The sequence below is a fragment of the Pseudomonas putida genome (genome assembly GCF_001636055.1).
Taxonomy (GTDB): Bacteria; Pseudomonadota; Gammaproteobacteria; order Pseudomonadales; family Pseudomonadaceae; genus Aquipseudomonas; species Aquipseudomonas machongensis.
The window spans coordinates 461374-519044 of the sequence record NZ_CP011789.1 but is presented as its reverse complement, the minus strand read 5'-3'; the positions used below and the strand labels follow the sequence as shown (position 1 = coordinate 519044).

General features: G+C 60.7%; 51 protein-coding genes (1 of these 51 running past the window's edge). 37 read left to right on the top strand and 14 right to left on the bottom strand.

What is annotated here, in order from left to right; translation table 11 throughout:
* Positions 1–6: 6 nt before the first annotated feature.
* Positions 7–1104 (bottom strand): DNA-processing protein DprA, encoded by a 1098-nt coding sequence (gene dprA / locus AB688_RS02220; protein ID WP_063541942.1) that lies wholly within the window; start codon positions 1102–1104, stop codon positions 7–9.
* A 208-nt stretch (positions 1105–1312) separates the two neighbouring features.
* Between dprA and def the strand changes: the two genes are divergently transcribed.
* Genes def through AB688_RS02195 form a run of 5 tightly spaced genes read left to right on the top strand, consistent with a single transcriptional unit; the run spans position 1313 to position 5836 of the window.
* Entirely contained in the window at positions 1313–1819 is a 507-nt protein-coding gene (gene def, locus AB688_RS02215; RefSeq protein ID WP_054893037.1) for a peptide deformylase, read from the top strand.
* Positions 1820–1879: 60 nt separating this feature from the next.
* Positions 1880–2812, top strand: a complete 933-nt coding sequence (gene fmt / locus AB688_RS02210; protein WP_063541940.1) for a methionyl-tRNA formyltransferase — start codon at positions 1880–1882, stop codon at positions 2810–2812.
* Positions 2809–4119, top strand: a complete 1311-nt coding sequence (rsmB, locus tag AB688_RS02205) for a 16S rRNA (cytosine(967)-C(5))-methyltransferase RsmB (RefSeq protein WP_063541938.1) — start codon at positions 2809–2811, stop codon at positions 4117–4119. The genes fmt and rsmB overlap by 4 nt, the downstream gene beginning before the upstream one ends.
* Before the next feature lie 23 nt (positions 4120–4142).
* Positions 4143–5516: a Trk system potassium transporter TrkA gene (gene trkA / locus AB688_RS02200; RefSeq protein WP_054893034.1), complete on the top strand. Its 1374-nt coding sequence runs from the start codon at positions 4143–4145 to the stop codon at positions 5514–5516.
* An 11-nt stretch (positions 5517–5527) separates the two neighbouring features.
* Positions 5528–5836 (top strand): tetratricopeptide repeat protein, encoded by a 309-nt coding sequence (locus AB688_RS02195; RefSeq protein ID WP_063541936.1) that lies wholly within the window; start codon positions 5528–5530, stop codon positions 5834–5836.
* Positions 5837–6013: 177 nt separating this feature from the next.
* On the opposite strand, the gene AB688_RS02190 is transcribed toward AB688_RS02195, so the two are convergent.
* Positions 6014–6901 carry a lysophospholipid acyltransferase gene (locus AB688_RS02190; RefSeq protein ID WP_054893032.1) on the bottom strand — a complete coding sequence of 296 codons (888 nt, stop codon included), beginning with the start codon at positions 6899–6901 and terminating at the stop codon, positions 6014–6016.
* A gap of 41 nt (positions 6902–6942) precedes the next feature.
* Complete coding sequence (locus AB688_RS02185; RefSeq protein WP_054893031.1) at positions 6943–7494, bottom strand: DNA-3-methyladenine glycosylase I; 552 nt, start codon at positions 7492–7494, stop codon at positions 6943–6945.
* An 84-nt stretch (positions 7495–7578) separates the two neighbouring features.
* Between AB688_RS02185 and glyQ the strand changes: the two genes are divergently transcribed.
* From glyQ to AB688_RS02165, 4 genes are all read left to right on the top strand, one after another.
* Complete coding sequence (gene glyQ, locus AB688_RS02180; RefSeq protein ID WP_025337182.1) at positions 7579–8526, top strand: glycine--tRNA ligase subunit alpha; 948 nt, start codon at positions 7579–7581, stop codon at positions 8524–8526.
* A complete protein-coding gene (glyS, locus tag AB688_RS02175; protein WP_063541934.1) occupies positions 8523–10577 on the top strand; it encodes a glycine--tRNA ligase subunit beta in 2055 nt (684 codons plus the stop codon). The genes glyQ and glyS overlap by 4 nt, the downstream gene beginning before the upstream one ends.
* A 3-nt stretch (positions 10578–10580) precedes the next feature.
* The gene (gmhB, locus tag AB688_RS02170; RefSeq protein WP_063541932.1) at positions 10581–11108 is read left to right on the top strand and encodes a D-glycero-beta-D-manno-heptose 1,7-bisphosphate 7-phosphatase; all 528 of its coding nucleotides are present in this window, start codon (positions 10581–10583) and stop codon (positions 11106–11108) included.
* A 61-nt stretch (positions 11109–11169) separates the two neighbouring features.
* Positions 11170–11940, top strand: coding sequence for a lysophospholipid acyltransferase family protein (locus AB688_RS02165; protein WP_063541930.1), 771 nt, complete (start codon positions 11170–11172; stop codon positions 11938–11940).
* Positions 11941–12143: 203 nt separating this feature from the next.
* Here the strand turns inward: AB688_RS02165 and AB688_RS02160 are convergent, their stop codons facing one another.
* Together AB688_RS02160 and AB688_RS02155 are read right to left on the bottom strand one after the other, a co-directional pair.
* On the bottom strand, positions 12144–13763 hold the full coding sequence (locus tag AB688_RS02160; protein WP_063541928.1) for an MFS transporter: 1620 nt from the start codon (positions 13761–13763) through the stop codon (positions 12144–12146).
* A 96-nt stretch (positions 13764–13859) separates the two neighbouring features.
* Positions 13860–15509, bottom strand: coding sequence for a GMC family oxidoreductase (locus AB688_RS02155; RefSeq protein WP_063541926.1), 1650 nt, complete (start codon positions 15507–15509; stop codon positions 13860–13862).
* 181 nt (positions 15510–15690) lie between these two features.
* Here AB688_RS02155 and AB688_RS02150 point away from each other — a divergent pair, with 181 nt between their 5' ends.
* The gene (locus AB688_RS02150) at positions 15691–16578 is read left to right on the top strand and encodes a LysR family transcriptional regulator (protein ID WP_063541924.1); all 888 of its coding nucleotides are present in this window, start codon (positions 15691–15693) and stop codon (positions 16576–16578) included.
* Here the strand turns inward: AB688_RS02150 and AB688_RS02145 are convergent.
* The 3 genes from AB688_RS02145 to AB688_RS02135 are packed head-to-tail and all read right to left on the bottom strand — an operon-like array spanning position 16567 to position 19585.
* A complete protein-coding gene (locus AB688_RS02145; protein WP_063541922.1) occupies positions 16567–17385 on the bottom strand; it encodes a sulfite exporter TauE/SafE family protein in 819 nt (272 codons plus the stop codon). The genes AB688_RS02150 and AB688_RS02145 overlap by 12 nt on opposite strands.
* A complete protein-coding gene (locus AB688_RS02140) occupies positions 17382–18662 on the bottom strand; it encodes an NAD(P)/FAD-dependent oxidoreductase (protein WP_063541920.1) in 1281 nt (426 codons plus the stop codon). Before AB688_RS02140 ends, AB688_RS02145 begins: the two co-directional genes overlap by 4 nt.
* Positions 18663–18700: 38 nt before the next feature.
* Positions 18701–19585, bottom strand: a complete 885-nt coding sequence (locus AB688_RS02135; protein ID WP_054893022.1) for an MBL fold metallo-hydrolase — start codon at positions 19583–19585, stop codon at positions 18701–18703.
* A 226-nt stretch (positions 19586–19811) separates the two neighbouring features.
* Here AB688_RS02135 and AB688_RS02130 point away from each other — a divergent pair, with 226 nt between their 5' ends.
* Complete coding sequence (locus AB688_RS02130) at positions 19812–21116, top strand: sigma-54 interaction domain-containing protein (RefSeq protein ID WP_063541918.1); 1305 nt, start codon at positions 19812–19814, stop codon at positions 21114–21116.
* Positions 21117–21220: 104 nt separating this feature from the next.
* Here the strand turns inward: AB688_RS02130 and gyrB are convergent, their stop codons facing one another.
* From gyrB to dnaA, 4 genes are read right to left on the bottom strand one after another with little or no spacing between them, the layout of a single operon-like run.
* A complete protein-coding gene (gene gyrB, locus AB688_RS02125) occupies positions 21221–23641 on the bottom strand; it encodes a DNA topoisomerase (ATP-hydrolyzing) subunit B (RefSeq protein ID WP_063541916.1) in 2421 nt (806 codons plus the stop codon).
* A 4-nt stretch (positions 23642–23645) separates the two neighbouring features.
* Positions 23646–24749 carry a DNA replication/repair protein RecF gene (recF, locus tag AB688_RS02120; RefSeq protein ID WP_054893019.1) on the bottom strand — a complete coding sequence of 368 codons (1104 nt, stop codon included), beginning with the start codon at positions 24747–24749 and terminating at the stop codon, positions 23646–23648.
* Positions 24750–24764: 15 nt separating this feature from the next.
* Positions 24765–25868 carry a DNA polymerase III subunit beta gene (gene dnaN, locus AB688_RS02115; protein WP_054893018.1) on the bottom strand — a complete coding sequence of 368 codons (1104 nt, stop codon included), beginning with the start codon at positions 25866–25868 and terminating at the stop codon, positions 24765–24767.
* A 40-nt stretch (positions 25869–25908) separates the two neighbouring features.
* Positions 25909–27441 (bottom strand): chromosomal replication initiator protein DnaA, encoded by a 1533-nt coding sequence (dnaA, locus tag AB688_RS02110; RefSeq protein WP_063541914.1) that lies wholly within the window; start codon positions 27439–27441, stop codon positions 25909–25911.
* Positions 27442–28019: 578 nt separating this feature from the next.
* On the opposite strand from dnaA, the gene rpmH reads away from it, so the two are divergent.
* The 23 genes from rpmH to AB688_RS26685 all read left to right on the top strand — a co-directional run bounded on the left by rpmH (position 28020) and on the right by AB688_RS26685 (position 51217).
* Positions 28020–28154, top strand: coding sequence for a 50S ribosomal protein L34 (gene rpmH, locus AB688_RS26010; RefSeq protein ID WP_003253163.1), 135 nt, complete (start codon positions 28020–28022; stop codon positions 28152–28154).
* A gap of 13 nt (positions 28155–28167) precedes the next feature.
* The gene (gene rnpA, locus AB688_RS26005) at positions 28168–28572 is read left to right on the top strand and encodes a ribonuclease P protein component (protein WP_081255180.1); all 405 of its coding nucleotides are present in this window, start codon (positions 28168–28170) and stop codon (positions 28570–28572) included.
* Positions 28565–28810, top strand: coding sequence for a membrane protein insertion efficiency factor YidD (yidD, locus tag AB688_RS26000; protein WP_011536514.1), 246 nt, complete (start codon positions 28565–28567; stop codon positions 28808–28810). The genes rnpA and yidD overlap by 8 nt, the downstream gene beginning before the upstream one ends.
* A gap of 2 nt (positions 28811–28812) precedes the next feature.
* On the top strand, positions 28813–30495 hold the full coding sequence (gene yidC, locus AB688_RS02100) for a membrane protein insertase YidC (protein WP_063541912.1): 1683 nt from the start codon (positions 28813–28815) through the stop codon (positions 30493–30495).
* An 86-nt stretch (positions 30496–30581) separates the two neighbouring features.
* Positions 30582–31952, top strand: coding sequence for a tRNA uridine-5-carboxymethylaminomethyl(34) synthesis GTPase MnmE (gene mnmE / locus AB688_RS02095; protein WP_063541910.1), 1371 nt, complete (start codon positions 30582–30584; stop codon positions 31950–31952).
* Positions 31953–32468: 516 nt separating this feature from the next.
* On the top strand, positions 32469–34361 hold the full coding sequence (gene mnmG, locus AB688_RS02090) for a tRNA uridine-5-carboxymethylaminomethyl(34) synthesis enzyme MnmG (RefSeq protein WP_063541908.1): 1893 nt from the start codon (positions 32469–32471) through the stop codon (positions 34359–34361).
* Positions 34358–35008 (top strand): 16S rRNA (guanine(527)-N(7))-methyltransferase RsmG, encoded by a 651-nt coding sequence (gene rsmG, locus AB688_RS02085; RefSeq protein WP_063541906.1) that lies wholly within the window; start codon positions 34358–34360, stop codon positions 35006–35008. The genes mnmG and rsmG overlap by 4 nt, the downstream gene beginning before the upstream one ends.
* An 18-nt stretch (positions 35009–35026) precedes the next feature.
* Positions 35027–35818: a ParA family protein gene (locus tag AB688_RS02080; RefSeq protein ID WP_063541904.1), complete on the top strand. Its 792-nt coding sequence runs from the start codon at positions 35027–35029 to the stop codon at positions 35816–35818.
* Positions 35819–35827: 9 nt separating this feature from the next.
* On the top strand, positions 35828–36700 hold the full coding sequence (locus tag AB688_RS02075) for a ParB/RepB/Spo0J family partition protein (protein WP_054893011.1): 873 nt from the start codon (positions 35828–35830) through the stop codon (positions 36698–36700).
* 149 nt (positions 36701–36849) lie between these two features.
* Entirely contained in the window at positions 36850–37257 is a 408-nt protein-coding gene (locus AB688_RS02070) for a F0F1 ATP synthase subunit I (RefSeq protein ID WP_063541902.1), read from the top strand.
* A 16-nt stretch (positions 37258–37273) separates the two neighbouring features.
* Positions 37274–38143 carry a F0F1 ATP synthase subunit A gene (atpB, locus tag AB688_RS02065; protein WP_063541900.1) on the top strand — a complete coding sequence of 290 codons (870 nt, stop codon included), beginning with the start codon at positions 37274–37276 and terminating at the stop codon, positions 38141–38143.
* 143 nt (positions 38144–38286) lie between these two features.
* Entirely contained in the window at positions 38287–38544 is a 258-nt protein-coding gene (atpE, locus tag AB688_RS02060; RefSeq protein ID WP_003097235.1) for a F0F1 ATP synthase subunit C, read from the top strand.
* Positions 38545–38601: 57 nt separating this feature from the next.
* Entirely contained in the window at positions 38602–39072 is a 471-nt protein-coding gene (locus AB688_RS02055; RefSeq protein ID WP_054893008.1) for a F0F1 ATP synthase subunit B, read from the top strand.
* 12 nt (positions 39073–39084) lie between these two features.
* Positions 39085–39621, top strand: coding sequence for a F0F1 ATP synthase subunit delta (locus AB688_RS02050; RefSeq protein WP_054893007.1), 537 nt, complete (start codon positions 39085–39087; stop codon positions 39619–39621).
* Positions 39622–39642: 21 nt separating this feature from the next.
* Positions 39643–41187 (top strand): F0F1 ATP synthase subunit alpha, encoded by a 1545-nt coding sequence (gene atpA / locus AB688_RS02045; RefSeq protein WP_054893006.1) that lies wholly within the window; start codon positions 39643–39645, stop codon positions 41185–41187.
* Positions 41188–41235: 48 nt separating this feature from the next.
* Complete coding sequence (gene atpG / locus AB688_RS02040) at positions 41236–42096, top strand: F0F1 ATP synthase subunit gamma (protein ID WP_054893005.1); 861 nt, start codon at positions 41236–41238, stop codon at positions 42094–42096.
* A gap of 27 nt (positions 42097–42123) precedes the next feature.
* Positions 42124–43500: a F0F1 ATP synthase subunit beta gene (atpD, locus tag AB688_RS02035; RefSeq protein ID WP_054893004.1), complete on the top strand. Its 1377-nt coding sequence runs from the start codon at positions 42124–42126 to the stop codon at positions 43498–43500.
* 44 nt (positions 43501–43544) lie between these two features.
* Positions 43545–43964 (top strand): F0F1 ATP synthase subunit epsilon, encoded by a 420-nt coding sequence (locus AB688_RS02030; RefSeq protein ID WP_054893003.1) that lies wholly within the window; start codon positions 43545–43547, stop codon positions 43962–43964.
* A gap of 122 nt (positions 43965–44086) precedes the next feature.
* Complete coding sequence (gene glmU / locus AB688_RS02025) at positions 44087–45454, top strand: bifunctional UDP-N-acetylglucosamine diphosphorylase/glucosamine-1-phosphate N-acetyltransferase GlmU (protein WP_063541898.1); 1368 nt, start codon at positions 44087–44089, stop codon at positions 45452–45454.
* A 178-nt stretch (positions 45455–45632) separates the two neighbouring features.
* The gene (locus AB688_RS02020; protein WP_063541896.1) at positions 45633–46409 is read left to right on the top strand and encodes a DeoR/GlpR family DNA-binding transcription regulator; all 777 of its coding nucleotides are present in this window, start codon (positions 45633–45635) and stop codon (positions 46407–46409) included.
* Positions 46410–46411: 2 nt separating this feature from the next.
* Positions 46412–48247, top strand: a complete 1836-nt coding sequence (gene glmS, locus AB688_RS02015) for a glutamine--fructose-6-phosphate transaminase (isomerizing) (protein ID WP_063541894.1) — start codon at positions 46412–46414, stop codon at positions 48245–48247.
* Between the two features lie 446 nt (positions 48248–48693).
* Positions 48694–50967 carry an S-type pyocin domain-containing protein gene (locus tag AB688_RS27105; RefSeq protein WP_155738180.1) on the top strand — a complete coding sequence of 758 codons (2274 nt, stop codon included), beginning with the start codon at positions 48694–48696 and terminating at the stop codon, positions 50965–50967.
* Between the two features lie 10 nt (positions 50968–50977).
* Positions 50978–51217, top strand: a complete 240-nt coding sequence (locus tag AB688_RS26685) for a pyocin S6 family toxin immunity protein (RefSeq protein ID WP_155738179.1) — start codon at positions 50978–50980, stop codon at positions 51215–51217.
* Between the two features lie 206 nt (positions 51218–51423).
* Here the strand turns inward: AB688_RS26685 and AB688_RS02005 are convergent, their stop codons facing one another.
* Positions 51424–52800 (bottom strand): amino acid permease, encoded by a 1377-nt coding sequence (locus AB688_RS02005; RefSeq protein ID WP_063541890.1) that lies wholly within the window; start codon positions 52798–52800, stop codon positions 51424–51426.
* Positions 52801–53280: 480 nt separating this feature from the next.
* On the opposite strand from AB688_RS02005, the gene hcnA reads away from it, so the two are divergent.
* From hcnA to hcnC, 3 genes are read left to right on the top strand one after another with little or no spacing between them, the layout of a single operon-like run.
* Positions 53281–53595 carry a cyanide-forming glycine dehydrogenase subunit HcnA gene (hcnA, locus tag AB688_RS02000; RefSeq protein WP_054892997.1) on the top strand — a complete coding sequence of 105 codons (315 nt, stop codon included), beginning with the start codon at positions 53281–53283 and terminating at the stop codon, positions 53593–53595.
* On the top strand, positions 53592–54986 hold the full coding sequence (gene hcnB / locus AB688_RS01995; protein ID WP_063541888.1) for a cyanide-forming glycine dehydrogenase subunit HcnB: 1395 nt from the start codon (positions 53592–53594) through the stop codon (positions 54984–54986). The genes hcnA and hcnB overlap by 4 nt, the downstream gene beginning before the upstream one ends.
* 2 nt (positions 54987–54988) lie before the next feature.
* A complete protein-coding gene (hcnC, locus tag AB688_RS01990; protein ID WP_063541886.1) occupies positions 54989–56239 on the top strand; it encodes a cyanide-forming glycine dehydrogenase subunit HcnC in 1251 nt (416 codons plus the stop codon).
* Positions 56240–56448: 209 nt separating this feature from the next.
* On the opposite strand, the gene lpdA is transcribed toward hcnC, so the two are convergent.
* Positions 56449–57671, bottom strand: partial view of a dihydrolipoyl dehydrogenase gene (gene lpdA, locus AB688_RS01985; RefSeq protein WP_054892994.1) — the 3' portion only. It continues 178 nt past the right edge of the window; 1223 of the gene's 1401 nt are visible here — the last part of the coding sequence; the start codon falls outside the window, past its right edge; the stop codon is at positions 56449–56451.

Here is a 57671-nt window from a genome sequence, read left to right as displayed (position 1 = left end):
GTGTACTTAGGCGGAACGGGCAAACCAACGTCCGGCTTCGCTGCTGACCCGTCCTTCGAGTTCGAGCTCGGTCAGACTGGCCAGTACCTGGGCCAATGGCAGCCCGCTGCTGTGGGCCAGGCCCTCGCTGGTCTGCGGAGCGGCATGCAGCAACGCCAGCAGTGGATGACCCGGTTTCTCCGCAGACGCGGGAGGCAGGTTCTGCCAACCGCGCAGGCTGTCGAGGATCTGCCCGACACTCTCCACCAGCAGCGCACCATCGCGAATCAGTTGATGGCAGCCCTTGGCGCCCGGGTGGTGAATGGAGCCGGGAATCGCGTACACCTCCCGTCCCTGTTCGGCAGCCAGCCGGGCGGTGATCAACGAGCCGCTGGCCAGGCTGGCCTCCACGACCAGCACGCCGAGGGACAGGCCGCTGATGATCCGGTTGCGCCGCGGGAAGTTACCGGCCAGTGGTCCGGCGTCCAGCGGGTACTCCGAAACCAGCGCGCTGCCGCTGTCGATCATGGCCCGTGCCAAGTCGCGATGGCGCTGTGGATAAAGTTTTTGCAACCCTGTGCCGAGCACCCCGATCGTGTGGCCGCCAGCGTTCAACGCAGCCCGATGAGCGGCGCCGTCGATACCCAGTGCCAAGCCGCTGGTGATGGTGAACCCGGCGTGAGCCAGGCAACGGGAAAACGCACCGGCCGTATCCAGCGCCGGGGGTGAAGCACGCCTGCTCCCCACGATCGCCAACTGCGGCCGTTCGAGCAGGGCAGGGTCGCCGGCCACGAAAAGCAAAGGCGGCGGATCGTCTATCTCGGCCAGCAATGCCGGGTATCCAGGGCCGTCCCACATCAGTAAACACTGGCCCGGACGCTCTAGCCAGGCCATTGCAGCCAATGCGCCATCGCGTACTTGCGCACTACGCCGGGCGTCTATACTGGAAGCCTTCAGGCCTAGAGCACGCCACGCGCTGGCCGGGGCACTGAGTGCCGAAGAGGCGCTGCCGAATGCTTCGATGAGGGTATGGAAACGACGCAAGCCAATATCGGGAAGGCGATGCAGACGCAGCCGCGCCTCCAGTTCCGCCGGAGTGCAAGGCGACGAGCGGGATGGGTTCATGGTGGATCGTCCTTGATCGGCAGGAGGCCAATGAAGCGGCACATCCTGTGGATAACTTTGTGAATAACACTTTGAAAAGCTGTCGATCAAAACGGCAGCTATCAAGCCCATAGAGACCCTAGCCAAGCTTCACAGGTGCCGAACGCTCCATTTCCCTTTATTATGTGTGCTCAGTTTTCAACCAAACGCACAGTGACTGCCTGACCCTATGGCCATCTTGAACATCCTCGAATTCCCCGACCCGCGCCTGCGCACCCTCGCCAAACCGGTAACGGAGTTCGACGACGCCCTGCAGCAGCTGATCGACGACATGTTTGAAACCATGTACGAAGCGCCCGGCATCGGCCTGGCCGCGACCCAGGTCAACGTGCACAAGCAGGTCGTGGTGATGGATCTTTCCGAAGATCGCAGCGAACCGCGAGTGTTCATCAACCCCAGCGTCGAAGAGCTGACCCACGACATGGGGCAGTACCAGGAAGGCTGCCTGTCGGTGCCAGGCTTCTATGAGAACGTCGACCGCCCGCTGCGCGTGCGGGTCAAGGCCCAGGATCGCGACGGCAAGCCCTACGAGCTCGAGGCCGAGGGCCTGCTGGCGGTGTGCGTGCAGCACGAGTTCGATCACCTCAACGGCAAGCTGTTCGTCGACTACCTGTCTCAGCTCAAACGCGACCGGATCAAGAAGAAGCTGGAAAAGCAGCACCGCCAGCAAGCCTGATCCCCACCTTCCAGAAGGCTTGCTCCGGCAAGCCTTTTTCTTTTTTGAAGCGAGAACTCCATGCGCATCGTCTTCGCAGGCACCCCAGAGTTTGCCGCCGAACACCTCAAGGCCCTGCTCGACAGCCCTTACGAAATCGTGGCTGTCTACACCCAGCCCGACCGTCCCGCCGGCCGGGGCCAGAAGCTTATGCCGAGCGCGGTCAAAGCCCTGGCATTGGCCCATGACATACCGGTGTACCAGCCACAGACCCTGCGCAATGCCGACGCGCAGGCTGAACTCGCCGCACTGAAACCGGACCTGATGGTGGTGGTCGCCTACGGCCTGATCCTGCCGCAGGCGGTGCTGGATATCCCGCGCCTTGGCTGCATCAACAGCCACGCCTCCCTGCTGCCACGCTGGCGCGGTGCGGCGCCGATCCAGCGCGCCGTCGAGGCCGGTGATGCCGAGAGCGGCGTAACCGTGATGCGCATGGAAGCGGGCCTGGACACCGGCCCCATGCTGCTCAAGGTCACCACACCGATCAGCGCCGACGACACCGGCGGCAGCCTGCACGACCGCCTCGCCCAGCTGGGCCCTGGCGCCGTGGTGCAAGCCATCGCCGGCCTTGCCGACGGCAGCCTGCAGGGCGAGGTGCAGGACGACGCCCTGGCCACCTATGCACACAAGCTGAACAAGGATGAGGCGCGTCTGGACTGGAGCCGCCCGGCCGTGGAGCTGGAACGCCTGATCCGCGCCTTCAACCCGTGGCCGGTATGCCACAGCACCCTCGACGGCGAAACCGTGAAGGTGCTGGGCGCGAACTTGTCCACAGGCAAAGGTGAGCCAGGCGAGATCCTCAGTGCCAGCAAGGACGGCCTGGTGGTCGCCTGCGCTGACGGCGCCCTGAGCCTGACCCGCCTGCAACTGCCCGGTGGCAAGGCCCTGGCCTTCAGCGACCTGTTCAACAGCCGCCGCGAGAAGTTCGCAAGCGGCAAGGTGCTCGGCCAATGAACCCACGCCTGGCCGCCGCCCGCGCCCTGGCCGCCGTCCTCAGCGGCAAGGCCTCGCTGAACAGCTCGCTGCCCGCGCAACTGGACAAGGTCGAGGAGCGCGACCGCGGCCTGACTCAGGACCTGGCCTTCGGCACCGCCCGCTGGCAGCCGCGCCTGGACCTGCTTGCCGCGCAACTGCTGCAGAAGCCGTTCAAAGCCGCCGACGCCGATGTGCAGGCGCTGCTGCTGGTCGGCCTGTACCAGCTGTTCTACACACGCATTCCGGCCCACGCCGCCATCGGCGAAACCGTCGGCTGCGCCGACAAGCTCAAGAAGCCATGGGCCAAGGGCCTGCTCAACGCCGTGCTGCGCCGCGCCCAGCGCGAGGGCGAGGAACTGCTCGCCGGCATGGAGCGCGACCCGGTGGTCCGCACCGCCCACCCGCGCTGGCTGCAGAAGTCGCTCAAGGCGTTCTGGCCGGAGCAATGGGAAGCCATCTGCGCCGCCAACAACGCCCACCCGCCGATGATCCTGCGGGTCAACCGCCGTCATCACAGCCGTGATGCGTATCTGGCGCTGCTGGCCGAGGCTGGTATCGGCGCCAGCGCCTGCACGTTCAGCCGTGACGGCATCGTGCTGGCCGAGGCCTGCGACGTGCGCAGCCTGCCGGGCTTCGCCGACGGCTGGATCAGCGTGCAGGACGAAGCTGCACAGCTGTCGGCCGACCTACTGGAACTGGCCCCCGGCCAACGCGTGCTCGATGCCTGCTGCGCCCCCGGCGGCAAGACCTGCCATCTGCTCGAAGCCGAGCCGGGCCTGGCGCAGATGGTCGCCATCGACCTGGAGGCCAAGCGCCTGGCGCGGGTGCGCGAGAACCTCGACCGGCTGAAGCTCGATGCCGAGCTGATCGCCTGTGATGCTCGCGATACCGCCAGTTGGTGGGACGGCAAGCCGTTCCAGCGCATCCTGCTCGACGCCCCATGCTCGGCGACCGGCGTGATCCGCCGCCACCCGGACATCAAGCTGACCCGTCAGGCCGAGGACATCCCGGCCCTGGCCGCACTCCAGGGTGAGCTGCTCGATGCGCTGTGGCCGACACTCGAAGTCGGCGGCATGCTGCTCTATGCCACCTGCTCGAGCCTGCCGACCGAGAACACCGACGTGATCGACGCCTTCCTCGCCCGCACCCCCGGTGCCCGTGAGCTCGACCTGGCAACCGAGGCCGGTCTGCGCCAGCCCCACGGCCGCCAGCTACTGGCCCAGGAAGGCGGCCATGACGGCTTCTACTATGCCAAGCTGATCAAGATCGCCGCCTCGCGCGGATAAGAACGAAAGGTAGGGAGTAGCGGATGAAGATCATCATCCTCGGCGCAGGCCAGGTAGGCGGTACGCTGGCCGAACACCTGGCGAGCGAAGCCAACGACATCACGGTGGTCGACACCGATGGCGAGCGCTTGCGTGACCTGGGCGACCGCCTCGACATCCGCACCGTGCAGGGCCGCGCCTCGCTGCCCACGGTACTGCGCCAGGCCGGCGCCGATGATGCCGACATGCTGGTGGCAGTGACCAACAGCGACGAGACCAACATGGTCGCCTGCCAGGTGGCCTATTCGCTGTTCCACACCCCGACCAAGATCGCCCGGGTGCGCGAGTCGTCCTACCTCAGCCGCGAGGAGCTGTTCGACAACGACCACATTCCGGTGGACGTGCTGATCAGCCCCGAGCAGGTGGTGACCAACTACATCAAGCGCCTGATCGAACACCCCGGCGCCCTGCAGGTGATCGACTTCGCCGAGGGCAAAGCCCAATTGGTGGCGGTCAAGGCCTACTACGGCGGCCCGCTGGTGGGTCAGCAACTGCGCCAGATCCGCGCGCACATGCCCAATGTCGATACCCGCGTGGCCGCGATCTTCCGCCGCGACCGGCCGATCAAGCCCCATGGCGACACAGTGATCGAGGCTGACGACGAAGTGTTCTTCATCGCCGCGAAGAAGGATATCCGTGCGGTGATGGGCGAGCTGCGGCGTATCGACGAGACCAACAAGCGGGTGGTCATCGCCGGCGGCGGGCAGATCGGCGAGCGTCTGGCCGAAGCCATCGAAAGCCGCTACCAGGTGAAGATCATCGAGATGAGCCCGGCACGCTGCCGGCATCTTTCGGACAACCTCGAAAGCACCGTGGTGCTGCAGGGCAGCGCATCGGACAAAGACCTGATGCTCGAAGAAAACATCGCCGAAGCCGATATCTTCCTGGCCCTGACCAACGACGACGAGGCCAACATCATGTCGTCGCTGCTGGCCAAGCGCCTGGGCGCACGCAAGGTGATGACGCTGATCAACAACCCGGCCTACGTCGACCTGGTGCAGGGCGGCGATATCGACATCGCCATCAGCCCGCAGCTGGCGACCATCGGCACGCTGCTGGCCCATGTGCGCCGTGGCGATATCGTCAGCGTGCACTCGCTGCGGCGCGGTGCAGCGGAAGCCATCGAGGCAGTCGCCCATGGCGATTCGAAATCGAGCAAGGTGATCGGCAAGGCCATCGAAGACATCGCCTTGCCACCTGGCACCACCATCGGCGCGATCATCCGCGACGAGGGGGTGCTGATTGCCCACGACGACACGGTGATCGAGGCGGGTGACCATGTGATCCTGTTCGTTGTGGATAAAAAGCACATTCGCGATGTGGAGAAGCTGTTCCACGTCGGCTTGAGTTTCTTCTAGGAGAAGACGGCATGCGCGATTCGCTGGAAAAGATGCTGGCCAAGGGTGTGGATAACCCGCTGCTGAGGTTCGGCCTGGGCAAGGCCTGGCTGGATGAAGGCAAGGGCGCCGAAGCCGCGGTGCACCTGGCCAGTTGTGTGCAGCAGGATCCGAAATACTCGGCAGCGTGGAAGCTGCTGGGCAAGGCGTATCAGCTTGAAGGCGACATCGCTGCGGCGCGTAAGGCCTGGGAAGAGGGGATCGTCGCGGCGCAGACGCATGGCGACAAGCAGGCCGAGAAAGAGATGACCGTGTTCCTGAAGAAACTCAACAAGGCCTGACAGACGCCGCGGTCCTTGTAGGAGCGGCGGTTCGCCGCTGCGACTTGTCCCGCGATCGGGCGCGAAGCGGCCGTAAAACCAGACGCCGAGATCTATCAGGAAAATCTCGGTTGCCGAGGTTGCGGCCGCTTCGCGCCCGATCGCGGGACAAGCCCGCTCCTACAGAGTGTGGATAACTCAGTACCAGCGCGGCTCGCCGGCCGGGCGCTTCTTGAAGCGCTTCATGCTCCACATGTACTGGCTCGGGTACTCGCGCACATAGCGCTCGACCACACGGCTCATGGCCGCCGCAGCCACAGCCACATCCGCGCTGTACATCTCTTCGGGCGCCGCCTCAAGGAACACCTTGAAGCCGGAGCCATCCGGCAGACGCAGGGCATGCAGGAACACACCCACCGCCTTGCCGCCAGCGAGCATGTTGGGCACGAACTTGCTGGTCAGCGCCTGGGTGCCGAGGAAGGGCACGAACACTCCCGCCGACTCGGCCGGCTCAGGGTCGGCAGGAATGCCCACCTGCCCGCCGCGACGCACTTCCTTGATCACGCTGAGAATGCCTTCCTTGGTCGAAGGCGCCACGCGGTTGCCCATCTGCACGCGCTGCTCGCGCAGCAGGTCATCCACGGCCTTCAGCTTGGGCGGACGGTAGAAGATGATCGGCTTGCACTGGTTGCAATAGAAGTGGTTGAGCACCTCCCAGTTGCCCAGGTGGCTGGTGATGCCGACCACCCCTTTGCCAGTGGCCAGGGCTTGCTCGAGCACTTCCAGGCCGTGCACTTCCTTGACCAGCTCCAGCGACTGCTGAGGCGGGCGGATCCAGGCCCAGGCGCTTTCGACGAAAGACTTGCCGATATCCTTCAACGCACGCCCCACCAACTGCTCACGCTCGGCAGGGTTCATCTCGGGGAAGCACTTGGCGAGGTTGATCCGCACCACGTTGCGCGACCCGTTGGGGATTTTCCACATCAGCCAGCCGATACCGGCACCGACGCGCTGCACCGCGCCCCAGGGCAGTTTGGCGAACAGGCGCAGCACCCCGACCATCAGGGCGCCCTTGAACTTTTCCACAGGCCAATTCCTTATTTCTGCAAGGCGCGCATTGTAACGCCTCAACGCACCAGCGCGGCGTAGCGATCGCAATCGGTGGTGTGGTCCATGACCATGCCGGTCGCCTGCATGAAGGCGTAGCAAATGGTCGGACCGACAAAGGTGAAGCCCTTTTTCTGCAGGGCCTTGCTCATCGCCTTGGCTTCGTCGGTGATCGCCGGGATATCGGCGCGCCCCTGGTAATGGTTGATCTTCGGCTCGCCGCCGACGAACGACCACAGCCACTCGCCGGGGTTTTCCAGCGCCAGCCAGGCGCGCGCGTTGCGGCGCACGGCATTGAGCTTGAGGCGGTTGCGGATGATGCCGGGATCGAGCATCAGCTCTTCTATGCGCTCGTCGCTCATCTCGGCCAGTTGCACCGGGTCGAAGCCTTGCAGCACCTGGCGATAGCGCTCGCGTTTCTTCAGCACGGTGATCCACGAAAGGCCCGCCTGGAACCCTTCGAGCAAAAGCATCTCGAAGAGCAACGCCGGGTCGCGCTGTGGGGTTCCCCATTCCTGGTCATGGTAGGCCTGATACAAGGGATCGTCGGTACACCAAAAGCAGCGTGGCATAAGGCTCCAATTACGTAGAGGGCGAGGCGAATCGGGTTATACTCCCGCTCTTTACATCCGCATCCCCAGATACAGGTGAATTTCGTGAGCCAGCCTACGCCAGCCGTGCGTACCTTCCAAGACCTGATCCTCGCCCTGCAGAACTACTGGGCCGAGCAAGGTTGTGTGGTACTTCAGCCCTACGATATGGAAGTAGGCGCCGGCACTTTCCACACCGCCACCTTCCTGCGCGCCGTCGGCCCGGAGACCTGGAACGCTGCCTACGTGCAGCCTAGCCGTCGCCCTGCCGACGGACGGTATGGCGAAAACCCCAACCGCCTGCAGCACTACTACCAGTTCCAGGTGGTGCTCAAGCCGAACCCGGCCAACTTCCAGGAGCTGTACCTGGGCTCGCTGAAAGCAATCGGCCTGGACCCGCTGGTCCACGACATCCGCTTCGTCGAAGACAACTGGGAATCGCCGACCCTGGGTGCCTGGGGCCTGGGTTGGGAAATCTGGCTGAACGGGATGGAAGTGACCCAGTTCACCTACTTCCAGCAGGTTGGCGGTATCGAGTGCTACCCGGTCACCGGCGAGATCACCTATGGCCTGGAGCGTCTGGCCATGTATATCCAGGGTGTCGATTCGGTGTATGACCTGGTCTGGGCCGACGGCCCGTTCGGCAAGGTCACCTATGGCGATGTGTTCCACCAGAACGAAGTGGAGCAGTCGACCTACAACTTCGAGCACGCCAACGTCGAGAAACTGTTCGAGCTGTTCGACTTCTACGAAAGCGAAGCCAACCGCCTGATCAAGCTGGACCTGCCGCTGCCGACCTACGAAATGGTCCTGAAGGCTTCGCACACCTTCAACCTGCTCGACGCCCGCCGCGCCATCTCGGTGACCGAGCGCCAGCGCTACATCCTGCGCGTGCGCACCCTGGCCCGCGACGTGGCGCAAAGCTATCTGCAAGCCCGCGCACGCCTGGGCTTCCCGATGGCCACCCCCGAACTGCGTGATGAAGTACTGGCCAAGCTGGAGGCTGCACAATGAGTGCGCAAGATTTCCTGGTTGAACTGGGCACCGAAGAGCTGCCCCCCAAAGCCCTGGCCTCGCTGGGCGATGCATTCCTGGCCGGCATCGAGAAAGGCCTGCAGGCCGCTGGCCTGAACTACACCGGCAAGTCGGTCTATGCCGCGCCGCGTCGCCTGGCCGTGCTGATCCGCCAACTGGACGTGCAACAGCCTGATCGCAGCATCAACATCGACGGCCCGCCCCGCCAGGCTGCCTTCGACGCCGATGGCAACCCGACCCAGGCTGCACTGGGCTTCGCCAAGAAGTGTGGCGTGGAGCTGTCGGACATCGACCAGAGCGGCGCCAAGCTGCGCTTCTCACAGCACATTCCGGGCAAGGCCACCATCAGCCTGCTGCCAACCATCGTCGAGGACTCGCTCAACGACCTGCCGATCCCCAAGCGCATGCGCTGGGCCGCGAGCCGTGAAGAGTTCGTGCGCCCCACCCAGTGGCTGGTGATGTTGCTGGGCGACCAGGTCGTCGACTGCACCATCCTCTCGCAGAAAGCCGGCCGCGAATCGCGCGGCCACCGCTTCCACCACCCGGAAAACGTGCTGATCACCACCCCGGCCAACTATGTCGAAGACCTGCGCAAGGCCCATGTACTGGCCGACTTCGCCGAGCGCCGCGAGCTGATCGCCAAGCGCACCGCAGAGCTGGCCCTGCAGCAGGAAGGCAGCGCCATCGTGCCGCCGGCGCTGCTGGATGAAGTGACCGCGCTGGTCGAATGGCCGGTGCCGCTGGTGTGCTCGTTCGAGGAGCGCTTCCTGGAAGTGCCGCAGGAAGCCCTGATCACCACCATGCAGGACAACCAGAAGTACTTCTGCCTGCTCGACAGCGAAGGCAAGTTGCTGCCGCGCTTCATCACCGTGGCCAACGTCGAGAGCCTCGATCCGAAGCAGATCGTCGAGGGTAACGAGAAGGTCGTGCGTCCGCGCCTGACCGACGCCGAGTTCTTCTTCAAGCAAGACAAGAAGCAGCCTCTGGAAACCTTCAACGAACGCCTGAAGAACGTGGTGTTCCAGGCCCAGCTGGGTACGGTGTTCGACAAGGCCGAGCGTGTCTCCAGGCTGGCCGCCTACATTGCCCCGTTCATCGGCGGCAGTGCAGCCAACGCCGGCCGCGCCGGCCTGCTGTCCAAATGCGACCTGGCCACCGAAATGGTCGGCGAATTCCCTGAAATGCAGGGCATCGCTGGCTACTACTACGCCGTCAACGATGGCGAGCCACAAGACGTCGCCCTGGCACTGAACGAGCAGTACATGCCGCGCGGTGCTGGCGCTGAGTTGCCGGAAACCCTCACCGGCGCCGCCGTGGCCATCGCCGACAAGCTCGACACCCTGGTCGGCATCTTCGGCATCGGCATGCTGCCGACCGGTAGCAAGGACCCGTACGCACTGCGCCGCGCCGCCCTCGGCGTGCTGCGCATCCTGATCGAGAAGCAGCTGGACCTGGACCTGACCTCTGCGGTCGAGTTCGCGGTCAAGCAGTACGGCGCCAAGGTCAAGGCTGCAGGCCTGGCTGACCAGGTGCTGGAGTTCATCTTCGATCGCCTGCGTGCACGCTATGAAGACGAAGGCGTCGATGTGGCCACCTACCTGTCGGTACGTGCCCTGAAGCCGGCTTCGGCCCTGGACTTCGATCAGCGCGTGCAGGCCGTGCAGGCCTTCCGCAAGCTGCCGGAAGCCGAGGCCCTGGCGGCGGTGAACAAGCGTGTTTCGAACCTGCTGAGCAAGGCCGAAGGCGCCATCGCCGACCAGGTCGAGCCGAAGTACTTCGACAATGCCAACGAGTTCTCCCTGTACTCGGCGATCCAGCAGGCCGACCAGGCCGTGCAGCCAATGGCTGCCGCACGCCAATACAGCGAATCGCTGGCACGCCTGGCAGCCCTGCGCGATCCGGTCGACGCCTTCTTCGAGGCAGTCATGGTGAACGCCGAAGACGCCAAGGTACGCGCCAACCGTTATGCCCTGCTCAGCCGCCTGCGCGGTCTGTTCCTGGGCGTGGCCGACATCTCGCTGCTGGGGTAAGCCTTGAAACTGCTGATTCTCGATCGAGACGGAGTGATCAATCACGACTCCGACGCCTACATCAAGTCGCTGGAAGAGTGGATCCCCATTCCCGGCTCGATCGAGGCCATTGCGCAGTTGAGCAAGGCGGGCTGGACGGTGGCCGTGGCCACCAACCAGTCCGGCATTGCCCGCGGCTACTACCCCCTGTCCACGCTCGAAGCCATGCACGCGCGTCTGCGCGAGCTGGTCGCCGAGCAGGGTGGCGAGGTCGGGCATATCGTCTATTGCCCGCATGGCCCGGACGAAGGCTGCGAGTGCCGCAAGCCCAAGCCCGGTATGCTGCAGGCAATCGCCGAGTATTACCAAGTCGACCTGCGCGGTGTATGGTTCGTCGGCGACAGCACAGGTGACCTGGAGGCCGCCCTGGCCGTCGGAGCACAACCCGTGCTGGTGAAAACCGGTAAGGGGGAGAAGACCCTTAAAACGGGCATCCCTGAAAAAACCTTGATTTTCGACGATCTGGCAGCCATCGCCAGAGAACTTATTTAAAGAGTGCGCCTGTTTGGCGCACTTCCTCAGGCGGGCGCGCCCCGCAACGGTACATGCCACTATGTCGATCCTGCAGGCGATCAGAATCTTTCTTTTTTACCTGCTGTTGGGCACCAGTTCGCTGCTGTGGTGCTCACTGAGCTTCTTTGTCGCGCCTTTCCTGCCATTTCCCAAGCGCTACAAATTCATCAACGTGTACTGGTGCCGCTGCGCGGTGTTCCTGAGCCGCACCATCCTGGGCATTGACTACAAGATCACCGGCGCCGAGAACGTGCCCAAAGAGCCCTGCGTGATCCTGTCCAACCACCAGAGCACCTGGGAGACTTTCTTCCTCTCGGCGTACTTCTCGCCACTGAGCCAGGTGCTCAAGCGTGAGCTGTTGTACGTGCCGTTCTTCGGCTGGGCAATGGCGATGCTGCGGCCGATTGCCATCGACCGCAACAACCCCAAGGAAGCCCTGCGCCACGTGGCGAGCAAGGGCGACGAACTGCTCAAGCAGGGCGTCTGGGTGCTGATTTTCCCCGAGGGTACCCGCGTGCCCTATGGTCAGGTCGGCAAGTTCTCCCGCGGCGGTACCGCCCTGGCGGTGAACGCCGGCCTGCCGGTGCTGCCGATCGCGCACAACGCTGGCAAGTTCTGGCCTAAGGCTGGCTGGGGCAAGCGTTCGGGCACCATCGAGGTGGTGATTGGCGAGCCGATGTATGCCAACGGCACCGGGCCACGTGCCATCGCCGAACTCAACGATCGCGCTCAGGCGTGGAACGAAGCGACGCAGCGGGCCATGGGATCTTTGCCACCAGCAGAAGAAAACGTCACCGAGCCAATCGCCTGACGATCTGTGGATAAGGTGTTAGCAATTTTTGGATTAATGCTTTCGGATCGTAGATAAGCTATTGAATTAGCTATTTATTTCTCTGTATGACGTTTTTTCGAAAATCGTGCATAAGTTTTTTCGAGGCATAAAAAAACCGGCTTTTACGCCGGTTTTTTTATGCCTGGGCAACGGAGGTGTCTGCGTCGCGGGTCAACCCGCTGCTACACCTTGTCGATGTCCACATCCTTGGTCTCTTTAAGGCAGAAGATCCCCACCACCAGGCTGATGCCGGTGATCAATACCGGGTACCACAGCCCATAGAAGATATCTCCGGTGTACACCACCAGCGCGAACGACACCGTCGGCAGGAAGCCACCGAACCAGCCGTTACCGATGTGATAGGGCAGCGACATCGAGGTGTAGCGGATGCGTGTGGGGAACAGCTCGACCATTACCGCTGCCAGTGGTCCGTAGGTCATGGTCGCGATCAGGATCATCGCCACGATCAGCACCACCACCATCACCTGGTTCACATGGGCAGGGTCGGCCTTGGCTGGATAGCCCGCCTGCTCGATAGCCGTGCGCATCGCGACTTCATCGAAGCCGTTGATGGTCTTGTCGCCGATGCTCACAGAAACGTCGCTGCCCGTTGCAGCAACCGAGCTGTAGGGCAGGCCCTGCTTGACCAGGAACGTCTTGACCTTGTCGCAGGGGCTGTCGAAGCGTGCCTTGCCCACCGGATCGAACTGGAAGGTGCAGCCTTGCGGGTCGGCACTGACCACGATCGGCGACTGCCGGCTGGCGGCGTCGATCTGCGGATTGGCGTAGTGGCTGAGCGCCTTGAACATCGGGAAGTAGCACACGGTCGCCAGCAGCAGGCCGATCATCAGGATAGGTTTGCGTCCCACACGATCCGACAGCCAACCAAAGAACACGAAGAACGGCGCACCGATCACCACGCTGATGATCAGCAGGGTATTGGCCTGGGCCGGGTCCATCTTGAGCATCTGGGTCATGAAGAACAGCACGTAGAACTGGGCGGTGTAGAAGGTCACGGCCTGGCCGGCGTTGATGCTGAACAGGGCGGTGAGCACCACCTTGAGGTTGGGCCAGGAGGTGAACGACTCGCGGATCGGCGACTTGCTGATCTTGCCCTGGGCCTTCATTTTCACGAAGGCTGGCGACTCGTGCATGCTCATGCGAATCCAGGTGGAGATACCCAGCAGCACGATCGACAGCAGGAACGGCAGGCGCCAGCCCCAGGTCTCGAACTGGTCGCCACTGATGTAACGGCTGCCCAGCACAACAATCAGTGACAGCAGCAAGCCGAGGGTGGCAGTGGACTGAATGAAGCCGGTGTGGAACCCGCGCTTGCCAGGCGGGGCATGCTCGGCCACGTAAGTGGCCGCACCACCGTATTCGCCGCCCAGGGCCAGGCCCTGGAGCATGCGCAGGATCACCAGGATGATCGGTGCGGCGATGCCGATGCTGGCGTAGGTAGGCAACAGGCCGACCGCGAAGGTCGACAGGCCCATCAGCACGATGGTCACCAGGAAGGTGTACTTGCGCCCGATCATGTCGCCCAGGCGCCCGAATACCAAGGCACCGAAAGGCCGCACGAGGAAGCCTGCGGCAAAGGCCATCAAGGCAAAGATGAAAGCGGTGGTGTCGTTGACCCCGGCAAAGAACTGCTTGCTGATCACCGCCGCCAGCGCGCCATAGAGAAAGAAGTCATACCACTCGAACACCGTCCCGAGGGATGACGCGAAAATGATCTTGCGTTCCTCACGCCGGCTGCCGCTGGTGGCTGCCGCGCCCTGCTCTTGAATGTAATCCGACATCGTTGCTGTCCTCGGCCCGCAGGCCACAGTGATTATTTTTCTTGTTCCACTGTCGGCAGCCATCGACCGCAAGCTGCCGGTGTTGCACGCACCCGGTCAGGGCGTCGGTATCGCGCTGGTGTCGCTGAGGTTGCTGTGGCTTGGGGCCCCCTTGAGAATCAGTTGTGCCGCCTTCTCGGCGATCATCAATGTGGGTGAACAGGTATTGCCGGAGACGATCTGCGGCATGATCGAGGCATCGGCGATGCGCAGGCCAGGTATGCCATGGACGCGCAGCTGTTTATCCACAACGTCCAGCGGCCCATTGCCCATGCGGCAAGTGCCGACCGGGTGGAAGATGGTGGTGCCGATCTTGCCGGCGGCCTCGTGCAGTTGTTGCTCGGTCTGCAGCGAAGGACCCGGCAGGTATTCCTTGGGTTCGAACGCGGCCAGGGCAGGGGCCTGGACGATGCGTCGGGTGATGCGAATCGCATCGGCGGCGACCTGCAGGTCCTGTGGGTCGCTGAGGTAGTTGGGGTCGATCAGCGGCGCTGCATTCATGTCTGCCGAGCGGATGTCGATACGCCCGCGGCTGGCTGGGCGCAGGTTGCACACCGAAGCCGTGAAGGCAGGGAAGCGGTGTAACGGCTCGCCGAAACGCTCGAGCGACAACGGCTGCACGTGATACTGCAGGTTGGCGGTGGCCTGCTCCGGGCTCGAGCGCACGAATGCGCCCAACTGGCTCGGCGCCATGGCCAGCGGCCCGCTGCGGTCGTAGAGATAGCGCAGGCCCATGCCCAGCTTGCCCCACAGACTGTTGGCCATCTGGTTGAGCGTGCGGGTGTTCTGGATCTGGTAAATCAGGCGCAATTGCAGGTGGTCCTGCAAGTTTCCGCCCACGCCTGGCAATTCGTGACGCACCGTTATCCCCAGGTCTTCGAGCAGCTTGCGCGGGCCGATGCCCGAACGCTGCAGGATGCCAGGCGAACCGACGGAGCCTGCGCACAGGACGATCTCGCGCCGGGCACGAAACTCATGCCAGGCCCCTTGCCAGCGTGCCTTCACAGCAGTGGCGCGGGCGTGGTCGAGCACGACCTGGTCAACCTGAACATCGGTGAGCACAGTGAGGTTCGGGCGAGACTGGACGGGCCGCAAGAAAGCCTTCGAGGCATTCCAGCGCACACCACTGCGCTGGTTGACCTGAAAGTATCCACAGCCTTGGTTGTCGCCGGTATTGAAGTCACCGACCTTGCCGATACCGCTCTGTTCGGCGGCATCGCGGAAGGCGTCGAGGATCGGCCAGCTGTAGCGCTGCTGCTCGACCCGCCATTCGCCGTCGGCACCATGGCTCTCGCTGGCGCCAGCGAAGTGGCTTTCACTGGCCTTGAACAACGGCAGTACATCGTTCCAGCTCCAGCCGTCGTTGCCTTGCTCGGCCCAGCGGTCATAGTCCGCAGCCTGGCCACGCATGTAGATCATGCCGTTGATGGAGGAACAACCGCCCAGCACCTTCCCTCGCGGATAGCCGAGGCTGCGACCGTCCAGCCCAGGCTGGGCTTCGGTCTTGAAGCACCAGTCGGTGCGGGGATTGCCGATGCAGTAGAGGTAACCGACGGGGACGTGAATCCAGGGGTAGTTGTCGCGCCCGCCTGCCTCGAGCAGCAGGACGCGGCAGGCAGGGTCTGCAGACAATCGATTGGCCAGCAGGCATCCGGCGGGACCGGCCCCTACGACCACGTAATCGAAGACAGAATCGGCAGATGGCATGTGAAACCTCGCGCCTGATTATTATTCTTGTCCCTACCCATCTTATTGATTAATTTCGCGGTGGAAACACGAGATTTTGCGCAGCCGTTGTGCGTTTTTTCACAACGGTAGGTCTTTATCCGCCGCCTGTAGGAGCGGGCTTGCCCGCGAACAGACCGCCAGAACAACCGAAAGGATCAGCATGTTCGACTGGAACGATCTGCGGTTTTTCCTCGAGTTGCAGCGCAGCGGCCGCCTGCTCACAGCGGCCAAGCGCCTCAACACGACCCACAGCACCGTTGCCCGCCATATCGAGAACATCGAGAAAAGCCTGGGTACCGCGCTGTTCGTCCAGCATGCCCAAGGGTACGAGCTCACCCCCTCGGGCCAGGCACTGCTCAAGCACGCCGAGGCCATGGAAAACGTCGCCCTGCTGGCGCAGGAGGAAATCACCCAGGCCATCACGCCGCTGGGCAAGATACGCCTGGGCGTTACCGAAGGCATCGGCATCATGTTCTTCACCCCGCGCCTGGGGGCCCTGTTCGAGCGCTATCCGGGGCTTGAAGTCGAACTGGTGGCGGTGCCGCGCTTCGTCAGCATTCTCAACCGCGAAGCCGAAATCAGCATTCACCTGGAACGCCCCAATGCCGACCTGCTGATCACCCGCAAGCTCACCGACTACCGCCTGGCCCTCTACGCCAGCCAGTACTATCTCGACCGTGCACCGCCGCTGCGCAACCGCGATGACCTGGCCCGGCACAATTGGATCGGTTACGTGGACGACCTGATCTTCAGCCAGGAACTGTTGTTCCTCAACAGCTTCTGCCGCGCGCCAAACGTGATATTCCGCAGCACCAGCGTGATCGCCCAGCAGCAGGCCGCGCGCGCCGGCCTGGGCATCGCCGTGCTGCCCAACTACATGGGTCGCCACGACCCAGGCCTGGTGCGCGTGCTGCCTAGCGAGACCATCCAGCGCAGCTATTGGATCTGCACACGTCGCGAGCTGCACAAGTCGGTACGCCTGCGGGTGGTCTGGGATTACCTGCTCAAGCTCTGTGCCGAACAGCAGCACGAGTTGCTAGCCGAGTAGCGCCTTGACCGCCAGCGAGAGCGCAGCCCCGATCCCCACCACCACGAACAGTTGCTGCAGACGCGGCCCTGCCAACTTGCCGGCCAGCGGGCGAGTTGCCAGCAACCCGAGCACCGCGCCGAAGGCGAACGGCGCACCAACCTGCCAGTGCATCACCCCTCCCAGGCTCGCACTCACCACACTGCCGGTGGACACCAACGCGATCACCGCCAGCGATGTGGCAACGATGCTTTTCATGTCCAGATTGGTATAGCGGTTCAAGGCCGGGATGATGACGAATCCGCCACCGACGCCCAGTAGGCCGGACAGCAGCCCGGACAACATGCCGGTGAACGCCAGGGCGCGGGCACAGGGGAGGGTCCAGCGCAGGCGCCCCTGCAAGGGGTTGAGCACGCAAGGCATGATTTGTCGCTCACCGCATGGCGATTCGCCGCGCAGCTCACGCGCCGCCTTGCGCCAGATGCGCAGGCAGGCATACATCAGCACGCAGGCGAAGACCAACGCCAGCGGTGTATTCGGTAAACGGTGCGCCAGCATCAGGCCGAAAGGCGCACAGACGATACCGATTGCCGCAATGAACAACGCTGCGCGATAACGCACCAGCCCTTGCCGCAGGCCCAACCCGGCGCCCACGGCAGCCGCCAGGCCGACCGCCAGCAAACCGATCGGCGCCGCCTCGACCATCGACAGCCCCAGGCCGAAGACCAGAAGCGGCACCGCGAGAATCCCGCCTCCTGCACCTGTCAGTGCCAGCACAGCACCAATGATCGCGCCCAACCCGGCGCCGAGAAACTGATGCTCGATCACTTCGACGTCTCAGCGGCTAACGGCTGAGGCCGGGCCAACCATTCCCGGCCCTTGAGCATCGCCTGCCAGTAAAGCGGCGGCAGCACCCGTGCCTTGAGCAGCCAGGCCAAGCGTGTAGGCTTGCGTCCATCGAGCAACCAACGTGGAAAACTCGGTGCCAGCTTGCCGCCATAGGTGAACTCGGCCAGCACGATCTTGCCGCGTTCCACGGTCAACGGGCAGGAGCCATAGCCGTCGTAGGCGACCGGTGTCGGCAAGCGCCCAAGCGCCACCAGTACATTATTGGCCACCACCGGTGCCTGCTTGCGTGCTGCCGCTGCGGTCTTGGCATTGCTGGTGTTGATCACGTCACCCAGGGCATGAATGTTGGCGAACTGGCGGTGGCGCAAGCTGTGCGGATCGACATCCACCCATCCGGAAGCATCAGCCAATGGGCTTTGCCGGATGAAATCCGGGGCGACCTGGGGCGGCACCACGTGCAGCATGTCGAACGCTTCGGTACACGTTTCGCTGCTGCCGTCGGCGAGGGTTCGCACGAAGGTCGCCTGTTGATTCGGGCCATCGACCGCCACCAGGCGCTGGCCGTAGTTGAGGTCGACACCGTACTTGTCGATGTAGCTCATCAGTGCCGGCACGTAGTCGGCAACACCGAACAGCACGGCTCCGGCGTTGAAGAACGCGGGCTTGATGGCGCCCAGCCGGCCCGCGCGCAGCCAGTGATCACAGGACAGGTACAAGGCCTTCTGTGGGGCACCGGCACACTTGATCGGCATCGGCGGTTGGCTGAACAGTGCGCGGCCCTGCTTGAGCGTCTGCACCAGCTCCCAGGTGTAGGGGGCCAGGTCATAGCGGTAGTTGGAGGTCACACCGTTGCGCCCAAGGGTCTCCTCCAGGCCGTCGATGGCCGCCCAGTCGAGTTTGAGGCCAGGGCAGACCACCAATTGTTCGTAACTGACGGCTCGCCCATCCTCCAGCATGACCGTTTGCGCCTGTGGATCGAAGCCCACCACTCGTGCCTTTACCCACTGCACACCCCGTGGCAGGGTTGACGCCGTGGTTCGAGCGGTGGACGACGCGGTGAACACACCGGCCCCCACCATGGTCCAGCCAGGCTGGTAGTAATGAACCTCTGAAGGATCGATCAGGGCGATGTCCAGCGACGGATCGCGTTTGATCAGGCTCGACGCCGTTGCGATACCGGCGGCTCCGGCGCCCACGATCAACACCTTGTGGTGTTCGGTACCGGGCGCAACGGCAGGGGACAGCAAGGCAGACATGGTATTTCCTTTGAATATTGGTCAGAGAGCCGAATGGCTCAGAACAGGTTCAGCGGGATCTTCAGGTAGCGCACGCCGTTGTCTTCCGGCTCAGGCAACTGGCCGCTGCGCATGTTGACCTGCACCGACGGCAGGATCAGCACCGGCATGTCGAGGGTCTTGTCTCGGGCTTCGCGCATCTCGACAAAGCTGTCTTCACTGATGCCCTGGTGAATGTGGATGTTGCTGGCGCGCTGCTCGGCAACCGTGGTCACGTAACGCAGTTCGCGGCCACCGGGGAGGTAGTCATGGCACATGAACAAATGGGTCTGGTCAGGGAAGGCCAGCAAGCGACGGATCGAGCGATACAGTGTGCGAGCGCTGGCGCCGGGGAAATCGCAACGGGCAGTGCCGTAGTCAGGCATGAACAGTGTGTCGCCGACAAACACGGCAGTCTCGCCCGCATCCTCGATCATGTAGCTCATGCACGCGGGGGTGTGCCCGGGCGTGTGCAGGGCTCGGGCATGCAGGTTGCCGATGCGAAACCCTTCCTCATCCTCGAACAACACGTCGAACTGGCTACCGTCACGGGCAAAACCAGGCTCGGCGTTGAACAGCGAACCGAAGGTTTTCTGTACCTGGGTGATGTGGGCGCCAATGGCAATCTGGCCGCCCAGCCGTTGCTTGAGGTAGGCCGCTGCCGAAAGGTGGTCCGCATGCACGTGGGTTTCAAGAATCCACTGCACCTTGGCGCCCAACGCCTCGACCTGTGAGATCAACCTGTCGGCAGATGCGTGGCTGGTACGGCCTGACTTCGGATCGTAATCCAGCACGCTGTCTATCAATGCGCAGTGCCGTGTTTCACGGTCCATGAGCAGGTAGCTGATGGTCGAAGTCGCCGGGTCGAACAGGGCTTCCACATGAAGGTTGTTGCCAATGATCATCACAGTCTCCATAACGCTGCCGCAGCTTGAACAGAGGCATCGGCAGGAACAGACGCTTTATCAAGATGCATGCCAGGCCATTTCTGGCGGATAAGTCCCGCATTTGCGGGCGTTGTACCAACACAATAGTTAAAGACTGCCAGGAAGATTGGCAGTCATCTGACAGCTGCTGGCAGTGATTGGCAGTCCTTGTTAACCTCGCCGGGTAGTTTTTGCCGGTGCCCCCATGTCCGAGCTTCCCGCTGCAACCCATCCTGCCATCCTCGCGCTGGTGTCCTACCTCGAACACGATGTGCTGCCCGCCATCGTGCTCGATACCGACTACAACATTCTTGCCGCCAACGCGGCGTATCGACGCCAGTTCGCCACACAGGATCGCGCCCCCCTGGGGGAGAAGTGCCACAGGGTTTCGCACCATTACGCCGTGCCCTGCGATCAGGCGGGGGAGCATTGTCCGCTGCGCAAGGCATGGGACAGCAAGGTTCCGGAGCGCGTGCTGCACATTCATCACACCCCGCGCGGGCCGGAGCATGTGGACGTCGAACTGCGCCCGATCCTCGACGAGCAGGGCAGGGTGGTGGCATTCGTCGAACGGCTGACCAGCATCACCCTGGCCTCCGCACAACCTCAGCAGCAGGGGCTGGTCGGGCAGTCTCCGGCTTTCAAGTCAGCACTCGCCAGCCTTCGACGGGCTGCTCCGGCTCAAATTCCGGTGCTGCTCCAAGGTGAGTCAGGAACGGGCAAGGAGCTGTTCGCCCGCGCTCTGCACCTGGGTAGCCCACGCGCCAACGGCCCGCTGGTGGTCGTCGATTGCACCGGTCTCACCGAGTCGCTGTTCGAGAGTGAGCTGTTTGGTTACGAGAAGGGCGCGTTCACCGGCGCGACCCAACGCAAGGTCGGTCTGGCCGAGGCGGCGCATGGCGGCACCCTGTTCCTGGACGAGATCGGTGAAGTGCCGCTGGCCATGCAGGTCAAACTGCTGCGCTTGATCGAGACCGGTAGTTTTCGCCCGGTGGGCAGCCTGCGCACCGTACACTCGGATTTCCGCCTGGTGTCGGCGACACACAAGCCGCTCAAGGCAATGGTCGCGCAGGGCGCCTTCCGTGAAGACCTGTATTACCGCATCAGCGGATTTCCGATTCGTCTGCCGGCACTGCGTGAGCGTGTCGAAGACTTGCCGCTGCTGATTGAGAGTCTGTTGCAGCGCATCGCGGGCAACGGCGCACCTCGAATCAGCCATGACGCACTCGAGCGCCTCAACCTGCATCCGTTTCCGGGAAATATTCGTGAGCTGCGTAACATGCTGGAGCGGGCTTGGTTGTTCGCCGATGATGGTTTGATTCGCAGTGAGCATCTGCTCGAAGACACTGGGGCTGATTCACCGGCGAGACAGCAGTCACGCGAGTTGCATGAATTGAGAGCGCTGGCGCAAGCGCTGGACAGCTTTCAGGGGTCGCGACGCGAGCTGGCCAAACAGCTGGGGATGAGTGAACGCACCTTGTACCGAAGGCTCAAGGACCTTGAAGCCTGACGCCATTCGAACAGTGTTTCACGTGGAACATTTGTGTTTCGCGTCTCGGAAAACGAAAAAGCCAAGGCGACAGGCCTTGGCTTTTTCGTAGCTGAAGCGCGTAATCAGAAGTCCAGATTGGACACCGACAACGCGTTGCTTTCGATGAAGTCACGACGAGGTTCCACCGCGTCACCCATCAAGGTATTGAACAGCTGGTCGGCTGCGATCGCATCCTCGATGGTGACCTTGAGCATGCGGCGCACGGTCGGGTCCATGGTGGTTTCCCACAGCTGATCCGGGTTCATCTCACCCAGCCCTTTGTATCGCTGGATGGTGTGGCGCTTGGTGGTTTCGTTCATCAGCCAATCGAGGGCCTCTTTGAACTCGGTGACTGCCTTGCGACGCTCACCACGCTGAACATAGGCACCCTCGCCAAGCAAAGTCGCCAACCTGGCGCCCAGCACGACTACCGAACGATAGTCGTTGCTGCCGAAGAACTCGCGGTTGAAGGTCACGTAGCTGGCCAGGCCGTGGGAAGTAACTTCGACTTCCGGCAGCCAGATGTTGCGTTCCTTGTCTTCGCGCAGGCTGGCCTGGTAGGTCAGACCGGACTTCTGGCTGTTGTTCAGGCGCTCCTGGAATTTGCCCAACCAGGCTTGCATGGTCGCGTAATCGGCCAACTGCGCCTGAGTGACTTCCGGCAGGTAGATGAAGTGCTCGGTCAGCTCTTCCGGGTACAGGCGCGACAGGCGCTTGAGCGTCTTCATCACTCCGCGGAACTCATTGACCAGTGCCTCGAGTTGAACACCCGAAACGGCTGGCGCCGATTCGTCCAGGTGCAGGCTGGCATCTTCCAGGGCCGACTGGGTCATGTATTCTTCCATGGCCTCGTCGTCCTTGATGTACTGCTCCTGCTTGCCTTTCTTCACCTTGTACAGCGGTGGCTGGGCAATGTAGATGTAACCGCGCTCGACCAGCTCCGGCAACTGACGGAAGAAGAAGGTCAAAAGCAGGGTACGGATGTGCGAACCGTCAACGTCAGCATCGGTCATGATGATGATGTTGTGATAGCGCAGCTTGTCGATGTTGTATTCTTCACGGCCGATGCCGCAGCCCAGGGCGGTAATCAGCGTGCCAACTTCCTGAGACGAGATCATCTTGTCGAAGCGGGCCTTCTCGACGTTGAGGATCTTGCCCTTCAACGGCAGGATTGCCTGGGTGCGGCGGTTACGACCTTGCTTGGCCGAACCACCTGCGGAGTCACCCTCCACCAGGTACAGTTCGGACAGGGCAGGGTCCTTTTCCTGGCAGTCGGCAAGCTTGCCCGGCAGACCAGCGATATCCAGCGCACCTTTGCGGCGGGTCATTTCCCGCGCCTTGCGCGCTGCTTCACGGGCACGCGCCGCATCGATCATCTTGCCAACGACCGCCTTGGCTTCGTTGGGGTTTTCCAACAGGAAGTCGGCGAAGTACTTGTTCATCTCCTGCTCCACGGCGGTCTTCACCTCCGAGGAAACCAGCTTGTCCTTGGTCTGCGAGCTGAACTTCGGATCCGGCACCTTCACCGAGATGATCGCGGTCAGGCCTTCACGGGCATCGTCACCTGTGGTCGCGACCTTGTTCTTCTTGGCCAGGCCTTCCTGCTCGATGTAGCTGTTCAGGCTGCGGGTCAGCGAGGAACGGAAGCCCACCAAGTGAGTACCGCCGTCGCGCTGCGGAATGTTGTTGGTGAAGCACAGCAGGTTTTCGTTGAAGCTGTCGTTCCATTGCAGGGCAACTTCGACACCCACGCCATCGTCACGTTGGACGTTGAAATGGAAGACCTGGGAGTTCACCGGGGTCTTGTTGGTGTTCAGGTATTCAACGAAAGCGCGCAGGCCACCTTCGTATTTGAAGAACTCTTCCTTGCCGGAGCGCTCGTCCTTCAGCAGGATACCGACGCCCGAGTTGAGGAACGACAGCTCACGAATTCGCTTGGCCAGGATGTCCCAGCTGAAGTGAATATTCTTGAAGGTCTCCGCCGAAGGCTTGAAGTGGATGTGGGTACCGGTGGTTTCGCTTTCGCCGACCACTGCCATCGGAGCTTGCGGCACACCGTGGACGTAGGTCTGTTCCCAGATCTTTCCGCTACGGCGAACGGTCAGGACCAGCTTCTCGGAGAGGGCGTTCACCACCGAAACACCTACACCGTGCAGACCGCCGGAAACCTTGTAGGAGTTGTCATCGAACTTACCACCGGCGTGCAGTACGGTCATGATGACCTCGGCGGCGGAAACGCCCTCCTCTTTATGCACGTCGACGGGAATGCCACGACCGTTGTCGCGAACACTGATGGACTCGTCCGGATGGATGATGACCGTAATGTCATCGCAATGACCGGCGAGCGCTTCGTCGATCGAGTTGTCGACCACTTCGAAGACCATGTGGTGCAGGCCGCTACCATCATCGGTGTCGCCAATGTACATGCCGGGACGCTTGCGCACGGCATCCAGCCCTTTCAGCACCTTGATGCTGGAGGAGTCGTACGTTTGATTTTCGCTCATGCCTTCACTCCCGATGGTCGTGGGTCTGGGTGATACGGCCTTGTTCCACGTGGAACAAAGCAACTGGCGTATCCGTCTGCCAGCCTTCCCTCAGTAATTCGTGATCTACACAGGTGATAAAAACCTGGCAGTGTAATTCTTCAAGCAAGCGACACAGCGCGCGGCGATGCTGATCGTCCAATTCGGACGGCAAGTCATCCACCAGATAAATACACTGACCGCGACGAACCTGGCTGACGAGGTGCCCTTGGGCAATCCGCAGGGCACAAACGACCAGCTTTTGCTGACCACGAGACAGGATATCGGCCGCGTTATTGGCGCCCAATCTCAGGCGTAGGTCAGCACGCTGCGGACCGGCCTGGGTATGGCCCATCTGCTGATCGCGAAGGAGAGAGGTTGCGAGGACTTCACTGAGGTCCCGATCCTTGTCCCAGCCCCGATAGTAGCTAAGGGTCAATCCGTCCAGCTCGACCAGTTCGCTCAGGGTCCGCTCGAAGACAGGCTTCAAGGCCTTGATATAGTTGCGACGGTATTCATCTATTTCCGCGCTGGCGAGACACAGTTCTCGGTCCCAGGCGGCTTGCGAAGCAGCGTCAAGTGTACCATGTCGCAGCCATGAGTTCCGCTGCCGCAGGGCCTTCTGCAAGCGCTGCCAGGTCGCCATGAATCGAGGTTCCACGTGGAACACTCCCCAATCCAGGAACTGACGGCGCACCTTGGGAGCACCTTCGAGCAGGCGGAAGCTGTCCGGATTGATCAACTGCAGCGGCAGCATTTCAGCCAGTTGTGCTGCACTGCGCGCATTCTGGCCGTCGATGCGAATGGTGAAGTCCCCTTGTCGCTCGCGCGAAACGCCAAGATTGCTCGTCGCACCATCGGTGATTTCAACCTGGCCGAATACAGTACAGGTCGGCTGTTCGTACTGGATGACAGGGTTCAATCGGGTACTACGAAATGAGCGTGCCAGCCCCAAAAGGTGCACGGCCTCGAGCACACTGGTCTTTCCGCTGCCATTGGCGCCGTAGAGGATGTTGATGCGAGGAGAGGGGGAGAGGGTCACCGGGTGCAGATTGCGCACCGCGGTGACCGAAAGACGTCGAAGGGACATTTGGCCTGCTACAGGTTACAGACGCATCGGCATGACAACGTAGGACGAGTCGTCATTACCGGCTTCCTGCAGCAGGGCGCTGCTGTTGGAGTCGGCGAGAATCAGACGAACCTGCTCAGTGGTCATGACTCCCAGGACGTCCAGCAGATAGCTGACGTTGAAGCCGATCTCCAGCGAACCGCCTTCGTAGTCGACGCTGATCTCTTCTTCAGCTTCTTCCTGCTCGGGGTTGTTGGCCTGAATCTTCAGCTGGCCGGAGGCCAGTTGCAGGCGGATGCCGCGGTACTTCTCGTTGGACAGGATCGCAGTACGGCTGAAGGCTTCACGCAGCGCCTGGCGATCACCGATCACCAGCTTGTCACCGCCCTTGGGCAGTACACGCTCGTAATCCGGGAACTTGCCGTCCACCAGTTTCGAGGTAAAGGTGAACTCACCGGTGGTCGCACGAATGTGGTGCTGGCCCAGGACAATACTGACCATGCCCTCCGGATCGGTCAGCAGACGCGCCAGCTCCAGAATACCTTTGCGCGGCACGATGACCTGGTGACGCTCGGCCTGGCCGATGGGTGCCTGCATGGCGCACAGTGCCAGACGGTGACCGTCAGTGGCGACAGCGCGCAGGGTGTCGGTGGAAACTTCCAGCAGCATGCCGTTGAGGTAGTAGCGAACGTCCTGCTGGGCCATGGCGAAGCTGGTGCGCTCGATCAGGCGACGCAGTTTGCTCTGCTCCAGGTTGCAGGTGAGCGAACCCGGGCCTTCTTCCACGGTGGGGAAGTCGTTGGCCGGCAGGGTCGACAGGGTGAAACGGCTACGGCCAGCCTTGACCAGCAGCTTCTGCTCATCGACCTTGATATCGATCAGCGCATCGCTGGGCAGGCTCTTGCAGATATCCATCAGCTTACGCGCCGGGACGGTGATCTCGCCGGGCTCAGCCGGCTCTTCCAGCTGCACGCGGCCAACCAGTTCGACTTCCAGGTCGGTACCGGTCAACGACAACTGCTGGCCTTGCACGACCAGCAGCACGTTGGACAGGACCGGCAAGGTCTGGCGGCGCTCGACGACGCCTGCGACCAGTTGCAGGGGTTTCAACAGGGCTTCGCGTTGAATGGTGAAATGCATGGTCTAGTCCCTTGCCTTCAAAGAGCTGCGCCGACACCCATCAGGTGGTCAGCGTGCGCAGCAGGTTCTTGTAGTCCTCGCGGATGTCCGCGTCGGATTCCTTCAATTCGTTGATCTTGCGGCATGCGTGCAGCACGGTGGTGTGATCCCGACCGCCGAACATGTCGCCAATCTCGGGCAGACTGTGGTTGGTCAGCTCCTTGGATAACGCCATGGCCACCTGCCGTGGGCGCGCGACAGAGCGCGAGCGGCGCTTGGACAACAGATCGGAGATCTTGATCTTGTAGTACTCGGCGACCGTGCGCTGGATGTTATCCACACTGACCAGCTTGTCTTGCAGTGCCAGCAGATCCTTGAGCGATTCGCGAATCAACTCGATGGTGATGTCTCGCCCCATGAAGTGCGAGTGAGCGATCACCCGCTTCAATGCGCCTTCCAGTTCGCGCACGTTGGAGCGGATGCGCTGGGCGATGAAGAACGCAGCATCGTGCGGCAGTTCGACCTTGGCCTGGTCGGCCTTCTTCATCAGGATCGCTACACGGGTTTCCAGTTCCGGTGGCTCGACAGCCACGGTCAGGCCCCAACCAAAGCGCGACTTCAGGCGCTCTTCCAGGCCTTCGATCTCTTTAGGGTAGCGGTCACTGGTGAGAATGACCTGCTGTCCACCCTCGAGCAGGGCATTGAAGGTGTGGAAGAACTCTTCCTGGGAACGCTCCTTGCGGGCGAAGAACTGGATATCGTCGATCAACAGCGCGTCCACCGAACGGTAGAAGCGCTTGAATTCGTTGATGGCGTTCAGCTGCAACGCCTTGACCATGTCGGCGACGAAACGCTCCGAGTGCAAGTAGACGACCTTGGCATTCGGGTTCTTCTTCAGCAGGTGGTTACCCACAGCATGCATCAAGTGCGTCTTACCCAAGCCCACGCCTCCATAAAGGAAGAGTGGGTTGTAGCCGTGCTTGGGGTTGTCGGCAACCTGCCAGGCCGCAGCGCGTGCCAGCTGGTTGGACTTACCCTCCACGAAGGTCTCGAAGGTGAAGGTTCGGTTCAGGTAGCTGGTGTGCTTGAGCGCCCCTTCGACCTGGACGGTCCGTTGCTCGGTGCGCGCGGTCGCCGCAGGCGCAGGCGTCGAATCGCCCATCCCGTCGAAACCATCCTGGGAGGCTGCAGATTCCTCCACCTCACTGACCAACGCAGGTTCGGGCGCCGTGACCGGTGCGCTGGCAACCGCCGGTGACTGGACGGGGGGCTTGGCCTGACTCTGAGCCAGCGATGCAGCGACCGCGGCACTGACCGGCGCGTTAGGTGCCGCCCTCGGTGCGGAGCTACGGCGACTGCCTATTAATAAGGAGAGGGCAGGTGCAAGGCCGTTGCCTTGTTCACCCAGCAGTTCGAGCAGGCGGCCGAGGTACTTTTCATTGACCCAATCGAGAACGAAACGGTTAGGCGCATAGACGCGCAACTCGTCGCCTTCGGCTTCGACCTGTAGCGGACGGATCCAGGTGTTGAATTGCTGGGCAGGCAGTTCGTCGCGCAGAAGCTCCACGCACTGCTGCCAAAGTTCCACTGACACGGATATCCCCTGAGTTGAAAGCCGGATGAGGCAAAAACAAACCGCCATTGTACCGGGCGAGCATTCACTTATCCACATGTCGTGGCGTGTTGAGCTGTGCCAAATCAGTCATTTAGAGGCAAAAACGACCCTGCAAGTCGAAAATAAGCCCTGTGGATAACGGCACGTGAGGCCTATGCACAACCCAGGGCTCAACCCTGTGGATAATTCATCTGTGGATAAACACCACTTCCATCCACAGCTTTTCCGCGGTTCCGGCACAGCCAAAGCACCTGTTACCGACATACTTATGATTCTCTGTACAGTCGATAGCTTGTGGCCTGCAGAAGGTTATCCACAGATACTTATCCACTTAAGATCTATAAGTTCTTCAGAAAAGCTTTCTATATGTCTCTCTTTTTTTCATGTTGAGCATCTGTTCGGTGTGAATCAACTGCTCTCTCGACCAGTCAGAAGGAAAGGCCGCCTATAAGGAATGCTGGTTGGAAATTGACCTATCGTCTTGCTTTCTCTAGAATCGCCGGTCTCTTAAAAAGGGGGCCATCCCGGCCCGTTGTCGACAACCCAGGTAACACGCCATGAAACGTACTTTCCAACCAAGCACCATCAAGCGCGCGCGCACCCACGGTTTCCGTGCCCGTATGGCCACCAAGAACGGCCGCGCTGTTCTGTCGCGTCGTCGTGCCAAAGGCCGTAAGCGTCTGGCAATTTGATTTTTCGGCACAGGTGGTGAGTCAGGACTTCAGTCGGGATAAGCGACTGCTTACACCCCGGCATTTCAAAGCAGTCTTCGACTCCCCAACCGGCAAGGTTCCAGGGAAAAGCCTGCTCATCCTTGCCCGCGAGAACGGCCTCGATCATCCACGCCTCGGCCTGGTGATCGGCAAGAAGAGCGTCAAGCTCGCCGTTCAACGCAACCGCCTCAAACGCCTGATGCGCGACTCTTTCCGTCTGAACCAGCAAAGCCTGGCTGGACTGGATATCGTGATCGTCGCGCGCAAGGGGTTGGGTGAGATAGAAAACCCAGAATTGCACCAACACTTTGGCAAACTCTGGAAGCGCCTGGCCCGCAGTCGGCCCTCTCCAGCGGTACCTGCCGATTCCGCACGGGTAGACAGTCACGATGCGTAAACTGGCCCTCGTTCCGATCCAGTTCTACCGTTACGCCATCAGTCCTCTGATGGCCAGTCACTGTCGTTTCTACCCCAGTTGCTCCTGTTACGCGTACGAAGCCATAGAAAACCATGGCCTCTTGCGTGGCGGGTGGCTTGCCGTTCGTCGCCTGGGTCGTTGTCATCCGTGGAATGATGGCGGTTTCGATCCCGTCCCGCCTGCTCCTTCCTCCCGAACTTCTTCGATAGCCGAGTAATCATGGATATTAAACGCACGATCCTGATCGTCGCCCTGGCAATCGTGTCCTACGTTCTGGTCCTCAAGTGGAACCAGGACTATGGTCAGGCAGCCCTGCCGACTCAGCATACTGCTGCCAGCAACGCTGCACCGGCACTGCCGGACACCGTGCCGGCAAGCAATAACGGCGCCAGCGCCGATGTGCCGAGCGCCAATGCCGAAGCCAGCCCCGCTGAAATCGCGCCAGTCGCGCTCAGCAAGGACCTGATCCGGGTCAAGACCGATGTCCTGGACCTGGCTATCGACCCGGTCGGCGGTGACATCGTCCAGCTGACCCTGCCCAAGTACCCACGCCGTCAGGATCATCCGGACATCGCCTTCCAGTTGTTCGACAACGGTGGCGAGCGTGTCTATCTGGCACAGAGCGGCCTGACCGGCGCGAATGGCCCGGATGCCCGTTCGAGCGGTCGTCCGCTGTACGCTGCCGAGCAGAAGAGCTTCCAACTGACCGACGGTCAGGACCAACTGGTGGTCGACCTCAAGTTCAGCGAGAACGGCGTCAACTACATCAAGCGCTTCAGCTTCAAGCGCGGTGAGTACGACCTGACCGTCAGCTACCTGATCGACAACCAGAGCGGCGCGGCCTGGACCGGCAACATGTTTGCCCAGCTCAAGCGTGACGCCAGCTCCGATCCTTCCTCGAGCACCGCGACCGGTACCGCGACTTACCTGGGCGCCGCCCTGTGGACAAGTGCGGAGCCGTACAAGAAGGTGTCGATGAAGGACATCGACAAAGGAAGTTTGAAAGAAAATGTGTCTGGCGGCTGGGTAGCATGGCTGCAGCACTACTTCGTGACCGCGTGGATTCCGGCCAAGTCGGACAACAACGTGGTACAGACCCGCAAGGACAGCCAGGGCAACTACATCATCGGCTACACCGGCCCCGCGCTGAACGTGCCTGCCGGCGGCAAGGTCGAGACCAGCGCCATGCTGTATGCCGGTCCGAAGATCCAGTCCAAGCTCAAGGAATTGTCCCCAGGCCTGGAATTGACCGTCGACTACGGCTTCCTGTGGTTCATTGCCCAGCCGATCTTCTGGCTGCTGCAACATATCCACAGCCTGCTGGGTAACTGGGGCTGGTCGATCATCGTTCTGACCATGCTCATCAAGGGCCTGTTCTTCCCGCTGTCGGCTGCCAGCTACCGTTCGATGGCGCGCATGCGTGCCGTGGCGCCGAAACTGGCCCAGCTCAAGGAACGCTTCGGCGATGATCGCCAGAAGATGTCCCAGGCGATGATGGAGCTGTACAAGAAAGAGAAGATCAACCCGCTGGGTGGCTGCTTGCCGATCCTGGTACAGATGCCAGTGTTCCTGGCCTTGTACTGGGTACTGCTGGAAAGCGTCGAGATGCGCCAGGCCCCTTGGATGCTGTGGATTACCGACCTGTCGATCAAGGATCCGTTCTTCATCCTGCCGATCATCATGGGCGCCACCATGTTCATCCAGCAGCGTCTGAACCCGACGCCACCGGATCCGATGCAGGCGAAGGTCATGAAAATGATGCCAATCATCTTCACCTTCTTCTTCCTGTGGTTCCCGGCTGGTCTGGTGCTGTACTGGGTTGTGAACAACTGCCTGTCGATCACTCAGCAGTGGTACATCACCCGTCGCATCGAAGCAGCAACCAAAAAAGCTGCTGCTTGACAGGCCGATCCATTAGCCTGTGAATAAAAACGCCCCCTCGTGGGGCGTTTTTGCTATCCGTCGTTTTGTCGTAGAGGCTTTCGAGCATGAATACCGTGCGTGAAACCATTGCCGCCATCGCCACCGCCCAAGGCCGTGGTGGCGTCGGTATCGTCCGTTTGTCCGGGCCATTGGCGAGCCAGGCCGGTCAGGCCATCACCGGACGTACACTGACCCCGCGCCATGCTCACTACGGGCCCTTCCGTGGCGACGATGGCCTGGTCCTGGATGAAGGCATCGCGCTGTTCTTCCCTGGCCCCAACTCGTTCACCGGTGAAGACGTTCTGGAACTGCAGGGGCATGGAGGGCCGGTTGTGCTCGACATGCTACTGCAGCGCTGTGTCGAATTGGGCTGCCGCCTTGCCCGTCCTGGCGAGTTCAGCGAGCGAGCGTTCCTCAACGACAAGCTCGACCTGGCCCAGGCTGAAGCGATCGCCGATCTGATCGAAGCCAGTTCCACCCAAGCCGCACGCAATGCCCTGCGTTCGCTGCAAGGTGCCTTCTCCAAGCGTGTCCATGCATTGACCGAGGCATTGATCGCACTGCGGATTTATGTCGAGGCGGCTATCGATTTTCCCGAAGAAGAAATCGACTTCCTGGCCGACGGTCACGTGCTGAAGATGCTTGAAGCAGTCAGGAGCGAGTTATCCACAGTGCAGCGCGAGGCTGGTCAAGGCGCGCTGCTGCGCGATGGCATGACCGTCGTGATCGCCGGCCGTCCGAATGCCGGCAAGTCCAGCCTGCTCAACCAGTTGGCTGGTCGCGAAGCGGCAATCGTCACAGACATCGCCGGCACCACCCGGGACATTCTGCGCGAACATATCCACATCGATGGCATGCCGCTGCACGTGGTGGATACCGCAGGACTGCGCGCTACCGACGATCACGTGGAAAAGATCGGTGTGGAGCGTGCTCTCAAGGCCATTGGCGAAGCTGACCGGGTGCTGCTGGTGGTGGATTCCACAGCGCCTGAGGCCAACGATCCGTTCGCACTGTGGCCCGAGTTCCTCGATCAACGACCGGATCCGGCCAAGGTCACGCTGATTCGCAACAAGGCCGACCTGAGTGGCGAGCGTGCAGGCATCGAGCAGAGTGACGATGGCCACGTGACGATCACTCTCAGCGCGAAGGGTGATGCCACGGGGCTGGATCTGCTGCGTGACCACCTCAAGGCCTGCATGGGTTATGAACAGACTGCGGAAAGCAGCTTCAGCGCACGAAGGCGGCATCTGGATGCGCTGCGCCAGGCCAGTGCACACCTTGATCATGGTCATGCCCAACTGACACTCGCTGGCGCCGGTGAGTTGCTGGCAGAGGACCTGCGCCAGGCTCAGCACGCCCTGGGAGAGATCACCGGTGCCTTCAGCTCGGATGACCTGCTCGGAAGGATCTTCTCGAGCTTCTGCATCGGTAAGTAACGCACAGCCCGGCAATACCAAGGCCGCTCCAGTGAGGAGCGGCTTTTTTTTGCCTGCCGGAAACCCGGAAGCGGGCTTCTCTTGAATCGATCACCCGCGTGTAAATCTCATCCACAGGTCTAAAACGATCATCAGAAGCCCTGTGGAAAACTGGCCTTCAGGTCCGTTGATAACCAGGCTTTTTTTCTGAGGACAAACCCACCTGTGGGTAACACGAACTTTAATCCACAGGTTAAACGCCGTTATCCAGAGCCCTCAGCCCACCTTCAACACAGGGTTATGATTCTCTACAGGCATTATGAATACTGGCTTAAAAGCACTTATCCACATGTGGATAGCCGCCTAAGAATAAACATAAAAACAAAGCTTTTATAAATTTTTCCTTTTTGATTTCTATTGCCGCCATTCATCCACAGATTGGTCAAAATTTGCTCAGACGGTTTCACTAGAGCGGGTGATGTCCCTATACTTGTCGGCTTACCTTCTCTATTCGCAAAAACAGGCACGAGGTGCGTGGTGGATTTCCCTTCCCGTTTTGAAGTGATCGTCATCGGCGGCGGCCATGCCGGTACCGAGGCTGCGCTTGCGTCCGCACGCATGGGTGTGAAAACCCTGCTGCTGACCCATAACGTGGAAACCCTCGGTCACATGAGTTGCAACCCGGCCATCGGTGGCATCGGCAAGAGCCACCTGGTCAAGGAAATCGATGCGCTCGGCGGCGCCATGGCGCTGGCTACCGACAAGAGCGGCATCCAGTTCCGCATCCTGAACAACCGCAAGGGGCCGGCGGTACGCGCCACCCGTGCACAGGCCGACCGCGCCATCTACAAGGCCGTAGTCCGCGAGATCCTGGAAAACCAGCCGAACCTGTGGATATTCCAGCAGTCCTGCGATGACCTGATCGTCGAGCAGGACCAGGTCAAGGGTGTGGTGACACAGATGGGCCTGCGCTTCTTCGCCGACTCTGTGGTGCTGACTACCGGCACCTTCCTCGGTGGACTTATCCACATCGGCCTGCAGAATTACTCCGGTGGCCGCGCAGGTGATCCTCCCGCCATTGCCCTGGCTCATCGTCTGCGTGAGCTGCCGCTGCGTGTCGGCCGTTTGAAAACTGGCACACCGCCGCGTATCGATGGCCGCTCGGTAGATTTCTCGGTGATGGGCGAACAGCCAGGCGATACCCCGATCCCGGTGATGTCGTTCATGGGCAGTGCCCAGATGCATCCGCGGCAGGTCAGTTGCTGGATCACCCACACCAACGCCCGTACCCACGAGATCATCGCCTCGAACCTCGACCGTTCACCGATGTATTCCGGTGTGATCGAAGGCATTGGCCCGCGCTACTGCCCGTCGATCGAGGACAAGATCCATCGCTTCGCCGACAAGGAAAGCCATCAGGTATTCATCGAGCCGGAAGGCTTGAACACCCATGAGCTGTATCCCAACGGCATCTCGACCTCGCTACCGTTCGATGTGCAACTGCAGATCGTTCGTTCGATCCGTGGCATGGAGAACGCGCACATCGTGCGTCCGGGTTATGCCATCGAGTACGACTACTTCGATCCGCGTGATCTCAAGTACAGCCTCGAGACCAAGGTCATCGGCGGCTTGTTCTTCGCAGGTCAGATCAACGGCACCACCGGCTACGAAGAAGCCGGCGCGCAGGGCCTGCTGGCCGGCACCAACGCCGCGCTGCGTGCGCAGGGGCGCGAAAGCTGGTGCCCACGCCGTGACGAGGCGTACATCGGCGTGCTGGTCGATGACCTGATCACCCTGGGTACCCAGGAGCCTTACCGCATGTTCACTTCGCGTGCCGAATACCGGCTGATCCTGCGCGAAGACAACGCCGACCTGCGTCTGACCGAGAAAGGCCGCGAACTGGGGTTGGTCGACGATGAGCGCTGGGCCGCCTTCACTGCCAAGCGCGAAGGCATCGAACGCGAAGAACAGCGCATGAAGAGCACCTGGATCCGCCCGGGTACCCCGCAAGGTCAGGCCGTTGTGGATAAGTTCGGTACTCCGTTGGCCCACGAGTACAACCTGCTCAACTTGCTGGCGCGCCCCGAGATCGACTACGCCGGGCTGATCGAAGCCACAGGCGGCGATGTAATCGATCCACAGGTGGCCGAACAGGTCGAGATCAAGACCAAGTACGCTGGCTACATCGATCGCCAGCAGGACGAGATCGCCAGGCTGCGCGCCAGCGAAGACACTCGCCTGCCTGTGGATATCGACTACGCTGGCATTTCCGGGTTGTCCAAGGAAATCCAGAGCAAGCTCGGCCAGACCCGTCCGGAAACTCTCGGCCAGGCTTCGCGTATTCCCGGCGTTACCCCGGCGGCAATTTCCCTGTTGCTGATTCACCTGAAAAAACGCGGCGCTGGCCGCGAATTGGAGCAAAGCGCTTGAGTTCCCTGGTCACCCCGCAACATGCCGAAGAGTTGTCCACAGGTGCGCGCCAGCTTGGAGTCGAGCTGAGTGCGCAGCAGCACGAACTGCTGCTGGGGTACCTGGCCCTGTTGATCAAATGGAACAAGGCCTACAACCTGACCGCAGTGCGCGATCCGGACGAGATGGTGTCGCGCCATCTGCTCGACAGCCTCAGCGTCATGCCGTTTATCCACAATGACACCCAGCGCTGGCTGGATGTCGGCAGCGGCGGCGGCATGCCTGGTATCCCGCTGGCTATCCTGCATCCGCACAAGCAAGTGACGGTGCTGGACAGCAACGGCAAGAAGACCCGCTTCCTGACGCAGGTGAAGATGGAGCTGAAACTCGACAACCTGACGGTTATCCACAGCCGCGTGGAAGAGGTCCAGCCCGAGCAGCCGTTCTGCGGCATCATCTCTCGCGCCTTCAGCAGCATGGAGAATTTCACCAACTGGACCCGCCACCTGGGTGACACCCGAACGCAATGGCTTGCAATGAAGGGGCTGCATCCTGCCGATGAACTGGTAGCATTGCCCGCAGACTTCACAGTGGAAAGCGAGCAGGCCCTGACCGTTCCAGGTTGCCAGGGCCAGCGCCATCTGCTGATACTGCGCCGCAAGGCTTGACTGGGAACACACGCAACAATGGCTAAGGTATTCGCAATCGCGAACCAGAAGGGTGGTGTCGGCAAGACCACCACCTGCATCAATCTCGCCGCATCGCTGGCCGCGACCAAGCGTCGCGTGCTGCTGATCGACCTCGATCCACAGGGCAACGCCACCATGGGCAGCGGTGTGGATAAACACGAGCTCGAACACTCGGTGTACGACCTGTTGATCGGGGAATGCGACCTGGCCCAGGCCATGCAGTACTCCGAGCACGGCGGCTTCCAGCTGTTGCCCGCCAACCGTGACCTCACCGCGGCAGAGGTGGTGCTGCTGGAAATGCAGATGAAGGAGAGCCGCCTGCGCAATGCGCTGGCGCCTATCCGCGACAACTACGACTACATCCTCATCGACTGCCCGCCTTCTTTGTCGATGCTGACGCTGAACGCCTTGGTCGCTTCCGATGGCGTGATCATTCCCATGCAGTGCGAGTACTACGCGCTGGAAGGCCTGAGCGACCTTGTGGATAACATCAAGCGCATCGCTGCCCGGTTGAACCCGGAGCTGAAGATCGAAGGCCTGCTGAGGACAATGTACGACCCGCGCCTGAGCCTGAACAACGATGTTTCGGCCCAGCTCAAGGAGCATTTCGGCGATCAGCTCTACGACACCGTGATTCCGCGCAACATTCGCCTGGCCGAGGCTCCGAGCTTCGGTATGCCGGCGCTGGCCTACGACAAGCAATCACGTGGTGCGCTCGCCTACCTGGCCCTGGCTGGTGAACTGGTGCGCCGTCAGCGCCGTCAATCCCGCACTGCACAAACAACTTAAGGAATCCGCATGGCCATCAAGAAACGCGGTCTCGGACGTGGGTTGGATGCACTGCTCAGTGGTCCTTCCGTCAGCGCGCTCGAAGAGCAGGCTGTCACGGTCGACCAGAAGGAACTGCAGCGCCTGCCGGTCGAACTTATCCAGCGTGGCAAGTACCAACCTCGCCGTGACATGGACCCGGAGGCGCTGGAAGAGCTGGCGCATTCGATCCGCAATCATGGTGTGATGCAGCCGATCGTGGTTCGCCCGATTGGCGAAGGCCGCTACGAGATCATCGCCGGTGAGCGTCGCTGGCGCGCCACCCAGCAGGCTGGTCTGGACACTATTCCGGCCATGGTCCGTGAAGTGCCTGACGAAGCAGCCATCGCGATGGCACTGATCGAAAACATCCAGCGCGAGGATCTCAACCCGCTGGAAGAAGCCCTTGCCCTGCAGCGGTTGCAGCAGGAGTTCGAGCTGACCCAGCAACAGGTGGCCGATGCCGTGGGCAAGTCGCGCGTCACCGTAGCCAACCTGCTGCGCCTGATCAGCCTCCCTGAGGCGATCAAGACCATGCTCGCCCACGGCGACCTGGAAATGGGCCATGCGCGCGCATTGCTGGGGCTTGAGGAAAGCAGGCAGGAAGAAGGGGCGCGACATGTTGTCGCACGAGGCCTCACCGTGCGCCAAACCGAGGCACTGGTGCGTCAGTGGCTCAACGGCAAGCCTGAGCCGGTGGAATCGAGCAAACCTGATCCGGATATTGCCCGGCTGGAACAGCGGCTGGCAGAGCGCCTGGGCTCTTCGGTGCAGATTCGCCATGGTGACAAGGGCAAGGGCCAGTTGGTCATTCGCTACAACTCCCTCGACGAGCTTCAGGGTGTACTTGCTCACATCCGCTGAAACAATTCCCGTTGTAGCGCGCAGTCGGAAATCACTACCCAAGAGTTGAATAGGGGTTAATCCACCCCTATACTCTGCGCGCATTTTGTCGGCACAAATTATGCCAAGTCATAGCTGACTGGGCAGTCGACTTTCGAGGAGCAGTTTTGATGGAAATCCGCACGCCAAACCGCCTGCCTTTCCATCGCTGGGTGGTTTTCCCGGTACTGCTGGCTCAATTTGGGGTGTTATTGCTGGCAACGTTGGTGTTGTGGCAGTGGCAGGGCAAGGTCAGCGGTTATTCGGGCCTCTGTGGAGGTTTGATCGGCTGGCTGCCCAACGTGTATTTCGCCTGGAAGGCTTTTCGCTTCAGCGGAGCCCGGGCGGCGCAGGCCATCGTCAAGTCGTTCTACGCAGGCGAGGCAGGCAAATTGATTTTGACGGCAGTGCTGTTCGCACTGACCTTTGCAGGAGTGAAGCCACTGGCGCCGTTAGCAGTATTCGGCGTCTTCCTGCTGACTCTCACGGTCAGCTGGTTCGCGCCACTGCTGATGAATAAAAGACTTTCGAGACCTTAGGGCGTTTGAGGCAACCATGGCAGCAGAAACCGCTTCGGGCTATATCCAGCACCACTTGCAGAACCTGACCTACGGTCAACTACCAGACGGCAGTTGGGGCCTGGCCCATTCGGCTGCCGAAGCCAAGGCAATGGGCTTCTGGGCATTCCACCTGGACACCCTGGGCTGGTCCGTTGCACTGGGTCTGATCTTCCTGTTCATCTTCCGCATGGCGGCCAAGAAGGCGACCTCCGGTCAGCCTGGTGCCCTGCAGAACTTCGTCGAAGTACTGGTCGACTTCGTTCACGGCAGCGTGAAGGACTCGTTCCACGGTCGTAGCCCGGTCATCGCACCGCTGGCCCTGACCATCTTCGTCTGGGTGTTCCTGATGAACGCCATCGACCTGGTACCGGTCGACTGGATTCCGCAGCTGGCGATCCTGATCTCGGGCGATCCGCACATTCCTTTCCGTGCCGTATCGACCACCGACCCGAACGCCACCCTGGGCATGGCCCTGAGCGTGTTCGCGCTGATCATCTTCTACAGCATCAAGGTCAAGGGCATCGGCGGCTTCATCGGTGAGCTCACGCTCCACCCGTTCGGTAGCAAGAACATCTTCGTGCAGATCCTGCTGATCCCGGTGAACTTCCTGCTGGAATTCGTCACCCTGATCGCCAAACCGATCTCCCTGGCACTGCGTCTGTTCGGCAACATGTATGCCGGCGAGCTGGTGTTCATCCTGATCGCCGTGATGTTCGGCACCGGCATCCTCTGGCTCAGCGGCCTGGGTGTGGCGCTGCAGTGGGCGTGGGCGGTGTTCCACATCCTGATCATCACGCTGCAAGCATTCATCTTCATGATGCTCACCATCGTCTACCTGTCGATGGCGCACGAAGATAACCATTAAGACCGCCTGGCGTGTCTGATAGTCTTCCCCGCCTGTTCGGGGGTAAGACTGAAAAAGTCCGCAAGGGCAGTTGTTTCAAACGATTTGTTTTACCGCTTCAATTAAAAAACCTAACCAATACGACGTAAAAGTCGGGAGGAAAGATGGAAACTGTAGTTGGTCTGACCGCTATCGCTGTTGCTCTGCTGATCGGCCTGGGTGCTCTGGGTACCGCCATTGGTTTCGGCCTGCTGGGCGGCAAGTTCCTGGAGGGCGCTGCTCGTCAGCCTGAGATGGTTCCGATGCTGCAGGTCAAAATGTTCATCGTTGCCGGTCTGCTCGACGCCGTAACCATGATCGGTGTTGGTATCGCTCTGTTCTTCACCTTCGCGAATCCCTTCGTTGGTCAGATCGCCGGCTAATCACTCGTTCCTACGAGTTGATTGGTGTGATGGACAAAGACCGAGCGAGGTGTTGGCGTGAACATTAATGCAACCCTGATTGGCCAATCCGTTGCTTTTCTGATTTTTGTGCTGTTCTGCATGAAGTATGTATGGCCTCCGGTCATCACTGCTCTGCACGAGCGCCAAAAGAAGATTGCCGACGGCTTGGACGCTGCCAACCGCGCAGCTCGCGACCTGGAGCTGGCCCAAGAGAAAGCGGGTCAGCAACTGCGTGAAGCAAAAGCACAGGCAGCCGAAATCATTGAGCAAAGCAAGAAACGCGCTGCTCAGCTTGTCGAGGAAGCCCGTGATCAGGCTCGCGTCGAAGCTGACCGTGTGAAGGCTCAGGCTCAAGCCGAGATCGAACAGGAACTGAACAGCATCAAAGACGCCCTGCGTGCCCAAGTGGGTGCCCTGGCCGTTGGCGGCGCTGAAAAGATCCTTGGCGCCACAATCGATCAAAACGCGCATGCGGAGCTGGTTAACAAACTGGCCGCTGAAATTTAAGCGAGGGCGATCATGGCAGAACTGACCACGTTGGCCCGACCTTACGCTAAGGCAGCTTTCGAGCACGCCCAGGCCCAGCAGCAACTGGCCAATTGGTCAGCCATGCTCGGCCTGGCTGCTGCGGTGTCGGAAGACGGCACCATGCAGCGCCTGCTCAAGGCCCCGCAACTGACTAGCGCAGAAAAGGCCGCCGCATTCATTGAAGTGTGCGGTGACAAGTTCGATGTACAGGCACAGAATTTCATTCATGTTGCCGCGGAAAACGACCGTCTCCTGCTTCTGCCGGAGATCGCCGCTCTGTTCGACCTGTACAAGGCCGAGCAAGAGAAATCCGTGGACGTGGAAGTCACCAGTGCTTTTGCGTTGAACCAAGAACAGCAAGACAAACTCGCCAAGGTTCTCAGTGCACGGCTCAGCCGGGAAGTGCGCCTGCACGCGTCGGAGGATGCCAGCCTGATCGGCGGCGTCGTCATCCGCGCCGGCGACCTGGTAATCGATGGCTCGGTTCGCGGCAAGATCGCGAAACTGGCCGAAGCATTGAAATCTTGAGTTTGAAGGGGCAGCAGAGCAATGCAGCAACTCAATCCTTCCGAAATTAGTGAAATCATCAAGGGTCGCATCGAGAAACTCGATGTCGGCTCCCAAGCCCGTAACGAAGGTACCGTTGTTTCGGTATCCGACGGTATCGTGCGGATCCACGGTCTGGCCGACGTCATGTACGGCGAAATGATCGAGTTCCCTGGCAGCGTGTTCGGCATGGCACTGAACCTGGAGCAAGACTCCGTAGGTGCAGTGATCCTGGGTGCCTATGACACCCTCGCCGAAGGCATGAGCGCCAAGTGCACCGGCCGCATCCTGGAAGTTCCGGTTGGTAAGGAACTGCTGGGTCGCGTCGTTGACGCACTGGGCAACCCGATCGACGGCAAAGGTCCTCTGGGCAACACCCAGACCGACGCGGTCGAGAAAGTGGCCCCAGGCGTGATCTGGCGTAAGTCGGTAGACCAGCCTGTACAGACTGGCTACAAGTCCGTCGACGCCATGATCCCAGTCGGCCGTGGCCAGCGCGAGCTGATCATTGGTGACCGCCAGATCGGCAAGACCGCCATGGCCATCGACGCCATCATCAACCAGAAAGACTCCGGTATTTTCTGTGTTTATGTGGCTGTCGGCCAAAAGCGTTCGACCGTTGCCAACATCGTTCGCAAGCTCGAAGAAGCCGGCGCCCTGGCCAACACCATCGTGGTCGTTGCCAGTGCTTCGGAATCCGCCGCACTGCAGTTCCTGGCGCCATACGCCGGCTGCACCATGGGCGAGTTCTTCCGTGACCGCGGTGAAGATGCCCTGATCGTCTACGATGACCTGTCCAAGCAGGCTGTTGCCTACCGTCAGATCTCCCTGCTGCTGCGCCGTCCACCAGGACGTGAAGCGTACCCAGGCGACGTGTTCTATCTCCACTCCCGTCTGCTGGAGCGTGCATCGCGCGTTTCGGAAGAGTACGTCGAGAAGTTCACCAACGGCGCAGTGACTGGCAAGACCGGTTCCCTGACCGCCCTGCCGATCATCGAAACCCAGGCTGGCGACGTTTCCGCGTTCGTTCCGACCAACGTGATCTCGATCACCGACGGTCAGATCTTCCTGGAGTCGGCCATGTTCAACTCGGGCATCCGCCCAGCAGTGAACGCCGGTGTTTCGGTATCCCGTGTAGGTGGTGCCGCTCAGACCAAGATCATCAAGAAACTGTCCGGCGGTATCCGTACCGCACTGGCTCAGTACCGTGAACTGGCTGCATTCGCCCAGTTCGCTTCGGATCTGGACGAGGCTACCCGCAAGCAGCTGGAGCATGGTCAGCGCGTTACCGAGCTGATGAAGCAGAAGCAGTACGCGCCAATGTCGATCGCCGACATGGCCCTGTCGCTGTACGCCGCTGAGCGTGGTTTCCTGACTGACGTAGAAGTCTCCAAGGTCGGCAGCTTCGAGCAAGCGCTGATCGCCTACTTCCACCGCGATCACGCCGAGCTGTTGGCCAAGATCAACGTGAAAGGTGACTTCAACGACGAAATCGACGCTGGCATGAAAGCCGGTATCGAGAAGTTCAAGGCCACCCAGACCTGGTAAGCCGCAGCGGGGGCTCCGGCCCCCGCTTGCTAACCTGATAGGTGATACATGGCAGGCGCAAAAGAGATTCGCAGTAAGATTGCGAGCATCAAAAGCACGCAAAAAATTACCAGCGCCATGGAGAAAGTGGCGGTCAGCAAAATGCGCAAAGCACAAATGCGCATGGCTGCTAGCCGTCCTTACGCGGAGCGTATCCGCCAGGTGATCGGTCATCTGGCCAACGCCAACCCGGAATACCGCCACCCGTTCATGATCGAGCGCCCTGTAAAGCGCGCCGGTTATATCGTGGTGAGCAGTGACCGTGGTCTGTGCGGTGGCTTGAATACCAACCTGTTCAAGGCCCTGGTCAAGGACATGAGCGTAAACCGCGAACAGGGCGTGGAAATCGACCTGTGCGTGATCGGCAGCAAGGGTGCGACTTTCTTCCGCATCTTTGGCGGCAACGTCGTAGCCGCGATCAGCCACCTGGGCGAAGAGCCATCGATCAACGATCTGATCGGCTCCGTCAAAGTGATGCTGGACGCCTACCTCGATGGCCGTATCGATCGCCTCTCGGTGGTTTCGAACAAGTTCATCAACACCATGACCCAAAAACCGACGGTCGAGCAATTGGTACCGTTGGTGGCAACCCCGGATCAGGATCTCAAGCATCACTGGGATTACCTGTACGAACCCGACGCAAAAGAGCTGCTGGACGGCTTGATGGTGCGTTACGTGGAGTCGCAGGTATACCAGGCGGTGGTCGAGAACAACGCTGCTGAACAAGCGGCCCGGATGATCGCCATGAAGAACGCCACAGACAACGCCGGTGATTTGATCAAAGAGCTGCAATTGATCTACAACAAGGCGCGTCAGGCTGCGATCACCCAGGAGATCTCGGAAATCGTCGGCGGCGCTGCCGCGGTTTAACGGTTCAAAAATTCAGAGGATCCAGCTATGAGTAGCGGACGTATCGTTCAAATCATCGGCGCCGTCATCGACGTGGAATTCCCACGTGACGTCGTGCCGAGTGTTTACAACGCGCTGAAAGTACAAGGCGCGGAAACCACCCTGGAAGTTCAGCAGCAGCTGGGCGACGGCGTGGTTCGTACCATTGCGATGGGCTCGACCGAAGGCCTGAAGCGCGGTCTGGACGTCGTCGATACCGGCGCGGCCATCTCCGTTCCAGTGGGTAAGGCCACTCTGGGCCGTATCATGGACGTCCTCGGCAACCCGATCGACGAAGCCGGCCCGATCGGCGAAGAAGAGCGTCGCGGTATCCACCAGCCAGCGCCTTCGTTCGCTGACCAGGCAGGCGGCAACGACCTGCTGGAAACCGGCATCAAGGTTATCGACCTGGTTTGCCCGTTCGCCAAGGGTGGTAAGGTTGGTCTGTTCGGTGGTGCCGGTGTCGGCAAGACCGTAAACATGATGGAACTGATCCGTAACATCGCCATGGAACACAGCGGTTACTCCGTGTTCGCTGGTGTGGGTGAGCGTACTCGTGAGGGTAACGACTTCTACCACGAGATGAAGGACTCCAACGTTCTCGACAAGGTAGCGCTGGTCTACGGTCAGATGAACGAGCCACCAGGAAACCGTCTGCGCGTTGCGCTGACCGGCCTGACCATGGCTGAGAAGTTCCGTGACGAAGGTAACGACGTTCTGCTGTTCGTCGACAACATCTATCGTTACACCCTGGCCGGTACCGAAGTATCCGCACTGCTGGGCCGTATGCCTTCGGCAGTAGGTTACCAGCCGACCCTGGCCGAAGAGATGGGCGTTCTGCAAGAGCGCATCACTTCGACCAAAGAAGGTTCGATCACCTCCGTTCAGGCCGTATACGTACCTGCGGACGACCTGACCGACCCGTCGCCAGCGACCACCTTCGCCCACTTGGACGCCACCGTCGTTCTGTCCCGTGACATCGCCTCCCTGGGTATCTACCCAGCGGTCGACCCACTGGACTCGACTTCGCGCCAGCTGGACCCGAACGTGATCGGCACCGAGCACTACGAGACCGCTCGTGGCGTTCAGTATGTTCTGCAGCGCTACAAAGAGCTGAAGGACATCATCGCGATCCTGGGTATGGACGAACTGTCCGAAGCCGACAAGCAACTGGTTGCCCGCGCTCGTAAGATCCAGCGCTTCCTGTCGCAGCCGTTCTTCGTGGCCGAAGTCTTCACCGGCTCGCCAGGCAAGTACGTTTCGCTCAAAGACACCATCGCTGGCTTCAGCGGCATCCTCAAAGGTGACTACGACCACCTGCCAGAACAAGCGTTCTACATGGTCGGCAGCATCGACGAAGCGATCGAGAAAGCCAAGAAACTGTAATCCCGGCGCCCCGAAAGGGGCGCTAATCAGGTTGAGGCAAGCAGATGGCTATGACAGTCCATTGCGACATCGTCAGCGCAGAGGGAGAGATCTTCTCCGGCCTGGTCGAGATGGTAGTAGCGCACGGCAACCTGGGCGATCTGGGTATCGCTCCAGGCCACGCGCCGCTGATCACCAATCTCAAGCCGGGTCCGATCACGCTGACCAAGCAGGGTGGCACTCAAGAGGTGTTCTACATCTCCGGTGGCTTCCTCGAAGTGCAGCCGAACATGGTCAAGGTTCTTGCCGACACCGTGCAACGTGCTGCCGACCTGGACGAAGCTCAGGCTCAGGAAGCCCTCAAGGCTGCCGAGAACGCGCTGAACACTAAGGGCTCGGACTTCGACTACGGCGCTGCTGCCGCACGTCTGGCCGAGGCTGCAGCTCAGCTGCGTACTGTCCAGCAATTGCGCAAGGGCAAGTGATCCGGTCCTACCGGTAACCTGCGTTGCGATTGAGTTAAAGGGTAGCCTCGGCTACCCTTTTTCTTTTTCCGATTTTTCCCCTTCGGTCACATCCCTGACCGCCCAGGATTGGTAGCCAGTCAATGTCACTCGATATCGTTATTCTCGCCGCAGGCCAAGGCACCCGCATGCGCTCTTCGCTGCCCAAGGTACTGCATCCGGTCGCCGGTAACTCCATGCTTGGCCATGTTATCCACAGCGCGCGACAGTTGCAGCCGAAGGGTATCCATGTGGTCATCGGCCATGGTGCAGAGCTGGTGCGTGAACGCCTGGCGGCTGACGATCTGAATTTCGTCATGCAGGACAAGCAGCTTGGCACCGGCCATGCCGTCGCCCAGGCACTGCCGGCGATCACTGCCGATACTGTGCTGGTGCTCTATGGCGACGTGCCGTTGATCGAGGTGGGCACGCTCGAGCGGCTTCTGGCCAAGGTCAATGAACAGCAACTCGGCCTGCTGACCGTTACCCTGCAGGATCCGACCGGTTACGGCCGCATCGTGCGTGATGCCCAAGGCCAGGTAGCGGCCATCGTCGAGCACAAGGACGCCAGCGAAGCGCAGCGGGCGATCAAGGAAGGCAACACGGGCATCCTCGCGCTGCCGGCTGCGCGCCTGGCAGACTGGATGGGGCGTCTGTCCAACAACAACGCCCAGGGCGAGTACTACCTCACCGACGTGATTGCCATGGCCGTGGCCGATGGCCTGGTGGTTGCCACCGAGCAGCCGCATGACGCCATGGAAGTGCAGGGCGCCAACGACCGCCTGCAATTGTCAGAGCTTGAGCGTCACTACCAGTTGCGCGAGGGACGCCGACTGATGGCCCAGGGCGTGACCCTGCGTGACCCCGCGCGTTTCGATGTGCGTGGCGAGGTGATCGTGGGGCGCGATGTGCTGATCGACATCAACGTCATCCTCGAAGGCAAGGTGATCATCGAAGACGATGTGCAGATCGGCCCTAACTGTGTGATCAAGAACAGCACCCTGCGCAAGGGCGCTGTGGTCAAGGCCAACAGCCATCTCGAAGGTGCGGTGATGGGCGAGGGCAGCGATGCCGGCCCGTTCGCTCGCCTGCGCCCAGGCAGCGTATTGGAGGCCAAGGCCCATGTAGGTAACTTCGTCGAGCTGAAGAACGCCCATCTGGGCGAGGGCGCCAAGGCCGGTCACCTGACGTATCTGGGTGACGCCGAGATCGGTGCGCGCACCAACATCGGCGCGGGTACCATCACCTGCAACTACGATGGCGCGAACAAGTTCAAGACCGTGCTGGGCGAAGATGTGTTCATCGGTTCGAACAACTCGCTGGTCGCACCTGTGGAAATCAAGGATGGCGCTACCACGGCTGCCGGCTCGACCATCAATCAGTCTGTCGAAGCTGGCCAGTTGGCCGTTGCTCGCGCACGCCAACGCAATATCGATGGCTGGAAACGGCCGGAGAAGATCAAGAAGAGTTGAGTTATCCACAGATGTTTCGATCGAAAGCCGACTTGTGAATAAGTCGGCTTTTTTTATTGCCGGACAAGCCCGCTACACAGCGAACAGCGTTGTCAGTGAATCTATCCGCTGCTTGACGAATCCTTCATCTTAGGTTTTGATTGCAACCATTATCTTTCGAATCGAAACTTAACCTCACATGTCGAAACGAAACACCCCCCAACGTCGCCACAATATCCTGGCCTTGCTCGCCGAGCAGGGTGAGGTAAGCGTGGACGCCCTGGCCAAGCGTTTCGAAACCTCGGAAGTGACCATTCGCAAGGATCTCGCCGCGCTTGAAGCCAATGGCTTGTTATTGCGTCGTTACGGCGGTGCGGTACCGGTGCCGCAGGAGATGCTGGGCGAGGCAGCTCAGCCCGTTTCCAGCTACAAGAAAGCCATCGCCCGCGCAGCTGTCGGACGCATTCGCGAACATGCACGCATCATCATCGACAGTGGCAGTACCACTGCAGCAATGATCCCTGAACTCGGGCGCCAGCCCGGCTTGGTCGTGATGACAAACTCCTTGAACGTGGCCCGAGCCATCAGCGAACTCGAGCACGAGCCGGTGCTGCTGATGACCGGTGGTACCTGGGACCCGCACTCCGAGTCGTTCCAGGGTCAGGTCGCCGAGCAGGTACTACGCTCATACGATTTCGACCAGTTGTTCATTGGTGCCGACGGCATCGACCTGAACCGCGGCACCACCACCTTCAACGAACTGCTCGGCCTGAGCCGGGTGATGGCGGAAGTGGCCCGGGAAGTGATCGTGATGGTCGAGTCGGACAAGGTCGGGCGCAAGATCCCCAACCTCGAGCTGCCCTGGAGCAGCGTTACCACCCTTATTACAGATGATCGCCTGCCCGCTGCGGCACGCGAACAGATTCAAGCCCGCGGCATCAACCTGATCTGCGCCGCGATCAGCCAGGAGCAATGACCATGTGTGGAATCGTCGGTGCAGTCGCCGAGCGCAACATCACCTCCATCCTTATCGAAGGCCTCAAGCGCCTGGAATACCGTGGCTACGACAGCGCGGGCCTGGCGGTAGTCACCCAGCAGGGCGAGCTTGATCGTCGTCGCCGCATCGGCAAGGTGAGTGAGCTGGAAGCCGCGGTGGCTGCCGAGCCGCTCAACGGCCACCTGGGCATCGCTCACACCCGTTGGGCCACCCACGGTGCGCCGACCGAGCACAATGCCCACCCGCACTTCTCCGGCCAGGAAGTGGCCGTGGTGCACAACGGCATCATCGAGAACCACGAAGAACTGCGTGAAGAACTCAAGGGCCTTGGCTACGTGTTCACCTCGCAGACCGACACCGAGGTGATCGTCCACCTGATCCACCACACCCTCAAGAGCATTCCCGACCTGACCGACGCCTTCAAGACCGTGGTCAAGCGCCTGCATGGTGCCTACGGTCTGTCGGTGATCAGCGTCAAGCAGCCGGACCGTCTGGTTGCCGCGCGCAGCGGTAGCCCGCTGGTGATCGGCCTGGGTCATGGCGAGAACTTCCTGGCCTCCGACCAGCTCGCGTTGCGTCAGGTCACCGACCGCTTCATGTACCTTGAGGAAGGCGATATCGCCGAAATCCGCCGCGATCAGGTGAACATCTGGGATCAGGCCGGCAGCAAGGTCCAGCGCGAAACCGTGCAGTACCACGAAGGCGCCGAGGCTGCCGACAAGGGCACCTATCGCCACTTCATGCTCAAGGAAATTCACGAGCAGCCTTCCGTGGTACAGCGCACCCTCGAAGGCCGTCTGGGCAGCGACCACGTCATGGTCCAGGCCTTCGGCCCGCAAGCTGCCGAGCTGTTCGCCAAGGTGCGCAATGTACAGATCGTCGCCTGCGGCACCAGCTATCACGCCGGCATGGTCGCGCGTTACTGGCTGGAAAGCCTGGCCGGCATCCCCTGCCAGGTCGAGGTCGCCAGCGAATTCCGCTACCGCAAAGTTGTGGTGCAGCCAGACACCCTGTTCGTGTCCATCTCCCAGTCCGGCGAAACCGCCGACACCCTGGCTGCCCTGCGCAACGCCAAGGAGCTGGGCTTCCTCGGCAGCCTGGCGATCTGCAACGTCGGTATCAGCTCGCTGGTACGTGAATCCGACCTGACCCTGCTGACCCTGGCCGGCCCGGAAATCGGCGTTGCTTCGACCAAGGCCTTCACCACCCAGCTGGTCTCGCTGATGCTGCTGACCCTGGCCCTGGGCCAGGTACGCGGCAGCCTCGAAGCTGGCGTCGAAGCCGAGCTGGTCGAAGAGCTGCGCCGTCTGCCCGCGCGTCTGGGCGAAGCCCTGGCGATGGACAGCGTGGTCGAGAAGACCGCCGAACTGTTCGCCGACAAACACCACACCCTGTTCCTCGGCCGTGGTGCCCAGTACCCGGTGGCGATGGAAGGTGCGCTCAAGCTCAAGGAGATTTCCTACATTCACGCCGAAGCCTATCCGGCAGGTGAGCTCAAGCACGGCCCGCTGGCGCTGGTCGATGCCGACATGCCGGTGGTTACCGTCGCGCCGAACAACGAGCTGCTGGAAAAGCTCAAGTCGAACCTGCAGGAGGTCCGTGCCCGTGGCGGCGAGCTGGTGGTGTTCGCCGACGAGAACGCCGGCATGAGCAATGGTGAAGGCACCCATGTGATCAAGGTGCCGCACATCATCGATGCCCTGGCGCCGATCCTGTACACCATTCCGCTGCAGCTGCTGTCGTACTACGTGGCCGTGCTCAAGGGCACTGACGTTGACCAGCCGCGTAACCTGGCGAAGTCGGTGACGGTAGAGTAAGCGGTTGCGCTGAGCGGGGGCTGGTTTTTGCGAATTAGAACTGTCGCACCGCAATAAAAACTGTCGCTGACGAAGGGAGCCTTAACCGGCTCCCTTTTTTCGTTGCGCACCTCGTTTCAGCTGAATCGCCCCTGGTTTCGTGAGCCACATCCAGCGCTTTGACCACGCTGTCTCCATCCGGCTTTTCTGATAAAGCCGCAGCCCGCGTACGCCCGAACCCTCGATCGCGATACCCGCGACCTCGGCCCAGTAGCCCACCCGTCGAAAGACGCACGAGGCGACGATACCGGAGGCGACCTTGTTCAGTTCACATTTTGCAATTGATTCTTATTTCTTAAATTGCTGTTCATCTATACAGTGCTCTGGTGGCTTGCTTCACCTCACATCCCGAATGCGCAGGAAGGCGAACCGCTCATTTCATCGAACACGAGTTATGGAGCGACATCATGGTACAAGGACCTATTGAATTACCCGCAACGCCTGTTACAGCCCCTGGAATTGACCCCCCTATTGGTGAGCCAGTCTATCTCGGACCAAAATTTGTTGGTGAGCCCACCGCTCCCATCAATATCCCTGGGCTACCGTCAGTAAATTTTGGCCCAATTACAAGTCAAGTGCAGTATCGAAGGGCCATGGCAGCTTACCTGTCTTCGGTTTATGAAAAAGAAACAAAACGCATTCATGAGGAATATCTTGCAAGTGCTGCGGGTTTGGCATCAACGCTACAAAAAGAGCTTGATGTCGCGCGGGGCGGTTCGTACATAAGTGACGCTGCCTCTGTCGCGAGCTTGCTTAGAGAAATACAGTTGCGCGAAAGCTCGATAAACCAAAAAGCGACTGAACGTCAAACTCAGCAAACGAAGTCAAACAGCTTTTACTCTGCCGATTTTTCGAGCAAAGGGAGTATTGATTTCATCCGGACAGTGACAGACCTCGCCATCAGTGGCAGCGCTGCAGTGAATGTCATTCCCAGATGGCAGGAGTCTCTGGCTGCGACATATCAGGCCCGCTATCTTGGCGACCAAATCTCTCTGCTCAATGCTCAGGCGGCGGCGTTGCGCGAACAGTTGGCCGTCGCTCAAGCTGCACAACGAGAAGCACAAGCCGTTATTCAGTCAGTCAGCAGTGAGCTATCAGCCATTACGGCACCTGCGCAGCAGCACCTGGCTACGCAAAGACAATCGCTGGAAAGTCAGTTTTCCGACTCATCGACTCTGACCCATGCTGAACGACAAGCCGCTACGCAGGCTGTCCAACAGTCGGCTCAGCAAAGTGATCAGCAGATTGATGCCCTTGCTGCAGCGGCCAGTAGTCAAATCAATGCGAACGAACTCGCTCAGATCAGTCAATCAGTAAAAGCACAGGCGAACCTCCTCGCCTCAACGTTCACGGACGTGGTAAATCAGCTAGTGGCTGACGCCGATACGCTTATCGCTTCTCAACGCAATACGATCATTCAAGCAAGTGGTAACGCAGCTAGCCTAGTTAACGCTCGCATGGTCGAACTCATTGCACAAGTTCAAGCTAACCCAACACATGCAGCCGCCGCTGCAGCCCGGCAGAGCCTGCAGCAAACAACGAACAGCACTTATGCCATCGTAACTGACCAGCTTGACCAGGCATCCCTTGCTGACAGCGCTAAACGACAACAAGTAATTGCTGGCATCCAGACTGCGCGAACTAACGCTCAGACGCAGTTACAGGGCGTGACTGCTCTCACTCAGAATGCCATCGCCCAGGCGGCCAGCACCTACCGGTTTGCAGGCAGTGCTGCTGTGCTGAGCATACCCGGACAAGGCGTAGTGCCTTTGGCCGAAGCAACTCTTGCTGCTCTGCGCCAAGGGATCGCGAGTGCGATCACCGCATTGGGCGGGATCGCTTCTGCTACGGTCGGTGCTCCCTTAGCAGCAGGGCTTGCCGCCTTGGTTTACCCCAGTTCCACGGCCAGTCAAGCTCAAGACCAGACTCCAGCCCGTTTCCGATATGGTATGGGAGTCGAAGCCCGAGATCTTGGTCTTGCGCCGGGCGCCAATCTCAATGCTATCGCTGCTGCACAGGGTAAAGTCGAGTTGGCCTATCGATTGGCCAACGAAACACGCGGGGATGGTCGCTCTTACATTTTGGTCGTCGCTGCCGATGGGATCAACGTAACAAAGAACGTACCCGTCCGAGCGGCCACATTGGACCCGCAGACTGGGCGCTACACGGTTGCAGTGCCAAGCCTGGTGCCTGACCAGCCTCCTATCACTCTAACTTGGACGCCAGGTCGCGCCCCCGGCGAACAGTCCTCAACAACCACTACACCCGCGGCGACACAGACTGTGCCAATCTACACGGGGGTAGAGCTACAGCCGCTTGAGATTGAGGCGCTGTCGTACCCAGGTGAAGTGCTGGATGCCAATGACCTGATCATCATATTCCCAATTGACTCGGGAATTGAACCGGTCTACTTGATGTTCAGTACTACAGGATATCATCAGGCGCCCAAAAACTTAATTGCTTTTCCTGATGCAAAACCTGTGAGAGCTAAAAGCAGCGTTCGTGGGGGCGGTAAGCTTAGAAGGCGCTGGGTGGATAGTAAAGGCAGAATTTATGAGTGGGATAGCCAGCACGGTAAGGTTGAATTATATGATAAACAGGGCAAGCATTTAGGAGAGTTTGACTCTGTATCTGGCAGTCAAACAAAGTCAGCTGTTCCTGGTCGAACTACCGAAAAGTGAGATATATAATATGTTTATTAATTTAACTGGCTTTCTGAAAGAGTATGAGCTTGATGACTCCTTGAAGTATGATCTTGATATTCCATCGGAACATGAAAAAGATATTATGAGTATTTTGAATTGGCAGTCTCTTGAGGCTGAATCAGACGGTGAACTTCCTCTGTCTGATGAGCAAGCAGAGAAAATATTTTCTCTACTTGGAAATCCGAAACCTGAAGGGTTGGATTTTTTTGTTGGCGTTCGAGCTTAGCGGCTAGCATCTGCCTTGCTTACTTAGCCTGCACGGTGGAGCACAGGGCCTGGCTATCTTCTATGCCAAGTCCATGTTCCGTGCTCAGGAAGGCAAGAAGAGGTAACGCCTTCTGACGTTTGCCCCGCGTTAGAACAAAAAATATCGGAGGCATGAGTGATTGCCTCCGATTTCTATTTACTTAAAAGTTAAGTATTCGATTCATTTCAAGTCCGCGCCAGCTCCCGCACTTCGCCACCCCGGCGCTTGCGCACCATGAAGTACGCCGCCACGATCACCAGCAAGGTCACCAGCACCAGCCAGAATTGAAAACGCGTCGCGGGGTCGATCGCCTGTGTTGCCAGCACCGACACCAGCGCCAGCAGCGCAATGACGTTGGTCAGCGGGAAGCCCCAGGCCCTGAATGACGTTGGGTCCACCACCTCATACCGGGTTTTCAGGCGCATGCCGACGTGGGCGAAAATGATGAAGATCCAGACGAAGATGATGAACGCGCCGGTACTCCTGGCCAGGGTCAGGAAGAGATCGCCGCCGCTGATGAAGTGCAAGGTCAGAATCGTCACGCAAATGCAGAACGCCAGCGCCAGTGCATTGATCGGAACGCCCTTGGCGTTGGTACGGGCGAACAGCGCCGGGGCATGTCCGCGTTGGCTGAGCGAGAACAGCATGCGCGAGTTGGAAAACATGAACGAGTTCATCACCGACATGAACGACACGAACAACACCAGTTTCATTGCCACCGCCGCGCCCTTGAAACCGGCGAGGGTGAACAGCGCGACGTAGGGCGAGGCGAGGTTGGCCTTGTCGGTCCAGGGCAGGCAGAGCACCAGGATCGACACGGAACCGACATAGAACAGCATCACCCGCACGATCACGCTCTTGATCGCGCGGATCACGTTCCGGCGCGGGTTCTCCGATTCACCGGCAGCTACAGCGGCAATTTCGCTGCCGCCCAGCGAGAAGATCGCCACGATCACCCCGGCCATCACTGGCGACAGGCCGTTGGGCATGAAGCCGCCATGGTCGGTGAGGTTGACCAGGCCGGGAGCGGGGATGTTTTCCTGCCAGCCCAATAGGATTGAGGCGCCTAGCAGCATGAAGATGAGGATGGTGACCACCTTCAGCGCCGCCAGCCAGTACTCCACTTCGGCGAACGAACGCACCGAGTAGGCGTTGCTGGCGATCAGCGTCACCAGCATGATGAACGCGCCGATCCAGATCGGCAGCCAGGGCATGAAATCGTTGAGGATCGCGCCCAGCAACACGGCTTCGAGGGTGATGGTCATCATCGACTTAAGCCAGTACAGCCAGCCCACGGTGAAGCCCGCCCAGTTGCCGAGGTAGATGTTGGCGTAGGTCGAGAAGGAGCCTGCGTCAGGATTGCGCGAGGCCATCTCGCCGAGCATGAACATCACCAGGGTGACGATGATGCCGCCGATCACGTAGGACAGAATCGCGGCTGGGCCGGCCGAGGCGATCAGGCTGCCGGAGCCGACGAACAACCCGGCGCCGATCACACCGCCAAGCGCGATCATGGTGATATGCCGCTGCTTGAGGCTTTGCTTCAATCCGTTGTCTTGCATGTCCAGACTTCTCTTATTATTGGAAGAAACCGGCGCGTCCTGCGAGCGGCAAGTGCTCGCGGATCTACCTGCACGGGCGGCGCCATCAATCGAGGTCTTGCTTCAGGCAATGCCTATCCGAGCCGACACCTTGGGCAAAGCGGCGCGTCATCTCAAACGAATTCTGCGCACAACATCCTGCGGATTTTTCCTGAGGTCAGTTTCGACGCCGATGCGCTTGAGACCATCGATGAATAACTTGAGCTACCCGGAAGCGTCGTGGCGAGGGGGGGCATAGCATGTTCCTCAAAGGGATGGGTGGCTAACCTGGGCGATGCGCAGTATGGATTTCCCTACCTCGACGGGTACTGCATCAGAAAAAACCAGGTCATACGCTGACAAAATCCTAGGAAGCTTCCTTCAATTCCTACGGCTTAGGTCAATATCTCCTCACAGTGCTTTGGCGTACCGTCGAGTCCTCTTCAAACAAGGACGAAGCCCATGCAATCACTGGAGCGAGTGCTCGACATACAGCCTGTCGTGCAGGCTGACATCACCTTTCAGATCAATGGCCAGACGGTGCAGGCCGCACAAGGCGAGACGGTACTCAGCGTGCTCAATGCCGTTGGCCTGCGTCAGCTGGCGCGCAACGACCACGGTCAGCCAGCTGGCGCCTTCTGCGGTATGGGCGTTTGCCATTGCTGCCTGGTGGCGATAGACGGGCGGCCCAAGCGCCGAGCCTGCCAGACCGTGGTTCGGCAGGGGATGCGGGTGGAGACCGAGGTCAATCGCCTGGCCCTGGAGGTGCAGTCATGAGTCTGCGACCGGTGATAGTGGGAGGCGGCTCGGCGGGCATGGCCGCGGCCATCGAGTTGGCCGAGCATGGCGTCGACTGCCTGCTGTTCGATGAAGCCTCGCGCCCGGGTGGCGTGGTCTATCGCGGGCCGCTGCGTGCCGGTGTCGACCTCGGTTACCTCGGCGCGCGCTACAGCAAGGCCCTGCACACGCTGCACGAAGACTTCGCCAGCAGCGCCGAACACGTCGACTTGCGCCTGAACAACCGTGTGGTTGGCGGCGATCATGAGCGCCTGATGGTGCTGGATGCCGACGAGCAACTGCATGAGATCGACTATTCCCATCTGCTGCTGTCGGCCGGCTGCCACGAGCGCAATGTGCCATTCCCCGGCTGGACACTGCCTGGCGTGATGCTGCTGGGCGGGCTGCAGTTGCAGATCAAGAGCGGTGTGGTCAAGCCGCTGGGCAGCACCTTGATCGCAGGTACTGGCCCGCTGCTGCCACTGGTGGCCTGCCAACTGCATGCGGCTGGCGCCAAGGTTGCCGGCGTTTACGAGGCCTGCGCCTTCAACCGTATCGCCAAGGAAAGCCTGGCGCTGCTGAACAAACCGCAGCTGTTTCTCGACGGCCTCAGCATGCTGGCGTACATGAAGCTCAACGGTATTGCGATGCACTATGGCTGGGGTGTGGTCAGCGCCAGTGGTGAAGGTGAACTGCGCGAAGTCAGCCTTGCGCCCTATGGCCAGGATTGGAAAGCCGACATGAGTCGTGTGCGGCGCGAGCCGGTGGACACCTTGGCGGTCGGTTATGGATTTATCCCGCGCACCCAGCTCAGTCAACAGTTGGGGCTGGCGCACGGGTTCAGCGACGACGGCTACCTGCGCGCGACATGCAATGTCTGGCAGCAGAGCAGCCAGGCGCATATCCACCTAGCCGGCGACATGGGCGGTATCCGTGGTGGCGAGGCAGCGATGCTGACCGGGCGCATCGCTGCGGTGTCGATCCTGCAGCAACGTGGCGTGCTCGACCCCGCCCAGGCCATCGAGCGGCGCGAGCAGTACTTGGGCAAGCTGGCCGCGATCACGCGGTTCAGGGCGGGTGTCGAGCGCTATACCCAACGTGGCGCAGCGCAAATCGAGCTGCCGCAGGCCGACACGGTGATCTGCCGCTGCGAGCACGTCACCCGTAGCGATATCGACCTGGCGCTTGAGCAAGGCGTGCAGGACATGGCCAGCCTGAAGATGCGCACCCGGGTGAGCATGGGCGACTGCCAGGGGCGCATGTGTGTGGGCTACTGCAGCGATCGCCTGCGCGCCAGCACCGGGCGAGCGGATGTCGGCTGGCTGCGACCGCGTTTCCCGATCGATCCCATCCCATTTTCCGCATTCCAGCACCTGGCCACGGAGGCCTGAGCATGAACAAGACCTATGACATCGTCATCGCCGGCGGTGGGGTGATCGGCGCCTCCTGTGCCTATCAGTTGTCCAAGCGCAAGGGGCTGAAAATCGCCCTGATCGACAGCAAGCGCCCGGGCAATGCGACACGTGCCTCGGCTGGCGGCCTGTGGGCCATCGGCGAGTCGGTGGGCCTGGGGTGTGGCGTGATCTTCTTTCGCATGATGTCCTCGCGCAACAAACGCGAGGCCCATGGCGCAGCAGTGGCGGTGGATTCGAGCACGCCGCATATCCTGCCGCAGTGCTTCTTCGATCTGGCACTGCAATCCAACGCGCTTTATCCACAGCTGCACCAGGAATTGATCGAGCGCCATGGCATGGACTTCAAGTTCGAGCGCACCGGATTGAAGTACATCATCCAGGACGATGAGGACCAGCTGTACGCCGAGCACATCGTCGCGCAGATCCCGCACCTGGCGGACCAGGTGCGCTGGCTGGATCGCCAGGCACTGCGTGAGCGCGAGCCCGCGGTGACCCTGCAGGCCAAGGGGGCGCTGGAGTTCCTCTGCGATCACCAGGTCAGCCCGTTCCGCCTGGGCGACGCCTACCTGGAAGCTGCGCGCCAGAACGGCGTCGATCTGTATCTGAACACCAACATCACTGATGTGCTGCAGGTGAACTCGCAGATCAAGGGTGTGCGCACTGCCGAGGCGGGGGTTTTCCATTGTCACACCTTGCTCAATGCCGCTGGGGCTTGGGCGGGCGAGCTCAGTGAGTGGGCTACCGGTACTTCGATTCCGGTCAAGCCGGTGAAAGGTCAGATCGTTCTCACCGAACGTTTGCCCAAGCTGCTCGAGGGCTGCCTGACCACCAGTGATTGCTACATGGCGCAAAAGGATAATGGCGAGGTACTGATTGGCAGCACGACGGAAGACAAGGGGTTCGATGTTAGCACTACCTTCCCCGAAATTGCCGGGTTGGTTCAGGGGGCGGTGCGTTGTGTGCCGGAGCTGGCGCAGGTGAGCCTGAAGCGTACCTGGGCGGGGTTGCGTCCCGGGTCGCCGGACGAACTGCCTATTCTTGGCCCTGTGGACGAGGTGACGGGTTACTTCAACGCCTGTGGACATTTCCGTACCGGGATTCTCACCTCGGCAATCACCGGCGTGATGCTGGACAAGGTTATCCACAACGAGCCACTGCCGCTGGATATCACACCTTTCCTGGCGAGACGTTTCGGGCGGGCTGTGGATAAGAACTGGGCGGTGGGGTAGGGCATGGGGGGCCGCTCCTGCAGGCTTGGTAGCCGCTGCAGGAGCAACTGTCTTGTCCAAAATCTAAGGGTGAGGCCAATCCCTGCGAGAGCGGCGGTTCGGCGCCCCGACTTGTCCCGCGAACACGGGCGTAGCCCGTGCCAGGCAGCGCGGTGTCCTTTTCGCGGGTAAACCCGCTCCCACAGGGGCCTGCGCTGCTTTTGTTGGACTTAGATCTGCATCGCCATCCCTTCCACGTTCATCGCTGCCTGGCGTAAGGCTTCGGAGCGAGTCGGGTGTGGGTGGCAGGTCAGGGCGATATCCTCGGCCGACGCGCTGAACTCCATGGCCACGCAAAACTCGCCGATCATCTCGCTGACGCTCGGCCCGACCAGATGCACACCTAGCACCTCGTCGGTCTCGGCATCGGCCAGCACCTTGGCGAAGCCTTCGGTCTCATGGTTGATCTTGGCGCGGCTGTTGGCGGTGAAGGGGAACTTGCCGACCTTGTAGGCACGGCCCTCTGCCTTGAGCTGCTCTTCGGTCTTGCCAACGCTGGCCAGTTCCGGTCGTGTATAGATGACGCCGGGGATCAGGTTGTAGTTGACCTCATGGGCCTTACCGGCAATACGCTCGATGCACGACACCGCTTCGTCTTCGGCCTTGTGCGCGAGCATCGGGCCGGAGGTGACGTCGCCGATCACCCAGATGCCGGGCACTTGGGAGCGGTGGTGGTCATTGGCGAGCATGCCGCGTTTGTCGGTCTGCAGGCCGACGCTCTCCAGGTTCAGGCCCTGGGTGTACGGGCGGCGGCCGATGGCGACCAGCACATAGTCGGCCTCCAGGGTTTGCGCATCGCCGCCGGCGGCAGGCTCAAGCGTCAGGCTGACGCTGCTCGCCGAAGGCGTGGCCTGGGTCACCTTGCTGCCGAGCTTGAAGCTCATGCCCTGCTTGGCCAGGGCCTTTTGCAGGGTCCTGGCCGTTTCCTCGTCGGTGCCGGGGCAGATGCGGTCGAGGTATTCGATCACGGTCACCTCGGCCCCCAGGCGACGCCAGACCGAACCCAGTTCAAGGCCGATCACGCCTGCGCCGATGACCACCAGGTGCTTGGGGACCTGCGGCAGCGCCAAGGCGCCAGTGGAGTCGATGATACGTTGGTTATCGATATTCACCCCTGGCAGCGGGGTTGGCTCGGAGCCGGTGGCGATCACGATATCTTTGGCCTGAAGAGTGGTTTCGCTGCCATCCTCGGCCTTGACGATGACCTTGCCGACGCCGTCGAGGCGGCCCCAGCCCTTGACCCAGTCGACCTTGTTCTTGCGGAACAGGTACTCGATACCCTTGGTCAGGCCGCTCACGCTTTCGTCTTTCTGCTTCATCATCTGCGCCAGGTTCAGGGTCGGCTTGACCTCGATGCCCAGGTGCGCGAACTCGCTGCCGCTGGCCGCTTCGT

Excerpts from the sequence above, each read along its gene's own strand:
- hcnB (WP_063541888.1), top strand. The coding sequence starts at position 53,592 with ATGAGTCTGCGACCGGTGATAGTGGGAGGCGGCTCGGCGGGCATGGCC.
- rpmH (WP_003253163.1), top strand. The coding sequence starts at position 28,020 with ATGAAACGTACTTTCCAACCAAGCACCATCAAGCGCGCGCGCACCCAC.
- AB688_RS26685 (WP_155738179.1), top strand. The coding sequence starts at position 50,978 with ATGTTTATTAATTTAACTGGCTTTCTGAAAGAGTATGAGCTTGATGAC.
- AB688_RS02050 (WP_054893007.1), top strand. The coding sequence starts at position 39,085 with ATGGCAGAACTGACCACGTTGGCCCGACCTTACGCTAAGGCAGCTTTC.
- AB688_RS02195 (WP_063541936.1), top strand. The coding sequence starts at position 5,528 with ATGCGCGATTCGCTGGAAAAGATGCTGGCCAAGGGTGTGGATAACCCG.
- atpD (WP_054893004.1), top strand. The coding sequence starts at position 42,124 with ATGAGTAGCGGACGTATCGTTCAAATCATCGGCGCCGTCATCGACGTG.
- AB688_RS02075 (WP_054893011.1), top strand. The coding sequence starts at position 35,828 with ATGGCCATCAAGAAACGCGGTCTCGGACGTGGGTTGGATGCACTGCTC.
- AB688_RS02165 (WP_063541930.1), top strand. The coding sequence starts at position 11,170 with ATGTCGATCCTGCAGGCGATCAGAATCTTTCTTTTTTACCTGCTGTTG.
- rsmB (WP_063541938.1), top strand. The coding sequence starts at position 2,809 with ATGAACCCACGCCTGGCCGCCGCCCGCGCCCTGGCCGCCGTCCTCAGC.
- def (WP_054893037.1), top strand. The coding sequence starts at position 1,313 with ATGGCCATCTTGAACATCCTCGAATTCCCCGACCCGCGCCTGCGCACC.
- trkA (WP_054893034.1), top strand. The coding sequence starts at position 4,143 with ATGAAGATCATCATCCTCGGCGCAGGCCAGGTAGGCGGTACGCTGGCC.
- glmS (WP_063541894.1), top strand. The coding sequence starts at position 46,412 with ATGTGTGGAATCGTCGGTGCAGTCGCCGAGCGCAACATCACCTCCATC.
- AB688_RS27105 (WP_155738180.1), top strand. The coding sequence starts at position 48,694 with ATGGTACAAGGACCTATTGAATTACCCGCAACGCCTGTTACAGCCCCT.
- dprA (WP_063541942.1), bottom strand. The coding sequence starts at position 1,104 with ATGAACCCATCCCGCTCGTCGCCTTGCACTCCGGCGGAACTGGAGGCG.
- AB688_RS02160 (WP_063541928.1), bottom strand. The coding sequence starts at position 13,763 with ATGTCGGATTACATTCAAGAGCAGGGCGCGGCAGCCACCAGCGGCAGC.
- atpE (WP_003097235.1), top strand. The coding sequence starts at position 38,287 with ATGGAAACTGTAGTTGGTCTGACCGCTATCGCTGTTGCTCTGCTGATC.
- gyrB (WP_063541916.1), bottom strand. The coding sequence starts at position 23,641 with ATGAGCGAAAATCAAACGTACGACTCCTCCAGCATCAAGGTGCTGAAA.
- yidC (WP_063541912.1), top strand. The coding sequence starts at position 28,813 with ATGGATATTAAACGCACGATCCTGATCGTCGCCCTGGCAATCGTGTCC.
- AB688_RS02070 (WP_063541902.1), top strand. The coding sequence starts at position 36,850 with ATGGAAATCCGCACGCCAAACCGCCTGCCTTTCCATCGCTGGGTGGTT.
- AB688_RS02080 (WP_063541904.1), top strand. The coding sequence starts at position 35,027 with ATGGCTAAGGTATTCGCAATCGCGAACCAGAAGGGTGGTGTCGGCAAG.
- AB688_RS02140 (WP_063541920.1), bottom strand. The coding sequence starts at position 18,662 with ATGTCTGCCTTGCTGTCCCCTGCCGTTGCGCCCGGTACCGAACACCAC.
- AB688_RS02030 (WP_054893003.1), top strand. The coding sequence starts at position 43,545 with ATGGCTATGACAGTCCATTGCGACATCGTCAGCGCAGAGGGAGAGATC.
- mnmE (WP_063541910.1), top strand. The coding sequence starts at position 30,582 with ATGAATACCGTGCGTGAAACCATTGCCGCCATCGCCACCGCCCAAGGC.
- AB688_RS02150 (WP_063541924.1), top strand. The coding sequence starts at position 15,691 with ATGTTCGACTGGAACGATCTGCGGTTTTTCCTCGAGTTGCAGCGCAGC.
- glmU (WP_063541898.1), top strand. The coding sequence starts at position 44,087 with ATGTCACTCGATATCGTTATTCTCGCCGCAGGCCAAGGCACCCGCATG.
- atpB (WP_063541900.1), top strand. The coding sequence starts at position 37,274 with ATGGCAGCAGAAACCGCTTCGGGCTATATCCAGCACCACTTGCAGAAC.
- AB688_RS02005 (WP_063541890.1), bottom strand. The coding sequence starts at position 52,800 with ATGCAAGACAACGGATTGAAGCAAAGCCTCAAGCAGCGGCATATCACC.
- hcnA (WP_054892997.1), top strand. The coding sequence starts at position 53,281 with ATGCAATCACTGGAGCGAGTGCTCGACATACAGCCTGTCGTGCAGGCT.
- AB688_RS02185 (WP_054893031.1), bottom strand. The coding sequence starts at position 7,494 with ATGCCACGCTGCTTTTGGTGTACCGACGATCCCTTGTATCAGGCCTAC.
- yidD (WP_011536514.1), top strand. The coding sequence starts at position 28,565 with ATGCGTAAACTGGCCCTCGTTCCGATCCAGTTCTACCGTTACGCCATC.
- AB688_RS02020 (WP_063541896.1), top strand. The coding sequence starts at position 45,633 with ATGTCGAAACGAAACACCCCCCAACGTCGCCACAATATCCTGGCCTTG.
- AB688_RS02135 (WP_054893022.1), bottom strand. The coding sequence starts at position 19,585 with ATGATCATTGGCAACAACCTTCATGTGGAAGCCCTGTTCGACCCGGCG.
- glyS (WP_063541934.1), top strand. The coding sequence starts at position 8,523 with ATGAGTGCGCAAGATTTCCTGGTTGAACTGGGCACCGAAGAGCTGCCC.
- dnaN (WP_054893018.1), bottom strand. The coding sequence starts at position 25,868 with ATGCATTTCACCATTCAACGCGAAGCCCTGTTGAAACCCCTGCAACTG.
- recF (WP_054893019.1), bottom strand. The coding sequence starts at position 24,749 with ATGTCCCTTCGACGTCTTTCGGTCACCGCGGTGCGCAATCTGCACCCG.
- AB688_RS02155 (WP_063541926.1), bottom strand. The coding sequence starts at position 15,509 with ATGCCATCTGCCGATTCTGTCTTCGATTACGTGGTCGTAGGGGCCGGT.
- atpG (WP_054893005.1), top strand. The coding sequence starts at position 41,236 with ATGGCAGGCGCAAAAGAGATTCGCAGTAAGATTGCGAGCATCAAAAGC.
- fmt (WP_063541940.1), top strand. The coding sequence starts at position 1,880 with ATGCGCATCGTCTTCGCAGGCACCCCAGAGTTTGCCGCCGAACACCTC.
- hcnC (WP_063541886.1), top strand. The coding sequence starts at position 54,989 with ATGAACAAGACCTATGACATCGTCATCGCCGGCGGTGGGGTGATCGGC.
- atpA (WP_054893006.1), top strand. The coding sequence starts at position 39,643 with ATGCAGCAACTCAATCCTTCCGAAATTAGTGAAATCATCAAGGGTCGC.
- AB688_RS02130 (WP_063541918.1), top strand. The coding sequence starts at position 19,812 with ATGTCCGAGCTTCCCGCTGCAACCCATCCTGCCATCCTCGCGCTGGTG.